Source organism: Nocardia caishijiensis NBRC 108228 (assembly GCF_001612825.1).
Classification (GTDB): domain Bacteria; phylum Actinomycetota; class Actinomycetes; order Mycobacteriales; family Mycobacteriaceae; genus Nocardia; species Nocardia caishijiensis.
Genome location: NZ_BDBE01000033.1, coordinates 168,693 through 216,385, shown reverse-complemented (window position 1 = coordinate 216,385; position 47,693 = coordinate 168,693). Strand labels below are relative to the sequence as shown.

General features: G+C 69.1%; 49 protein-coding genes and 1 pseudogene (1 of these 50 only partly in view). 21 read left to right on the top strand and 29 right to left on the bottom strand.

Translation table 11 applies throughout. The features are described from left to right. Nucleotides 1-152 precede the first annotated feature (152 nt). The 3 genes from NC7_RS18230 to NC7_RS18220 all read left to right on the top strand — a co-directional run bounded on the left by NC7_RS18230 (nucleotide 153) and on the right by NC7_RS18220 (nucleotide 3,061). The gene (locus tag NC7_RS18230; protein ID WP_084458575.1) at nucleotides 153-800 is read left to right on the top strand and encodes a YdcF family protein; all 648 of its coding nucleotides are present in this window, start codon (nucleotides 153-155) and stop codon (nucleotides 798-800) included. 86 nt (nucleotides 801-886) lie between these two features. Next, complete coding sequence (locus tag NC7_RS18225) at nucleotides 887-1,696, top strand: SAM-dependent methyltransferase (protein ID WP_067984674.1); 810 nt, start codon at nucleotides 887-889, stop codon at nucleotides 1,694-1,696. 45 nt (nucleotides 1,697-1,741) lie between these two features. Next, nucleotides 1,742-3,061, top strand: a complete 1,320-nt coding sequence (locus NC7_RS18220) for a sensor domain-containing diguanylate cyclase (protein ID WP_067984672.1) — start codon at nucleotides 1,742-1,744, stop codon at nucleotides 3,059-3,061. On the opposite strand, the gene NC7_RS18215 is transcribed toward NC7_RS18220, so the two are convergent. Further along, complete coding sequence (locus tag NC7_RS18215) at nucleotides 3,049-4,029, bottom strand: acyl-ACP desaturase (protein WP_067984670.1); 981 nt, start codon at nucleotides 4,027-4,029, stop codon at nucleotides 3,049-3,051. The two genes, NC7_RS18220 and NC7_RS18215, sit on opposite strands and share 13 nt — an antisense overlap. Nucleotides 4,030-4,210: 181 nt before the next feature. Here NC7_RS18215 and NC7_RS18210 point away from each other — a divergent pair, with 181 nt between their 5' ends. Next, nucleotides 4,211-5,431 carry a KasA/KasB family beta-ketoacyl-ACP synthase gene (locus NC7_RS18210; protein WP_067984664.1) on the top strand — a complete coding sequence of 407 codons (1,221 nt, stop codon included), beginning with the start codon at nucleotides 4,211-4,213 and terminating at the stop codon, nucleotides 5,429-5,431. Continuing rightward, nucleotides 5,431-7,305 (top strand): long-chain-fatty-acid--AMP ligase FadD32, encoded by a 1,875-nt coding sequence (gene fadD32, locus NC7_RS18205; protein ID WP_067984663.1) that lies wholly within the window; start codon nucleotides 5,431-5,433, stop codon nucleotides 7,303-7,305. The genes NC7_RS18210 and fadD32 overlap by 1 nt, the downstream gene beginning before the upstream one ends. 265 nt (nucleotides 7,306-7,570) lie before the next feature. Here fadD32 and NC7_RS18200 read toward each other — a convergent pair whose 3' ends face one another. The 5 genes from NC7_RS18200 to NC7_RS18180 form a co-directional block, all read right to left on the bottom strand. Next, a complete protein-coding gene (locus NC7_RS18200; protein ID WP_084458584.1) occupies nucleotides 7,571-9,019 on the bottom strand; it encodes an LCP family protein in 1,449 nt (482 codons plus the stop codon). Nucleotides 9,020-9,144: 125 nt separating this feature from the next. Then, complete coding sequence (locus tag NC7_RS18195; RefSeq protein WP_067984661.1) at nucleotides 9,145-10,347, bottom strand: L,D-transpeptidase; 1,203 nt, start codon at nucleotides 10,345-10,347, stop codon at nucleotides 9,145-9,147. 26 nt (nucleotides 10,348-10,373) lie between these two features. Beyond that, the gene (locus NC7_RS18190; RefSeq protein WP_067984659.1) at nucleotides 10,374-10,919 is read right to left on the bottom strand and encodes a YceI family protein; all 546 of its coding nucleotides are present in this window, start codon (nucleotides 10,917-10,919) and stop codon (nucleotides 10,374-10,376) included. Between the two features lie 89 nt (nucleotides 10,920-11,008). Beyond that, nucleotides 11,009-11,203 (bottom strand): hypothetical protein, encoded by a 195-nt coding sequence (locus NC7_RS18185; RefSeq protein ID WP_067984656.1) that lies wholly within the window; start codon nucleotides 11,201-11,203, stop codon nucleotides 11,009-11,011. Further along, complete coding sequence (locus NC7_RS18180; protein WP_067984653.1) at nucleotides 11,200-12,399, bottom strand: MFS transporter; 1,200 nt, start codon at nucleotides 12,397-12,399, stop codon at nucleotides 11,200-11,202. The genes NC7_RS18185 and NC7_RS18180 overlap by 4 nt, the downstream gene beginning before the upstream one ends. Before the next feature lie 105 nt (nucleotides 12,400-12,504). On the opposite strand from NC7_RS18180, the gene NC7_RS18175 reads away from it, so the two are divergent. Next, nucleotides 12,505-13,335 (top strand): DUF72 domain-containing protein, encoded by an 831-nt coding sequence (locus NC7_RS18175; protein WP_236573573.1) that lies wholly within the window; start codon nucleotides 12,505-12,507, stop codon nucleotides 13,333-13,335. A 314-nt stretch (nucleotides 13,336-13,649) separates the two neighbouring features. Further along, entirely contained in the window at nucleotides 13,650-13,958 is a 309-nt protein-coding gene (locus tag NC7_RS18170) for an Rv3235 family protein (protein ID WP_067984649.1), read from the top strand. A 9-nt stretch (nucleotides 13,959-13,967) separates the two neighbouring features. Here NC7_RS18170 and NC7_RS18165 read toward each other — a convergent pair whose 3' ends face one another. Together NC7_RS18165 and NC7_RS18160 are read right to left on the bottom strand one after the other, a co-directional pair. Beyond that, a complete protein-coding gene (locus tag NC7_RS18165) occupies nucleotides 13,968-14,456 on the bottom strand; it encodes a DUF4254 domain-containing protein (RefSeq protein ID WP_236573571.1) in 489 nt (162 codons plus the stop codon). Between the two features lie 94 nt (nucleotides 14,457-14,550). Next, nucleotides 14,551-15,696: an acyl-CoA dehydrogenase family protein gene (locus NC7_RS18160; RefSeq protein WP_067984646.1), complete on the bottom strand. Its 1,146-nt coding sequence runs from the start codon at nucleotides 15,694-15,696 to the stop codon at nucleotides 14,551-14,553. Nucleotides 15,697-16,027: 331 nt separating this feature from the next. Here NC7_RS18160 and NC7_RS18155 point away from each other — a divergent pair, with 331 nt between their 5' ends. Continuing rightward, on the top strand, nucleotides 16,028-17,317 hold the full coding sequence (locus tag NC7_RS18155; RefSeq protein WP_067984644.1) for a hypothetical protein: 1,290 nt from the start codon (nucleotides 16,028-16,030) through the stop codon (nucleotides 17,315-17,317). Nucleotides 17,318-17,379: 62 nt separating this feature from the next. On the opposite strand, the gene NC7_RS18150 is transcribed toward NC7_RS18155, so the two are convergent. The 10 genes and pseudogenes from NC7_RS18150 to NC7_RS18105 all read right to left on the bottom strand — a co-directional run bounded on the left by NC7_RS18150 (nucleotide 17,380) and on the right by NC7_RS18105 (nucleotide 27,998). Then, a complete protein-coding gene (locus NC7_RS18150; RefSeq protein ID WP_067984642.1) occupies nucleotides 17,380-18,843 on the bottom strand; it encodes an AIM24 family protein in 1,464 nt (487 codons plus the stop codon). Between the two features lie 66 nt (nucleotides 18,844-18,909). After that, the gene (locus NC7_RS18145) at nucleotides 18,910-19,470 is read right to left on the bottom strand and encodes a GNAT family N-acetyltransferase (protein WP_067984639.1); all 561 of its coding nucleotides are present in this window, start codon (nucleotides 19,468-19,470) and stop codon (nucleotides 18,910-18,912) included. Next, nucleotides 19,467-20,441: an ABC transporter substrate-binding protein gene (locus NC7_RS18140; protein ID WP_067984636.1), complete on the bottom strand. Its 975-nt coding sequence runs from the start codon at nucleotides 20,439-20,441 to the stop codon at nucleotides 19,467-19,469. Before NC7_RS18140 ends, NC7_RS18145 begins: the two co-directional genes overlap by 4 nt. Before the next feature lie 33 nt (nucleotides 20,442-20,474). Beyond that, the gene (locus tag NC7_RS18135) at nucleotides 20,475-21,554 is read right to left on the bottom strand and encodes a FecCD family ABC transporter permease (RefSeq protein WP_067984633.1); all 1,080 of its coding nucleotides are present in this window, start codon (nucleotides 21,552-21,554) and stop codon (nucleotides 20,475-20,477) included. Continuing rightward, nucleotides 21,551-22,447 carry an ABC transporter ATP-binding protein gene (locus NC7_RS18130; RefSeq protein WP_084458571.1) on the bottom strand — a complete coding sequence of 299 codons (897 nt, stop codon included), beginning with the start codon at nucleotides 22,445-22,447 and terminating at the stop codon, nucleotides 21,551-21,553. The genes NC7_RS18135 and NC7_RS18130 overlap by 4 nt, the downstream gene beginning before the upstream one ends. Then, nucleotides 22,444-23,430 (bottom strand): GHMP family kinase ATP-binding protein, encoded by a 987-nt coding sequence (locus NC7_RS18125; RefSeq protein ID WP_084458570.1) that lies wholly within the window; start codon nucleotides 23,428-23,430, stop codon nucleotides 22,444-22,446. The genes NC7_RS18130 and NC7_RS18125 overlap by 4 nt, the downstream gene beginning before the upstream one ends. Continuing rightward, nucleotides 23,427-24,704: an MFS transporter gene (locus NC7_RS18120; RefSeq protein ID WP_067984631.1), complete on the bottom strand. Its 1,278-nt coding sequence runs from the start codon at nucleotides 24,702-24,704 to the stop codon at nucleotides 23,427-23,429. The genes NC7_RS18125 and NC7_RS18120 overlap by 4 nt, the downstream gene beginning before the upstream one ends. A gap of 197 nt (nucleotides 24,705-24,901) precedes the next feature. Beyond that, nucleotides 24,902-25,924 (bottom strand): annotated as a pseudogene (locus tag NC7_RS18115) (PLP-dependent cysteine synthase family protein); the annotation flags it as partial. Then, the gene (locus NC7_RS18110; RefSeq protein ID WP_067984625.1) at nucleotides 25,921-26,742 is read right to left on the bottom strand and encodes a hypothetical protein; all 822 of its coding nucleotides are present in this window, start codon (nucleotides 26,740-26,742) and stop codon (nucleotides 25,921-25,923) included. The pseudogene NC7_RS18115 and the gene NC7_RS18110, both read right to left, overlap by 4 nt. Next, nucleotides 26,739-27,998 carry an ATP-grasp domain-containing protein gene (locus NC7_RS18105; protein WP_174550239.1) on the bottom strand — a complete coding sequence of 420 codons (1,260 nt, stop codon included), beginning with the start codon at nucleotides 27,996-27,998 and terminating at the stop codon, nucleotides 26,739-26,741. Before NC7_RS18105 ends, NC7_RS18110 begins: the two co-directional genes overlap by 4 nt. Nucleotides 27,999-28,099: 101 nt before the next feature. On the opposite strand from NC7_RS18105, the gene NC7_RS18100 reads away from it, so the two are divergent. Together NC7_RS18100 and NC7_RS18095 are read left to right on the top strand one after the other, a co-directional pair. Continuing rightward, complete coding sequence (locus tag NC7_RS18100; RefSeq protein ID WP_307613600.1) at nucleotides 28,100-28,741, top strand: DUF8020 domain-containing protein; 642 nt, start codon at nucleotides 28,100-28,102, stop codon at nucleotides 28,739-28,741. A 142-nt stretch (nucleotides 28,742-28,883) separates the two neighbouring features. Next, nucleotides 28,884-30,308 (top strand): amidase, encoded by a 1,425-nt coding sequence (locus NC7_RS18095; protein WP_067984624.1) that lies wholly within the window; start codon nucleotides 28,884-28,886, stop codon nucleotides 30,306-30,308. Between the two features lie 5 nt (nucleotides 30,309-30,313). On the opposite strand, the gene NC7_RS18090 is transcribed toward NC7_RS18095, so the two are convergent. Next, nucleotides 30,314-30,538: a hypothetical protein gene (locus NC7_RS18090; RefSeq protein WP_067984619.1), complete on the bottom strand. Its 225-nt coding sequence runs from the start codon at nucleotides 30,536-30,538 to the stop codon at nucleotides 30,314-30,316. A 198-nt stretch (nucleotides 30,539-30,736) separates the two neighbouring features. Beyond that, nucleotides 30,737-31,186 carry a MarR family winged helix-turn-helix transcriptional regulator gene (locus tag NC7_RS18085; protein WP_067984617.1) on the bottom strand — a complete coding sequence of 150 codons (450 nt, stop codon included), beginning with the start codon at nucleotides 31,184-31,186 and terminating at the stop codon, nucleotides 30,737-30,739. 70 nt (nucleotides 31,187-31,256) lie between these two features. Here NC7_RS18085 and NC7_RS18080 point away from each other — a divergent pair, with 70 nt between their 5' ends. The 7 genes from NC7_RS18080 (at nucleotide 31,257) to NC7_RS18050 (ending at nucleotide 36,143) form a co-directional block, all read left to right on the top strand. Next, nucleotides 31,257-31,631 carry a cupin domain-containing protein gene (locus NC7_RS18080; protein WP_067984734.1) on the top strand — a complete coding sequence of 125 codons (375 nt, stop codon included), beginning with the start codon at nucleotides 31,257-31,259 and terminating at the stop codon, nucleotides 31,629-31,631. Between the two features lie 67 nt (nucleotides 31,632-31,698). After that, entirely contained in the window at nucleotides 31,699-32,628 is a 930-nt protein-coding gene (locus NC7_RS18075) for a metal ABC transporter substrate-binding protein (protein WP_067984615.1), read from the top strand. Next, the gene (locus tag NC7_RS18070; RefSeq protein ID WP_067984613.1) at nucleotides 32,625-33,359 is read left to right on the top strand and encodes a metal ABC transporter ATP-binding protein; all 735 of its coding nucleotides are present in this window, start codon (nucleotides 32,625-32,627) and stop codon (nucleotides 33,357-33,359) included. The genes NC7_RS18075 and NC7_RS18070 overlap by 4 nt, the downstream gene beginning before the upstream one ends. 41 nt (nucleotides 33,360-33,400) lie before the next feature. Beyond that, the gene (locus tag NC7_RS18065; RefSeq protein WP_373861259.1) at nucleotides 33,401-34,228 is read left to right on the top strand and encodes a metal ABC transporter permease; all 828 of its coding nucleotides are present in this window, start codon (nucleotides 33,401-33,403) and stop codon (nucleotides 34,226-34,228) included. Between the two features lie 31 nt (nucleotides 34,229-34,259). Next, nucleotides 34,260-34,592, top strand: a complete 333-nt coding sequence (locus tag NC7_RS18060) for an MmcQ/YjbR family DNA-binding protein (RefSeq protein WP_067984609.1) — start codon at nucleotides 34,260-34,262, stop codon at nucleotides 34,590-34,592. A 41-nt stretch (nucleotides 34,593-34,633) separates the two neighbouring features. Further along, on the top strand, nucleotides 34,634-35,176 hold the full coding sequence (locus NC7_RS18055; protein ID WP_067984607.1) for a YaeQ family protein: 543 nt from the start codon (nucleotides 34,634-34,636) through the stop codon (nucleotides 35,174-35,176). Nucleotides 35,177-35,231: 55 nt separating this feature from the next. Further along, entirely contained in the window at nucleotides 35,232-36,143 is a 912-nt protein-coding gene (locus tag NC7_RS18050) for an alpha/beta hydrolase fold domain-containing protein (protein WP_236573566.1), read from the top strand. Here the strand turns inward: NC7_RS18050 and NC7_RS18045 are convergent. Further along, complete coding sequence (locus tag NC7_RS18045) at nucleotides 36,134-36,715, bottom strand: TetR/AcrR family transcriptional regulator (protein ID WP_067984604.1); 582 nt, start codon at nucleotides 36,713-36,715, stop codon at nucleotides 36,134-36,136. The genes NC7_RS18050 and NC7_RS18045 overlap by 10 nt on opposite strands. Before the next feature lie 93 nt (nucleotides 36,716-36,808). On the opposite strand from NC7_RS18045, the gene NC7_RS18040 reads away from it, so the two are divergent. Next, the gene (locus NC7_RS18040; protein ID WP_067984601.1) at nucleotides 36,809-37,846 is read left to right on the top strand and encodes a beta-ketoacyl-ACP synthase 3; all 1,038 of its coding nucleotides are present in this window, start codon (nucleotides 36,809-36,811) and stop codon (nucleotides 37,844-37,846) included. Here NC7_RS18040 and NC7_RS18035 read toward each other — a convergent pair. Together NC7_RS18035 and NC7_RS29205 are read right to left on the bottom strand one after the other, a co-directional pair. Beyond that, nucleotides 37,843-38,259 (bottom strand): CinA family protein, encoded by a 417-nt coding sequence (locus NC7_RS18035; protein ID WP_236573582.1) that lies wholly within the window; start codon nucleotides 38,257-38,259, stop codon nucleotides 37,843-37,845. The two genes, NC7_RS18040 and NC7_RS18035, sit on opposite strands and share 4 nt — an antisense overlap. Next, nucleotides 38,256-38,627 carry a hypothetical protein gene (locus NC7_RS29205; protein ID WP_157102065.1) on the bottom strand — a complete coding sequence of 124 codons (372 nt, stop codon included), beginning with the start codon at nucleotides 38,625-38,627 and terminating at the stop codon, nucleotides 38,256-38,258. Before NC7_RS29205 ends, NC7_RS18035 begins: the two co-directional genes overlap by 4 nt. Before the next feature lie 283 nt (nucleotides 38,628-38,910). On the opposite strand from NC7_RS29205, the gene NC7_RS18030 reads away from it, so the two are divergent. Both NC7_RS18030 and NC7_RS18025 read left to right on the top strand, forming a co-directional pair. Next, the gene (locus tag NC7_RS18030; protein WP_067984599.1) at nucleotides 38,911-39,579 is read left to right on the top strand and encodes an MspA family porin; all 669 of its coding nucleotides are present in this window, start codon (nucleotides 38,911-38,913) and stop codon (nucleotides 39,577-39,579) included. A gap of 38 nt (nucleotides 39,580-39,617) precedes the next feature. Further along, nucleotides 39,618-40,283 carry an MspA family porin gene (locus tag NC7_RS18025; RefSeq protein WP_067984728.1) on the top strand — a complete coding sequence of 222 codons (666 nt, stop codon included), beginning with the start codon at nucleotides 39,618-39,620 and terminating at the stop codon, nucleotides 40,281-40,283. Nucleotides 40,284-40,479: 196 nt separating this feature from the next. Here NC7_RS18025 and NC7_RS18020 read toward each other — a convergent pair whose 3' ends face one another. From NC7_RS18020 to NC7_RS17995, 6 genes are all read right to left on the bottom strand, one after another. Then, a complete protein-coding gene (locus tag NC7_RS18020) occupies nucleotides 40,480-41,862 on the bottom strand; it encodes a sensor histidine kinase (protein WP_084458569.1) in 1,383 nt (460 codons plus the stop codon). After that, nucleotides 41,849-42,556, bottom strand: coding sequence for a response regulator transcription factor (locus NC7_RS18015; protein ID WP_067984595.1), 708 nt, complete (start codon nucleotides 42,554-42,556; stop codon nucleotides 41,849-41,851). Before NC7_RS18015 ends, NC7_RS18020 begins: the two co-directional genes overlap by 14 nt. Further along, nucleotides 42,553-43,080: a TerD family protein gene (locus tag NC7_RS18010; protein ID WP_067984591.1), complete on the bottom strand. Its 528-nt coding sequence runs from the start codon at nucleotides 43,078-43,080 to the stop codon at nucleotides 42,553-42,555. The genes NC7_RS18015 and NC7_RS18010 overlap by 4 nt, the downstream gene beginning before the upstream one ends. A 15-nt stretch (nucleotides 43,081-43,095) precedes the next feature. Further along, the gene (gene nhaA, locus NC7_RS18005) at nucleotides 43,096-44,382 is read right to left on the bottom strand and encodes a Na+/H+ antiporter NhaA (protein WP_067984726.1); all 1,287 of its coding nucleotides are present in this window, start codon (nucleotides 44,380-44,382) and stop codon (nucleotides 43,096-43,098) included. A gap of 157 nt (nucleotides 44,383-44,539) precedes the next feature. Beyond that, a complete protein-coding gene (locus tag NC7_RS18000; protein ID WP_067984589.1) occupies nucleotides 44,540-45,121 on the bottom strand; it encodes a TerD family protein in 582 nt (193 codons plus the stop codon). Nucleotides 45,122-45,176: 55 nt separating this feature from the next. Further along, nucleotides 45,177-47,249, bottom strand: a complete 2,073-nt coding sequence (locus tag NC7_RS17995) for an acyltransferase family protein (RefSeq protein WP_157102064.1) — start codon at nucleotides 47,247-47,249, stop codon at nucleotides 45,177-45,179. Nucleotides 47,250-47,417: 168 nt separating this feature from the next. On the opposite strand from NC7_RS17995, the gene NC7_RS17990 reads away from it, so the two are divergent. Then, nucleotides 47,418-47,693, top strand: partial view of a hypothetical protein gene (locus NC7_RS17990; RefSeq protein WP_067984587.1) — the beginning only. It continues 756 nt past the right edge of the window; the window shows 276 of its 1,032 coding nt (coding positions 1-276); the start codon lies at nucleotides 47,418-47,420; its stop codon lies beyond the right edge, outside the window.

Here is a 47,693-nt window from a genome sequence, read left to right as displayed (position 1 = left end):
CACGAAAGCCCTCTGACTACGGTCAGGGGGCTTTCGTCGTTTCCGGGCAGGTCCGAACGCGAAACAGAACCGACCAGCGAATGTTTCGGATTTGGCAGCGGCGGGAGCGCCGGTCCGTCACCATGAGGCGACGTCGCTCTGGAGGTTGTCGCATGGACCGTCTCACTCATCACGTTCTTCGTCGCGGCGCTGCCGCACTCGTGCTTCCCGCCGCCCTCATCGGGGCGGTGCTCACCGCCGCACCGGCAGCGGCCGAACCCACGCCGGACCCGCTGGCTGGCATCACCGACCGGGTCACCGCCGACATGCTCGGTGCCGCGAATTCCCTTGCGGGAGCGGCAGGTATCGATCTGCCCGACACCTACGGGCCCGAGACGGCGATCGTCGTGCTCGGCTACGGACTGCAACCCGACGGAACCATGCGCGCCGAGCTGAGCAACCGGTTGCACGCCGCGCTCGTGCAGGCCTACATGTCACCGGCCTCTCCGGTGATCGTCACCGGCGGCAACCCACGCAACGGGGTCACCGAGGCGCAGGTGATGGCCGACTGGCTGCACGTGCGCGGGGTGGCACGGCACCGGCTGCACGCCGAGACCGAAGCTGGGTCCACCCTGCAGAACGCGAAGTTCTCGGCGCAGCTGATGGCGGCCCTCGGTGTGCACAAAGCCGTGCTCATCACTTCCGCCGACCATATGCGGCGGGCGCTGGAGAACTTCCTCGCCGCCGGAGTGCCGGTGGTCGCGACGATGACGCCGGACGTGGCGCCGCTGTGGGCGCAGCCGTACGGGGCGGGCAAGTGAACCGAGCCGCGCCGATGTCGGTGTCGACGTCTACGATCATCGAATGCCGCCGGGGTGCGGCGCGGAAAGACAGGGGTTGATCAGCGATGGACAGGCCTGCCTGGGCACCGGACGGTGTCGACATGCAGCAACCGAGCCCGGCTCGGATGTACGACGCACTACTCGGCGGTTCGCACAATTTCGCGGTCGACCGGATGGCCGCCGAGATGGGAACCAAACTGGTGCCGGACCTGCCTCGGTTGGCACTGAGCAACCGGGCGTTCCTTCGGCGCGCGGTCCGGTTCATGCTCGATTCGGGTATTCGCCAGTTCCTCGACATCGGTTCCGGCATTCCCACCGCGGGCAATGTCCACGAGATCGTGCACGAACTCGACCCGCGGGCGCGGGTGCTCTACGTCGACATCGATCCGGTGGCGGTCATGCATTCACGCACCATCCTGCACGGCAACGAGCGGGCGGGCGCGATCGAGGCCGACCTGCGCAAGACCGACGACCTGCTGGCCGCCGTGCGGGAGACGGGGCTGATCGACTTCACCGAGCCGGTCGGCTTGCTGCTGATCGCGGTGTTGCATCTGGTGGCCGACGACGATGATCCGGCCGGGAAGGTCGGCGCGCTGCGCGAGGTCGTCGCACCGGGCAGCTTCGTCGCCATCTCCCACCTGACCTCGGAATTGCGGCCGGAGGACGCGGGTAAACTGAGCGCGAACGCGGCGAACGAGAATCGGGTCGGTATCCACTTCCGGCCGAAGGACGCGATTGCCGCCATGTTCGAGGGCTGGGATCTGGAGTCGCCGGGCGTGGTGGAACTGCCGGTGTGGCGGCCGGAGTCGGAGCGCGATCAGCACGAGAAGCCCGGGCGTTCGCTCGGGCTCGGCGGTGTCGCGCGCAAGGGCTGAGCCCGTCGTCACGGCGGTGCGAGAGACGACAGGGGCGGATGAGCGGTGGGGTCTTGGGAGCTGGCGCAGCGGTGGGCTGACGCGCTCGACGGTGTGGTAGCTCCCACGCTCACCCGCTCCCAGATCGAGGACATGCTCGCCGCCCTGTGCACCGGCCTGATCGACGCCGCCCGCGGCGGGGAAGACCCCGATGTCGCGCGGCAGGCGGCACGCATGCTGGTCGCGGCGAACTACCGTGATCCGGCGGCGGTGAGCCGCACGGTTCCGGTGTTGTGTACCGAACTCGTCGAGCACGCCGCCGCCGGACCCGACGATCCGGCTCGTGCCGAAATCCGCAGTCGCGCCGTCGGTTTGGCGGGTGACTTCGCGGCGGGCTTCACCGCGGCGTTGCGGGCCGCGGCGCTGGCCGAACAGGAGCAGACGCTGGCCGCGGTGCTGTCGGCGGCACAGGAGGCCGAAGACCGGCGCGCGCTGTCGGAGGCCCGTTTCGAGGCCGTGTTCGACGGTGCGCTGGTCGGTATCGGCACCGTAGACATGACCGGCAGCGTTGTGAACTGCAACCTGACGTTGGCCAGGATGCTCGGGCAGACCCCGGAGTCGATGGTGGGGCGCACGGTCGCCGACATCCTCGGCCCGGCGAACCTCAACGAGGCGTTCGTCGAACTGCAACGGATGGTGGCGGGGGAGTCGGAGAGCTTCCGGACCGAGACCGAACACATCCGCGACGACGGGCGGATCACCTCGATCGACCTGTCGATGTCGGCGGTTCGCGACGCCGAGGGCGCTATCCGGTTCCTCGTCGGTGTCGCGGTCGACGTCACCGAACGCAAGCAGCTGGCCGACCGGTTGTGGCACGACGCCAATCACGACGCGCTCACGGGCCTGCCGAACCGGTCGCACCTGTTCAGCCGACTAGCGGACGCCGAACCACCGGTCGGCGTCTGCTACCTGGATCTCGACGGCTTCAAGGAGATCAACGACCTGTGGGGCCACACCATCGGTGACCGGGTGCTGCGGGTGGTCGGCGACCGGCTGCGCGACACCCTCGGCCCGCTCGCGGCGCTGCCCGCGCGGATCGGTGGCGACGAATTCCTCGTGCTCGTCGAGAAGTGCGCCGGGGAGCAGGCGTTGACCGTCCTGGCCGACGAGCTGATGGCCGCGCTGTCGGCGCCGCTCGAGGTGGACGGGCACATGCTCGCCGTGGGTGTGAGCATCGGAACCGCCTTCTTCGACCAGCCACCTGCCGCCGCCGACGAACTGCTACAGGCCGCCGACGCCGCGATGTATCGCAACAAACACCATGCGCGGGCGGCGATCCGGCCGCAGGAGCACCGGTTGCCGCCCGCGCTGGATCAGACCAGCTGACGTTGCCGCGCGAGTGCGCGATCACGCTGCTCCTCGAAGCGCACCACGTCCTGGCGCAGCCGGTCGAGGAAGGCGGCCAGATCGTCGCGCGCCTTCTGCCCCCGCGCACCGAAATCGTCGCGCTCGAAAATGTTCCATTTGCGCAGGACCGGCAGCAGGACCTCCTCGAGGTGCTGGCGCAGATCGTAGATACCGTGCTTGGCCATCAGAACTCCGTTCCGACGCCAGCCCGGCATCCCGGCGCCCGGCATCTGGAAGCCGATCACGATGGTCGCGATGGCCTCCATCGCCTGGTCGGGAGCCAGGTCGAGGGCCGCCGCGCACAGATTGCGGTAGAAGATCATGTGCAGGTTCTCGTCGGCGGCGATACGGGCGAGCATGCGGTCGGCGATCGGATCGTCACAGACCCGGCCGGTGTTGCGGTGGCTCACCCGGGTGGCCAGCTCCTGGAAGGTCACGTAGGCCACCGAGTACAGGAAACCGGCTCCGGAGGTGACCCGCACGTCGAAGGCCCCGGCCTTCTCGTCGACCACCGACATGGCCGAGTAGCCGTTGGTCATGTGGATCATGCGCGCGTTCTCCAGCGCGACCGGATCGACGCCGCGGGTGACGACCAGATAGTCGCGGATGACGATGCCGTGCCGGTTCTCCTCGGCGGTCCACCGGCCCACCCAGGTACCCCAGGCGCCGTCCTGGGAGAAGTTCTCGGCGATCTCCCGGTGATACGAGGGCAGATTGTCCTCGGTGAGCAAGTTGGTGACCATCGCCGCCTTGGCCACGTCGTTCAGCGCGGATTGTTCCGGCGCCCAATCGATTCCACCCATCGACGCGAAATTGCGGCCCTGCTCCCACGGGACGTAATCGTGCGGATGCCAGTCCTTGGCCATCGATAGATGACGGTCGACATTGCGCGCGGCAACATCTTCCAATTCGATCAGCAGTTCCAGCTGGGTGAGGTTCCTGGCCACGCTCGTGCCCTTTCGCTGCAGGGAAAAGCAAGAGTCGGTAATGTTGCCGGTCGTCGCCGAGAGTAGACCCGGCACAAGGCACCTGGCGAAACGCGGTGCCATTCTCTACGCTTCACCAGTTCAGCTCCATCAGCGGTTCCCGATCAGTCGTGGCATAGCTAGAGAGAGTGAGCGAAGAATTATGACGGACATCGTGGTCACGAGCCTTGCGGCGACCACGTCGATCGCGGGCGACGTCGACTCGACCTGGAAAGGTCTGCTCAACGGCGAGAGCGGGATCGACGTCCTGGAGGACTCCTTCATCGACGACTTCGACCTGCCGGTGCGGATCGGTGGTCACCTGAAGGTGTCCCCGGCCGCCTCGCTCACCCGCGAGGAGGCGCGCCGGTTGTCCTACGTCGAGCAGATGGCCGTGGTGCTCGGACGTGAGGTCTGGCGCAACGCGGGCAGTCCCGAGGTGGACCTGGATCGGCTCGGTGTCTCGATCGGCACTGGTCTCGGCGGGGCCGAATCCCTGCTCTACGCGCGCGACAAGCTGTCCAACGGCGGCTACCGGAAGGTGTCGCCACAGACCGTGGCGGCCATGATGCCCAATGGTGCCGCCGCCTGTGTCGGCGTCGAATTGGGCGCTCGCGCAGGGGTTTCCACCCCGGTGTCGGCCTGCTCGTCGGGTTCGGAGGCCATCGCCAACGCGTGGCGGATGATCATGATGGGCGATGCCGACATGGTGGTGACCGGTGGGGTGGAAGGGTGCATCCAGGCGGTGCCGATCGCGGCGTTCACCCAGATGCGTGCCATGAGCACCCGCAATCACGACCCCAAGGGTGCCTCGCGCCCGTTCGACGTCGACCGCGACGGCTTCGTCTTCGGCGAGGCCGGGGCGATGATGGTGATCGAGACCGAGGCCCATGCCAAGGCGCGCGGGGCGACGATCCACGCGCGCCTGCTCGGTGCCGGTGTCACCTCCGACGGTTTCCACCTGGTCGCACCCGATCCCGACGGCACCGGTGCGGCCCGGGCCATGACGCGGGCCATGCAGACCGGCGGTATCAGCCGCACCGATGTCACCCACATCAACGCCCACGCCACCGCCACCCCCATCGGCGACACCGCCGAGGCCAACGCGATCGGCAAGGCCATCGGCTCGCACGCGTCGGTGTACGCGCCGAAGTCGGCACTCGGGCACTCGATCGGCGCGGTCGGTGCGCTCGAATCGGTGATCACCGTGCTCAGCGTGCGCGACAGCATCGTCCCGCCCACGCTGAACCTGGAGAACCAGGACCCCGCGATCGACCTCGACGTGGTCTCGGGTCAGGCGCGGGCGGGCCGCATCGACTACGCGGTGAACAATTCGTTCGGCTTCGGCGGGCACAACGTGGCCCTGGCTTTCGGGCGGTTCTGATGATCGGCGAGACACTCGACGACTACCTCGACGAGCAGGGCGCCATCCGCATCCCCGGTGACCAGACGCTCATCGACTTCGTCGACAAGCACAGCGAGGCCAACGGCGACGAACTGGCCTACCGGTTCATCGACTACTCGCGGGAACGCGACGGCGAATACCAGGAACTCACCTGGCGTGAGTTCGGGGTGCGGTTGCGCGCGGTGGCGGCGCGGTTGCAGCAGGTCACCGAGCCGGGCGACCGGGTGGCGGTGCTCGCGCCGCAGGGGCTCGACTACGTGGTCGCGCTGTTCGCGGCGGTGTACGCGGGCAATGTCGCGGTGCCGTTGTTCGACCCGGAGGAGCAGGGCCACAGCGACCGGTTGCACGCGGTGCTCGGTGATTGCGAGCCCGCCGCGGTGCTCACCGTCACCGGATCGGCGGCGGGGGTGCGCAATTTCTTCCGCGAACAGCCGACTGCGCGCAAGCCGAGAATCATTGCCGTCGAGGCGATTCCCGATGCGGTGGGGTCGCGTTGGCGTAGGCCCGATATCTCGATCGACAGTGTGGCCTATCTGCAGTACACCTCCGGGTCCACCCGGGTCCCCGCCGGGGTGGAGATCACCCACCGTTCGGTCGGTACCAACCTGCTCCAGATGATCGACGCCATCGGCATCACCGAGAACGCGCGCGGTGTCACCTGGCTGCCGCTGTTCCACGACATGGGGTTGCTCACGGTGATCCTGCCGACCATCGGCGGCAAGTTCATCACCATCATGTCGCCCAGTGCGTTCGTTCGTAGGCCGTCGCGCTGGATCAAGGAACTCGCCGCCCAAGCCGACGGTGCCGAGATCTATTCGGCCGCACCGAACTTCGCGTTCGAGCATGCTGCGGTGCGCGGATTGCCCAAGGGGGACGAGACTCTCGATCTGTCGAACGTGATCGGGCTGATCAACGGCAGCGAACCGGTGTCGGTGGCCTCGATGCGCAAGTTCAACGAGGCGTTCGCGCCGTTCGGGCTGTCCAAGACCGCCATCAAACCCTGCTACGGGATGGCCGAGGCGACGCTGTTCGTGTCGGCGACCCGACGCGAGGACGAGGCGCGGGTGGTCTACGTGGACCGGGGCAAGCTCAACGCGGGCCGCATGGTCGAGGTCGACGAGCACGCCGCGCAAGCGGTGGCGCAGGTGTCGTGCGGGTATGTCGCCAGGTCGCAGTGGGCCGTGATCGTCGATCCCGAGACGGGGATCGAGCGGCGTGACGGCGAGGTCGGCGAGATCTGGTTGCACGGCGACAACATGGGCATCGGGTACTGGGGTCGGCCCGAGGAGACCGCGCGGACCTTCCACAACCGGGTGACCCGGAATCCGGTCGGCAGCCGGGCCGAGGGCACACCCGAGGACGCCACCTGGATGCGCACCGGCGATTTCGGGGCCTACTACGACGGGGAACTGTTCATCACCGGCCGGGTGAAGGACCTCGTCATCGTCGACGGGCGTAACCACTACCCGCAGGACCTGGAGTATTCGGCGCAGGAAGCGAGCAGCGCCCTGCGGCCGGGTTTCATCGCGGCGTTCTCGGTTCCGGCGGGACAATTGCCCGCACCGGTGCGCGTGGCCGACGCCGACGACATCGCCGAACAACTGGTGGTCGTGGCCGAACGCGGCTCGGGGGCGGCGAGACTCGATCCGCGGCCGATCATCGACACGGTGCGCGCGGCGATCTCGCGCAGGCACGGGGTGACGGTGCGTGATGTGCTGCTGGTGCCCGCCGGTTCGATTCCGCGGACCTCGAGCGGCAAGATCGCCCGACGCGCGTGCCGGGCAGCGTATCTGGACGGGACGCTGCGTGGGGGTCACCGGCAGCAGGATTATCCGGACGCTCCGGTCGACTGAATGCCTCGAAACTGCCTCGGTCGCTGAGATAGCGGCGGCCGAGGCATGCGTCTGCTCCGTGGGAGATCTTGCGGGACCGGCGCGGCCGGGGCATTCGTCTGCGTCGTGGGAACTTTGCGCATCGGCACGGCCGGGGCGGATTTCGCTGCGGTACGGCGCGAACCTGATCGTGTTCATCGTCGAGCAAGGGGTGTGTCTCACGCGCGATCGGCGGTCGTGGCGATTCATGCTCGCCTACAAGGACTTCCGCCGTGGAGTGGCGTGCTCAGTTCACGCAGGGGATGGTGTCGCCGATGTTCGTGGTGAGTGGCTTTCCGGCGTCCGGTAGGGGGACGGTGGACGCGTTGCTCGTGGTGGTGGTGGTCGGGCGGGTGGTGGTCGGGCTCAGTTCGACCGGGGGGCTGAAGTCGGCGCCGAGAATCACGCGCACGTGGCCGTCCTCGACCCAGGGCGACGCGGAAACCGGTAGGCCACCGAGGATTTCGGCGACCGCGCGGGCGTCGTGGATGGCACCGGGGCCGTAGGTGACCGCCGAATAGGGCTCGTCGTTGCCGTCACCACCGCCGACCTCGCCCTTGCCGTAGCCGCGCGCGGTGAGCATTTTCGACACCTGGGCGGCCTGGCCCGTCGTGGAACCGACATTGTGCACGTCGACCACCGCATCCGGATTCGGTGCCGCCACAGCGGTGGTCGGGGCCTGCTGGCCGAAGGCAGCGCGCACCTCGCGTTTGATGGCGGCGGGGTCGACGATATTCACATCCTGCCCGTCGATCACGTCGTAACGCAGCACCGGCAGCGTGCGGAATTCGACCGGAACACTGCCCGCCGCACCGAGATCGCGGACGAACGCCAGCAGATCCCAGCCCTGCGACAGCACGATATCGCGGTGGGCGGCATCCATCAGGGCCGACAGCTTGCGCAGATCGGTGAGAGTGCCGGAATCCTTGAGCGACTTGGCAACCGAGGTGAGGAAGGCCTGCTGGCGGTGGGTCCGGTCGAGGTCGCCGTTGGGCAGGCCGTGCCGTTGGCGCACGAACGCGAGGGCCTGGGCGGCATCCAGATGCTGACGGCCCGCCGGGAACACCGCGCCGGAGAACTCGCTGTCGTCGACGGCGTTGGTCAGGCACACGTCGACGCCGCCCACCGCGTCGGCCAGGTCGTAGAAACCGGCGAGCGAGATCTCGGCGAACCGGTCGATCGGCACCCCGACCAGGTTGCGCACCGTGGTGACGATCGATTCGCGGCCCGCCTCCCGGCTGCGGCGTTCGAGCTCCACCTGGTCGTCGACGCCCTGTTCCATCAGCTTCGCCTGCACGGCGGCCTTTTTCAGGCCGTAGGCCTCTTTGATCTTGATGCGCGAGTAACCGGGGATACCGGTGACCGCCACGTAGTTGTCGCGGGGGATCGAGAAGGCGACGATCTTGCTCAAGTCGGCCGGAATGTGCAGCAGGATCAGGGAATTGGCGTTGTAGCCGCCTTCGCTGCCGTCGCCCGCGTGCAACTGGTCGAGGATCGCCTTCGGCAGGTCCTTGCCGTCGAGGTCCTTACGGGTGTCGAGGCCGATCAGCAGGATGTTGACGGCGCCGTCGAGCGAGCGGGGCGCGTCGTCACCGAGCGCGTTGGAATGGAGGAAACCGCCGTCGAAACCGTTCTTCGCCGACCAGGCGAGGCCGGTACCCGCCAGCACCGCGAGCGCGACGGCGGCGACGAACATCCTCGTGACGATCAGCCCGATCCGGCGCAACCGGGGGTGCCCGGTCGGCCGCGGCGCGGGTGGGGCGCCGATACGCCTGGGTGGCTGCCGACGCGGCCAGGGCGCCGGTGGTTCATCGATCCGGTTCACCTCAGGGCACTACCCGCCAGCCACTGGTCCCAGGGCACGCTCCAGTCACCGTTCTGCCACACTTCGAGCGGTGCGCCGCCGGTGTTGCGGATCTCCACCACATCACCGGGCTGGGAGAACTCGTAGAACCATCGCGCGTTCTCCCCGCTGAGGTTGAGACAGCCGTGCGAGACGTTGGTGTTTCCCTGCGCCCAGATGGTGTCGTCGAGTTGGTGCAGGTAGATGCCGTCGGTACTGATCCTGGTCGCCCAGCCGATGGTTTCCTTGTAGCCGAGGCGCGAGTTCACGGGCAGACCGTAGGTGGAGGAGTCCATGACGACCGGGTTGGCCTTGTCCATCACGGTGTAGACGCCGGGTTGGGTCCAGAAGGAGATGGTCTTGCCCGCGACCTCCTCGCTGCCGCCGCGACCCATCGAGGTCGGCATGGTGCGCACGAGCGTGCCGTTCTCGTAGACCTGCACCTGTTTGGTCGTGTCGTCGACGATCGAGACGTGGGAGGGGCCGATGGTGAAGCTGGTCTTCGTGTCCTCCTGGCCGTAGAGGCCGCCGCCGAGGTCTTTGCCGTAGATGTCGGCGGCGAGCGTCACGCGGGTGCCCGGTTCGTAGTAGTTCTGCGGGCGCCAGTGGGCGTTGCGGTCGTCGAGCCAGTACCAGGAGCCGGTGACGGGCGGGTCGGTGGTGACCGACAGGTGCCGTTCGGCGGTGGCGCGGTCCGGTACGTTCTCGTCGAAATGGGCGACGACCACCGTGCCGACGCCGAAGGTCCCCTGTGGTGACAGGGCTGTGCCGCCCGTGGTGTGGAAGTACACCTTGGTCTGGTTGTTGGGGGCGAGGGTGGTGAATGTCGAGGTGGTCGGCTCGGCGTTGCGATCGGTCGCGGCGGTGATCGTGTACGTACGGCCGTAGCCGAGCGGTTCGGTGGGTTTCCAGGCGGTGCGGTCGGGGGTGAAGACGCCGTCGACGTCGTTGCCCTGCTCATTGGTCATCGTCACCGAGGTGAGCGTGCCTTCGCTGGTGGCGACTCGCACGGGGGCGAGTGGGTCGATCTCGGTGGCGCCCGGGTCGGGCGTCACCGAGACGACGGCCTCGGGTGGGGCCTCGGTCGACGACCCGGTGTCGGTGGTCGAGCCGCCGCACGCCGCGACGAGCAGCAGCACGAGCACCACGGCCAGCGCGGCCGAACACTGTCGTCGTATCATCGGACCTTCCCTCGGTGCGGTCGCGCTCAGCTCTGCAGACCGACCTCGATGTCGAGGGACAGGTTGATCTTGTCGCCGATCACCGCGCCGCCGTCGGCCATCGGCATGTCGATGGTGAGGCCGAAGTCGCGGCGGTTCACCGTCGCGGTGGCGGTGAAACCGGCCACCGGTGCGTCGGCCATGCCTGGGCCGGTGCCGAGGAATTCCACGGCGAGGGTGACCGGCTTGGTGTTGCCACGGACGGTGAAGTCGCCGGTGACACTGAATTCGTTGCTCAGCGCCTTGAATCCGGTGGCCTTGAAGGTGGCGGTCGGGTGGTTGGCCGCGTCGAAGAAGTCGGCGGTGGCCAGGTGGGCGTCGCGCTGGGGATTGTCGGTGGTGAGCGAGGCGACCTGGATCTCGGCTTCGGCATCGGCGGTGCCGTCCTCGTGGACGACGAGAGTGCCGGAGAAGTCGGTGAACCGGCCGCGCACTTTGCTCACCATGAGGTGACGAACCGAGAATTCGAGGCTGGAGTGGGCCGGGTCGATGACCCAGGTTCCCGCGGCCAGGCCCTTGGCAGGTGCCGACATGATCTCTCCTCACTTGACGATCCGGCCGTGGACGGCCGACGGGGTGTGAAGCGATAACGAGCCCAGCCTAGCGGGGCGGGCGGTGTCGGTCAGCTATCGCTGCTCGTACGGTCGCCGAGGAACCGCAGCAGCGCGGGATCGGTGGAGGTGAATCGGTCGACCTCCTGGCCGCCGGTGCATTCGAACAGGCCGACGGTGACGCTGTCGGCGCGGCGGGCGAGCACGCGCCAGATCGCGCCCGAATCCGCCCAGCGGCGCAGGGTTTCGACCGGGTCGGTGCTCATACCCGTTCACGATAGTTGGCGGCGACCAGTGCCAGGCAGGCCGCGGCGATCACGGCGGTGACCAGATACATGGCGGGATAACCGAATCCGAAATGCCCGTGCAGGGCCGACAGGATGGCGGGCACACCGAAACCGAGGTAGCTCACCGAGTAGAACACCGCGTTCAGCCCGGCCAGGTCGCCGGGACCCGCGATCCGCTCGATCTGCTGCAGCCCGGCCACCAGGCCGATGCCGTAACCGCTGCCGAGCACGACGGCGGTGAGCAGCGTGGCGCCGATGGTGAGGGTCGACGCGGTCCACGCCGCGAGCACCATGCCCGCCGTGAGGAGCACGAGCGCGAGGACCGCGGCGCGGGCGGTGCCGGGCCGGTCGATGCGGCGCGCGGCCGATTGGATGGTGAATCCACAGCCGAGCGTCACCATGGTGACCAGCGCGGAGAACGCGATCGGCGCCTCGCCGACCTGCCCGAGCATGAGGGTGGGGAGCACGGCGTAGGCGGTGGCGTTGGCCGTGAACAGCCACAGGGCGACGGGCACCGCCACCCGGAGGAAACGGCGGTGACCGGCGGCGGGGATCTTCAGATCGTCGAGCAGCCGGGCCGGTCGTGTCGGTCGGCGCACGGTTTCCGGGGCCTTCACCAACCAGGCCGTCGCCAGCACGCACAGCGCCACATTGACCAGGTACGCGGTGGAATCGGGCAGCGGACCCCATTGCGCGAGCACTCCGGCCACGCCTGCGCCGAGGGCGAAACCGGCGGTCAGGCTCATCGCCGAGCGGCGGGCGCCGACACCGGGACCGGACAGTTCCTTGAGCCAGCTGCCGCCGACGGCCATCGCCAGTCCGAGCGCGACGCCGCACAGCATCCGCCCGGCCGCCAGCATCGGCACCGACGAGGCTCCCGCCGCCAGCAACAGCGAACCGGCCGCGGCGACGAGTGGAGCGGGCAGCATGAGCGGGCGCCTGCCGAACCGATCCGAGAGCGGGCCGCCGACGAGCAGCGCGGGCACGATCCCGAGCACGTAGTAGAACAGCAGCAGATCGACCGCCGTCGCGGCCAGCCCGTGCCCCTTGTACATCACCAGCAACGGGGTGAACTCGTTGCCGCCCCAGGCGATGGCCACGACCGCGGCCGAGACCGCCTGCCAGGCGCGGGTGGACGGGACAGCACGGGGCCGCTCGATGGTGAGAATCGCCATCACAGGCCCTTTCCGTCGTGCGCGCACCGGGGGAACGCACACGGGCGACATGGTGGCAACCGGTCTCATTTTAGGGATGAGGGCTCGCTGTAATACCGTCGGGTGGTGCGTGAGCTGCGGGTGGGATGTGCGATGTGGACGCATCCGCAGTGGCCCGCGTCGGCCGAGAAGCTGCGCTCCTACGCCGCCCACTGCGGCGCGGTCGAGGGCAATACGACGTTCTACGCGACTCCCTCGGCCTCGACTGTGCAGTCCTGGGTGCGCCAGACCGCGCCCGACTTCCGGTTCGTCCTCAAGCCGCCGCGAGCGATCACCCACGAGCGACGGCTCGTCGACGCCCGCGCCGACCTCGCCGCCTTCCTCGCGGTGATGGCGCCACTCGGCTCGCGGGTGCACGCGCTGTGGTTGCAGTTGCCCGCCTCGTTCGGGCCGGGCGATCTCGGCGCGCTCGCCCGGTTCCAGCGTGAACTGCCCTCGGGTCTGCGGTGCGCGGTCGAAGTGCGGCACCCGGCGTTCTTCACCGACGACCGCGCCGCCGTGCAGCTGGAACGCGTGCTCGGACGGATCGGGGCCGAGTGGGTTCCCTTCGATACGACGGTGCTGTTCGACGGGCCGTCGGCCGACCCGGCGGAGGTGGAAGCGCGGGCGAAGAAACCTCGGGTGCCCCGGCGCACCCGTGCGCTCACCGAGTACCCGATCGTGCGCTATCACGGCCGTTCCGACACTGCGCGCACCGTGGCCGGTTGGGAACCCTGGGTCGAGACGGTGGCGCGATGGTTGCGCGAAGGCCGGTCGCCGACGGTTTTCGTGCACACCCCCGACAACGCGGCCGCGCGCGACCTGGCCCGCCGGTTCCACGACGAGGTCGCGGCCGTCGTACCCGGGCTGCCGCCGCAACCGGCGGGCGGCGCCGAGGAACCGATGACACTGTTCTGACCAGGCTGTCCGCATCGATTCCGCGCACACTTGTCGGAGGGTCGTGGCATGCTGTGCGCCAGCACTGGGGAGTGTGTGGGCGGGACCAGAGGGGACAGCCCATGTCGGGGTCGATCGATGGAACGTCGTTGTTGCCCGCGCCGCACTGTGAGCCACGCCTGGAACACGGGGTGAGCTCGGAAGAGGCTGTGCCGCATCGGGTCATCCGGGCGCGTACCCGGCGATCCGGACACGGGACACCAGCGGGGATCAGGCGGGCGGTGCGCGGTGCGTGTGTCGTGAAACCTCCGGTCGTCGAAGCGCCAACGGAGGCAATGCGATTCGCCGAGCAGGTGCTGCGGGGGGTGCTCGAGGTCCTCGACCGGCGCCGGTCGGTGTCGCATCTGCGGGCCTTCGCCGATCCGCTGGTGGTGTCGGCGATCGCGACCATGCTCGCCCAGGATCTGGTTCCCGGAAGGGGATTGGGCCCCGCTGGTCTCACGCGGGTGCGGCAGACCTCGGCCGAGCCTGGAGCCGCCGAGGTGTTCGCGCTGTATCAGCGCGGCGATCGCACCCTCGCCATCGCCGGTCGGATCGAAGCGGGTAAGGACACCTGGCGGTTGGTCGCGCTGCGAATGTATTGAAGGGCAGGGCTATTCGGAGCCCGGCCGGTGTCGTTCGGCCTGTTCGCGGCCGTTGCCGGGGGCGTCGTCTGGACCGTCGGGCAGTCGGCGGGTGCCGTTGGCGACCTCGGCCGCGAGATCGTCGTAGCCGCAGGCCAATTCGCGCAGCCGCTGCTGGGCCGCACGCAACTCGGCATCGGCGCCGCAGGCCAACGCCCGGTAGGTGAGCGCGGCGAAATGGGCCATGCGATCGACGACGGCGCCGATGCTCTCGGTGTGCATCGGCGCCGTCGTGGGTGGCTTCGGCGAGCGGAGCAGCACCCAGCGGTCGATCTCACAGACCAACCGGGCGCGCTCCCAATCGATCTCGCTGGTGTCGCCCGGCACCAGCTGTTCCCGGCGTTCGTGCAGGGTGGCCAGCTCGTGCGCGGCCGCGAGCACGGGGTCGGCGGACCCGGCGACCCCACACACGGCCCGCATCATGGCGGTCCGGGCGGGCAGTCCTGGTTCCCTGTCCACGTCTGGCCGCACCGTCCTGTCCTGTTCGTACCACTTTCCGAAGAACATTCGTCCCGGTCGCGGATACGGATAGGTCGGACGCTCGCGCGCGGTCCTACAGGGTGCGCGCGATGATCTCCTTCATGATCTCGTTGGTGCCCGCGTAGATCAGCTGCACGCGGTTGTCCACCCACATGCGCGCGATCGGGTACTCGTTCATGTAGCCGTAGCCACCGAACAACTGCAGGCAGGTGTCGGCGATGTGCATCGCGCGCTCGGTGGTCCACCACTTGGCCATGGCGACGGTGGGGATGTCGAGTTCACCCCGGATGTGCTTCTCGACGCAGTCGTCGATGAACACGCGGGCGATGCGGGCCTCGGTGGCGACCTCGGCGAGCTTGAACTTGGTGTTCTGGAAACCGAACACCGGGCGGCCGAAGGCCTCGCGCTCCTTGGTGTAGCGCAGGGTGTGGTCGAGGGCCACCTCCATGCCCGCGACGGCGCCCATGGAGACGATGAGCCGTTCCTGGGGCAGCTGCTGCATCAGCTGGACGAAGCCCTGGCCCTCCTGGGTGCCCAGCAGGTTGCTCACCGGCACGCGCACGTCCTCGAAGAACAGCTCCGAGGTGTCCTGGCCCTTCTGACCGATCTTGTCGAGGACGCGACCTCGGCGGAAACCGGGCCGGTCGGCCTCGACGAGGACGAGCGAGACCCCCGAGGCGCCCTGGGTGGGGTCGGTCTTGGCGACCAGGATGATGAGGTCGGCCTGGGCGCCGTTGGTGATGAAGGTCTTGGAGCCGTTGATGACGTACTCGTCGCCGTCGCGGATCGCCTTGGCCTTCACGGCCTGCAGGTCGGAGCCGGTGCCGGGCTCGGTCATCGCGATAGCGCCGACGACCTCACCGGAGGCCATCTTGGGCAGCCACTGCTTCTTCTGCTCCTCGGTGCCGTAGGCGAGCAGGTAGTGGGCGACGATGCCGTTGTGCAGGCTCACGCCCCACGAGGTGTCGACGGCGCGCGCCTGCTCCTCCATCAGCACCGCCTCGTGGGCGAAGGTGCCGCCACCGCCGCCGTACTCCTCGGGGATCGACAGACACAGCAGACCCACTTCGCCCGCCTTGTTCCACAGGTCGCGATCCACATGGTGCTGTTCGCGGTACTTGTCGATGTTGGGGACGAGTTCCTTGGCCATGAAGGCGCGGGCGAGGTCGCGCAGGGCGTCCAGATCGTCGTTCATCCAGCTGGACCGATTGGCGGCCATCGAGTCTCCTTATTACGGCTCGGTACAGCACCGGCCGCAGGCGTGACCGGTGGTTACGGATACAGTGTGTACGAATATTGGCGGAGTGACAATAGTGGCTTCGCCTGGGGTGGCGAACGATGTTCGGCAACATTTGGGCGGCAGTGAAGTGAAAAGTGGGCTGTTTCGGCCCTCGGTGTGCAATGCGCGTGTCGCTCGCGGCGCGCCGCGTTTGGGCAGTGGTGTGGGAGCATCGGTTTCGCGCCGGAGGGTGAATGCACTAAGAATGGCGTGTGCCGTTCACACGTGTGCTCACCTGTCTGCCATCGCGATCCCGGGGCGGTGGTCTGGCATGACCAGCGAATCGCCCCTCGAGGACGACGTCAGCCAGCTCGCCCAGCGCGTCGAACGGGCGCGCGGACGCCTCGCCTACCAGTTCGACCCAGCGCTCACCGACGCGCTGTCCGAGGACGAACTGCGCGCCGAACGTGAACTCGCCGAACGCATCCGTGAACAGGATCGCGAACAGCGCTGGAAACACACCCAGGCGATGGCGCAGGCCTCGGACCGCGCAAGGCAGACCACCGAAGCTATCGAGAAGGCCGACATGCGAGATCTGCTGCTCGCCAGGAAGGCGATGGCCGCCCAGCGGCGCGAATCGAGCCCGCACGCCAAGCTCGCCTCGCTGTACCGGCACCGGTCCTGGTCGCTGAAGGCGCTGGCCGGGGTGGTCGCCGCGGGCATGCTCTGGTCGGCGGTGAACGTGCAGCAGAACATCGCGCCCGGCGGGCCGACCGACCCGCTGTTCTGGTTCAGCTACCTGCTCGAGGCCATGATCAGCGTGTGTCTGATCATCATCATGGTCGGTACCAACAAGGTCGCCGAGTGGGGCGTCATCGACAACCGGCGCCAGGTGGCGCTGGCCGAGATGGCCCTGCTCTCGCTCACCGTCACGCTCAACACCTATCCCTATGTGCGCGACGGCCGTTGGTACGACGCCGCCGTGCACGCCGTCGCCCCAGTGATGATCGGTGTCGCGCTGCTCATCCACGACGCGGTGAGCGCCAGATACGGGCTGGCGATCACCCGGGCTACCAGCCAGGTCAGGGACCTGCCCGACCCGGCCGAGGGCATCCTGAACCGCCAGGCCGTCGACGGCGTGCGTCTCACCTACACCCCGCCGATGACCGGGAGCACCCGTATCGAGTCGGCGCCGCCCGTGCCGTCGACGAGCACCCCGGTGACCCGTGAACCCGCCTGGACCCCGTCCGAGCCGGTGCCGAGCGGCAGGCCGACCGAGAAGCGCAAGCGGTTCGGCATCGGCAAGCCGTCCTCGGGCGACAAGGCCACGGCCAAGAAGACCGTGGTCGCCCCCGCCGCCGAGCCGGTGAAGGAAGCGCCGAAGCCTGCCGAGCAGGTGAAGACCGCCGACTCGGTCCCCGCCGCACGCAAGAGCACCATCTCCGACATCGAGGCCCGCGTCGAGAAGGCCTTCGCCGAAGCCAACTTCGGCTACGAGGCCATCGAGCCGACCAGCATCTACGACACCGGCCAGTTCCGCATCGCCGAGAGCCTCGAACAGGAGCTCAACGAGATGCGTGAGGCCCGTCGGCAGGCCCGCAAGGAGCGCGCCGGGTCCTGAGGACTCCCGCTACAGACGAAACCGCCCTGGTTCGCTCGGAACCAGGGCGGTTTTCGTGTGTGTCAGCCGAACAGGCTGCCGCCGGTGCCCGCCTGCTGGCCGCCGCCGGTGCCGCCGATCAACCCACCCGGGGGAAGCTCGGAGGGCTGGACGATGACGAAGCCGCGACCGGAGAACGACAGGGTGCTCGCTTCGCCGGTGCTGCGGCCGATGAGACGGCCGAGACCGAAGGAGTCGTTGCGCTTGATGCCGGTCTGCAGGCTCGAGGACCAGGCGACGGCCGCGTTCGGGTCGGCGTAGGTGGCCTGGTCGACGGTGAGGACCACGGGGGTGCCGTGGGTGGTGATGGCGATGCGACCGCGACCGGTGAAGACACAGTTGAAAAGACCCGCGTTCGAGGCGAACCCGGCCGCGCCCTGCACCCGCCCGATGTCGTAGCGCAAGGTGGAGTCGAAGGCGAGGACGTTGGCACCGTTGATGGTGAGCCCGTCGGAGCCGTCGAGGTCGATGATGTGCACGTCGGCGGCGCTGTTGGCGAGGAAAAGGTCGCCGCGCCCGCTCACCTTCATCAACGGCACGCCCTCGCCGGTGAGATGCTGGCGGATCGCGCGGCCGATGCCGCCGGAGCCGAGTGCCTGGAACTGTAGGTCGCCCTGGTAGGCGACCATCGACCCGGCCCGCGCCATCACCTCCCCGTTCAACCCGACCTTGACCATCTTGCCGCCCTGCTTCTGGATGCCGAGGCCGGTGACCTCGGCATGGGAGGGATCGAACAGGTCGCTGTGCACGGGCGGGACTCCTTGCTGAGAGGCGTACGAAGGCCCACCCGGCTGCCCGGGTGGGAACTGCCCGGGAGGCGGGTAGCCGCCTTGTCCGGGGGTCGGGGCGGGTCCGGAAGGTGGCGGGTAGCCGCCCGGCTGACCGGCGGGCGGGAATTGCCCGGGCGGCAGCGGGGCGCCCGCGGGATGCGGTGCACCGTGCGGCGGGTGCACCGGCGACATCGCGGGATCTGGTGCGGCCGGTTCCGGTTCGTCGTCGAGATTCACGCCGTAGGCCGACGCGATACCCGCGAGGCCGTCGTCGTATCCCTGGCCGATCGCGCGCACCTTCCACGCGCCACCGCGCCGGTAGATCTCCACACACACCACGCCGCTCTCGGTGGTGAGCCCGGAGACGGGGAAGGTCAGGGCGGTCGGCCCGGACCCGATGGTCGCGGTGAGATCGCCGACGGCGGCGAAGGTGGCGGGCCCGCGTCCGTCGAGGCTGGCGGTCACCACCACCTTGTCCACGTCGGCGGGCAGCGCGGACGTCGCGACCTGCACGATGTCGGGTCCACCGTTGCCGTGCCGGTACACCACACCCGGGCCGGTCGGCTGGTTGAAGAAGACGAAGTCGGCGTCGGAGCGCACCGTGCCCGAGGCGCCGAGCAACAGGGCCGACACGTCGACCGGGGCCGAACAGGCCACGGTGACGGTCAGCTCATCGCCCGGCGCGGGCCGGTTCTCTCCCGGTGCGAGCACGGTCACGACACGGCACCCGAACGTGGGCGGGTTCGCTGCTGTTCCACGAGTTCGATAGTGCCGTGTGAGTCCTCACCGCGCCAGTGCTCGATCCGGACGGTCGAGGGGGATCTCGAGGTGCACGGTCTGGAATCCGTCGTGCGGACCGCGCGCGTCGTGCACGATGTGGCCGAAGGTGAGCCAGAACTCGAGAGCGCCCGGTGTCCGCGCGTCGGTGTGCAGGTACAGGCGGTCGAATTCCGGTGTGGCCTGCACGGTTTCGACGGCGGCCGCGACGAGCCCGGTCGCCAGCCCGCGCCGGTGGTGTTCCGGGCGGACATACACCCGGAACAGTTGGGCGGTGGTGTCGTCCGGATAGCGCCGCGCCAGCTCGGCCGGATGTGGTGGGTGCGCGGGCCCCTTCGCGCGGATCGCCGTGGTGCCGACCACGACTCCCTCGTGCTCGGCCACCCACAAGCGGTTGCGCGGGTGACGCAGGTAGGTCGCGTCGAGGTCGATCACGTCGTGGTGGTGTTCGGGCAGGTAGCCGATGCCGAACACCTCGTAGAAGGTGTCGAGCATGACGCTGCGCGCACCGGGCAGGTCGGCGGGAGCGGCCGGGCGGACGACATAGTCGGTGGTGGTCGCGGTCATCGGTTGGCCGCCAGTTCCCGGTCGAGCACTTCCAACCCCTCGACGGCCACCGGACCCGGCCCGGTGTAGCCGAAGGGCGCGACGATGATCCGGTCGTCGCGGATGGCGCGCAAGCCCGCCAGTTCGGGGCGCTGGCGCAGCGTGGTTCGCACCGATTCGGGGGTCTGGTCGCCCTGGGTGAGCAGGATGACGACCTCGGGATCCTGGGCGATGAGGGTTTCGGTGTTGGCTTCGAAATTGCGTTTGGCGATGTCGCCGTAGATGTTGGACAGGCCGAGGATCCGCATCTGCTCGTGCACGGTGCTCTGCGAGCCGTAGGCCTTGAGCTGGGCACCGTCGCGCGACAGGATCAGGGCCGCGGCGCGGCGCGGAGCGCTTGTGCCGCTGTGCTTGTCGGTGACCGCTCGCACGCGCTGACGCAGCGCGGCCACTTCGGCGTCGGCGGCGCTCGCGGTGCCGAAGAGCTTGCCGTAGAGCGTGATGTCGGCGAAGACGTCCTCGAAGGTGCCCGCCGCGTCGCGGCAGTAGCCGCGGGTGACGATCAGCGGGATGTTCACCTGGGCCAGGTCGTCGGGGGTCACCGACAGTCCCTCGACGCTCACCACCAGGTCGGGGGAGCGGGCGATGATCTCCTCGCGTGCGAGTTCGGCTGTCGGGGCGGTGATTTCGATGCCCTTCAGGTCGTCGCCGTATTCGCCGGGGAAGGCGGCGGCTTCGAAGGTGCGGGTGACGATCCGGTCGGCGGCACCCGCGGCGGCGATGGTCGGCGCGGCGATCGAGCCGACCGTGACCACGCGCTGCGGTGGGGCGGTGAACGTGACATCGCGTCCGCAACTCGACACAGTCAGGGGGAAGCCGTCCCGCGCGGTGCTGGTGGCCGGTGCGGGTGCGCCGCAACCGGTGACGACGGCGGTGAGCAACGCCAGCGCGGGTATCGCACGGTGGCGTGCGGAGGTGACACCTGTGAACACGGTGATCGGTATTCCTTTCGATGGAGCAGAAAATCAGGAGGCCCGCGAGCGGCGGATCAGCAGCAGGAGCAGGGGCGCGCCCACGGCGGCGGTGACGATGCCGATGGGCAGTTCGCGCGGCGCGAAGACCGTGCGGGCGCCCACATCGGCGAGTACCAGGAACAGTGCGCCGAGCAGGGCGCTCACCAGCAGCAGGTGCCGGTGCGTTCCGCCGACACACAGTCGCGCGACATGCGGAACGATGAGGCCGACGAAGCCGATCGCCCCCGCCACGGCCACCACCGCGCCGACGGCGAGCGCGACGACCAGCAGGGCCACCAGCCGGACGCGGTTCGGGGCGAAGCCGAGCGTGCGCGCGGTGTCGTCACCCGCGGCCAGCGCATCCAGGCGCGGTGCCATCAGCAGCACCGCGAGCAGGGCGCAGGCGGCGACGGCGACGGTGGTCGCCACCGAGGACCAGGCGGCCGGGGCGAGCGAGCCGAGCAGCCAGAACAGCACGGTCCGCGCGCCCTCGGGGCGGTCCGAGGCGAAGATCAGGAAGCTGGTGGCGGCCGAGAAGATGTAGCCGATGGTCACCCCACCGAGCAACAGTCGCAGCGAGGTGAGTTGGCCGTTGATCCGGGAGATCGCGAACAGCAGCACCGTGGCGACCAGCGCGCCGAGGAACGCGCTCGCCGCCAACGCGGCCGAGGTGGCCGCCGCGCTCACGCCGAACAGCAGGTACACGGCGGCACCGGTCGAGGCGCCCGAGGTGACACCGAGGATGTGTGGGTCGGCGAGCACATTGCGCACGATGGTCTGCAGGACGGCACCGGTGACGGCCAGCGCGGCACCGACCAGCGCACCGAGCAGCACGCGCGGTACCCGCACGAGCCAGACGATGGAGTCCTGCGCCGTGGTCCAATCCGGGGTCACCGGCCGACCGACGGTGTGGTGGCCGATGATGCGCGCCACCGTGCCCGGCGGCACGGATACCGGGCCGAGACCCGCCGCGACCAGCAGGGTGCAGACCAGGGCGAGCAGCAGTCCGCCCCCCAGCAGCAGGGTGCGGCCACGGTGTCGGGCGTGGTCGAGATCGTCGACTACGGTCTCGACCTGCGATGTCGCGGTCATCGGGTGGCCGCCTCTCTGGTAGCGGACGGTGCCGAGCGCGGGTCGGGTTCCGGTGCGGTTGTCAGGTCGACTTCGGCGTCGTGCGAGGTCGTCGAGCCTTGGCCCGAAGGTGATGGTGGCTGCTGCTGGGTGTCGGCGGAGGGCCCGAAGAGGAGTTGGACGGCGCCGAAGGCGGTGGTGCGGCGGACCGGGATGCGGTACACGGGTTCGAGGATCTCCGGGGTGAGGACCGCCTCGACGGTGCCCGCGGCGGCGACGCGGCCGTTGTCGAGCAGAACCAGGTGATCGCAGTAGCGGGCGGCCAGGTTCAGGTCGTGGAGCACGACGATGGTCGTGGTGGTGTCGAGGCCGCGGACCAGGTTCAGCAGTTCGTGCTGGTAGCGGATGTCGAGGTGGTTGGTCGGTTCGTCGAGGAGGAGATGGTCGGCCTGCTGGGCCAGCGCGCGGGCGATGAGGACGCGCTGACGCTCACCCCCGGACAGGGTCGCGAAGGGTCGTTCGGCCAGGTTCCGTGCGCCGACGCGGGCCAGTGCCGAGGCGGCGGCGATGCGGTCGTCGCGCGAATACCCCTGGAACGCACCGACCCACGGTGCGCGCCCGAGCAGCACCGTCTCGGCCACGGTGATCGGGGTGTCGGGCGGGGATTCCTGCGCGACGACGGCCAGGCGGGCGGCGAGCGCGCGGCCGCGCAGCGCGTCGACCGGGGAGTCGTCGATCGCGATGGACCCACCGGCCGGACGCAGGGCGCGGTAGAGCAGCCGCAGCAGGGTCGACTTGCCCGAACCGTTCGGACCGATCAGCCCGACCGTGCTGCCCGGTTCGGCTCGGAAGCTGATGTCGTCCAGGGTGATTCGTCCGCCGTAACCGAAGCGGATCTGTTCGATGGTGATCATGCGGGTAGCTCTCTGCTGAGTAGGCGCTCGGGAGGGAGCCGATGCCCCGGAGCGGGTCGGCGCGTGTGGTGCACGTCGACCGTGCGGGCGAAGGTCGCGCACAACTGCTGGGCGGCAGTGAGTTCGGCGCGGTAGGAGTGGTCGTTCTCGCTGAGCAGGATTGCCGTTGTCGTGCCGCTGTGGGCGACGACGACGCCCACAGCGCCCAACGCCCGCGCCTGCCGGATGGTGTTCTCGAGGTGCGGGCGTTCGCGGAACGCGGTGCTCAGTACCGCACTGCGGGTGGCCACCGCGCCGATGCCCGCCACGTCACCGCGCACGATCGCGACACCGAGTTCGTCGAGCAACCGGCCGTATTCGCGGTGCTGGTCGGGCGTGAAAGCCGGTTCTACGCGGTTGAATTCGACGGTGTCGACCGTGCCGCCCTCGTCGCCGGTGACGATCGTCAGCGGTGGCAGGACACCGAGCCGGGCGTGCAGGCGCACCTCCCGATGGAAGTAGGCGACCGTGCCCGGATACATGATCCCGTCGGAGGGTTCGATGGCGCGCAGGTCGGCTTCGAGTTCCTCGAGTCCGACCGTGCGACCCTCGGCGTCGGCGACCGCGCGGGCCGTCGCCACCAGGTCGGCGGTGGAACTTGCCAACCCCTTGCCCTCGGGCAGGTCGCTGCGCACGGTGAGCCGTCCGCCGCGCAGCACCCGTGACCGGGCGACCATCGCGGCCGCCAGGCGCCGCGCCTTCGACTTGTGCGGGGGAACGACCGTGATGTCGTCACCGCCGGGCTCGAACACGGCGACCGACCCGCACTGGATGGGCAGCGTGACCAGGAAGTGCCGGTCCTGTTCCAGGACACCCTGGAGCAACTCACCGCAGCTGCCGTTGGCCCGGCCGACGCCGATACCGGGTATGTCGGTGGTGGGCAGGTGTTCGACGAGATGGGTGCGCCGGGCGTGCTCGCCGAGCGGGCGCCGAGGATTCGTCATCCGCGGACTCCCGCGTCGGTGGTCGGCGTGGTCTCGGGGGCGCCGGGTAGCACCGAGCGTCGGTGCAGGCCGAGGATCGCGATCGAGGACAGCGCGGCCGTCCCGGCGCACAGCAGGGCGGGCGGCCAGGTGAGCGACCCGCCCGCCCGATCGAGCACCGCGCCGCTGATCGAGGTCGCGACCACGGTGAAGAGCCCAGAGGCCAGGTAGAACGCCCCGAAATAGGTTCCGGTGAGCCGGTTTCCGGCGAAGCGGCCGATCGCCTCGTTCACGAACGGTTGCACCGCCGTCACCCCGACAGCGAGCACGACCGCGCCCGCGACCACGGGCGCCACCCGCAGCGCCGTCCCCGCGATGCCGCTGCCGAGGCCCGTTACGAAACCGGCCGCAGCCGGGGGAATCAGGAACGACGCGCCCATGATCGCCATCCCCGCCGCCATCGCTGGCCCGCGCTGGGGTCGCCGGATCAACACCGTGGTGACCCGGACCTGCAACGCCACCACGGCAATGGTCTCCACCACGAACAGCGCGGCCACCGCCCCGGCCCGGTGCCGTGGCTCGGCGCTGTCCTGCGCCTGCAACGTGAACAGGAAATAGATCTGGCTCTGCAACGCGAACATCGGCATCAGGGCCAGGGTGAACGCCCAGAACCGGCGATCGGTGAACACGGTCGCGAAGTCGGCCCGGACTCCGTCGTCGTGCGCTGGCACCGGCCGCGCGGGCAACAGCACCCATTGGATCACCGCGAGCACCGCGAAGATCGCGGCCGCGACCACCGCGGAGACGCGGAAGCCCGCCGCCATCAGCACGGTCCCCAGTACCGGCCCGATCGCCGATCCGGCGTTGCCGAACACATTGAACAGCGCGAACGCCTCCGCCGACCGCGCACCGCTGTCGGTGGCGATGTAGGCGCGCACCGCCGGATTGAACAGCGCGCCCGCAAATCCGGTGAGGATCGCCGCCGCGAGCACCACCGGCAGCGAACCCCCGAGCGCGAACAACGCGAACCCGAGCGCGCGCACGGCCAGCCCCACCATGATCACCCCCCGCGCCCCGAGCCGGTCCGCGGCCGAACCACCCACGAGGAACAGGCCCTGCTGGCTCAGGTTGCGCACCCCGAGCACCACACCCACCACGGCTGCCGACAGCGCGAGGTCTTCGAGCAGGTAGTCGGCGAGAAAGGGGATGAGCAGATAGAACCCGATATGCCCGACGAGATGATTGACCAGCAGCAACCGCACGCCCTTGGGCAGCACGAGAAACGTCGCCCTCACCCGAGCACCTCGGCATCGTCGTGGACTTCGGTGGCGGGTTTACGCAGCGGTTCGGCGTGGTCGCGCACTCGGTCGGCGCAATCCTGCGCTCGGCCGGACGGATCACCCATTTCGGTGGCCTGAGCCTTCGCAGCGGCATCGCCCACCGTGTCGGCGAGCATACGGACCACCTCGGTGTCGGATTCGCGGCCATCGGTTGCGGGGTCGCGCACCATGGTGCAGCGGCCCCAGCCGCTGACCTCGGTGCTGTCGGGAGTCGGGATGGTCCTGGGTTCTGTCGCGGGAGTGGTGAACAGGTCGTTCGTGCGACACCAGGTGTCGTCGTAGATGGTGCGCAGGTAGCGGTGTGGACCGTCGGGGAAGACGGTGAGTACCCGGGAATCCGGTTCGCGCTCGGCGACCCAGCCCGCGACCAGGGCGGCGGCGCCGGTGCTCCAGCCGCCCGCGATGCCGGTGCGTGCCGCCAGCGCGCGGCAGGACGCGACCGCCTCGGCCGCACCCACCCAGTGCACCTCGTCGAAATCGGCGTAGGCCACGTTGCGGGGCAGGATGCTGCTGCCGAGGCCGCGCATGAGCCTGCGCCGGTCCGGCTGACCGAAGATGCGCGAGCCAACGGCGTCGACACCGATCACGCGCAGCGCGGGCCAGCGGGTACGCAAGACCCGGGTGAGTCCCGCGCAGTGACCGCCGGAACCGATCGAGGCGACGAGCACGTCCACGTCGTCGACCTGGGCGAGGATCTCCGCGCCCATGGCCTGATAGCCGCCCGCGTTGTCGGGGTTGTCGTACTGGTCGGGCCAGTACGCGCCCGGTGTGGCGGCCAGCAGTTCGGCCAGCCGGTCGAGCCTGGCCTGTTGCCAGCCGCCGGTCGGGTGCGGGCTGGTGACGACCTCGAGGGTGATGCCGAAGGCCGAGAACAGGGCGCGCAGATCGGGTTCCAGCTCGTCGTCGACCACGAGCACGATCGGGTGCCCGAGTGCCTTGCCCGCCAAGGCGAGGCCGAGTCCGAGTGTGCCGCTGGTGGATTCGATGATCGTCGCGCCCGGCGCGAGGTCGCCTCGCGCGGCCGCCGCCCGCATCATCGAGACGGCGGCACGTGCCTTCATTCCGGCGATGCTCGCCGATTCGAGTTTGGCTGTGTACCAGCTGTTTCCGGCGGGTACCTGGACGACCGGGGTGCCGCCGACCAGGTGCAGCAGGCCGGGCTGCGGTGCCGTCATGCGAGCTCCCGGTAGGTGACCAGGGTGCTCGCGGCACCGTCGAGGGAGAAGAACGGGTAGGGCTCGGCCGAGACCGCGTGCACTCCGGCGCCGAGGAACCAGGGGAGCACCGCACTACCCGTCTGGGCGAACAAGACCAGTGGTAGTGCGCGCTCGCGTGCGATGGCACGGAATTCGTCGAAGGTGCCGTTGCCCAATGTCATTCCGGTGACCAGCAGTGCGTCGTAGTCCGACGGAGCCGCCGACACCGACTCGAAGATCGGTTCACCCCACTCGGTGGCCCCGCCCGCGAGGTCACAGGGCACATACGCGATGGATCGGTCGCGCAACTCGGCCAGCAGCGATCCGACGACGCCGACGACCAGCACCTTGGTGACCCCGGCGGGCAGCAGGTCGATGACGGTGTGCGCGCGTCGCCGCGATTTCGCCAGCGAGGTCGGCCCCGCGACGACCACGGGTTCACCGGGAAGGTCCGCCGCGTTCGGATGTGGGTGCCCGTGCATCAGATAGGCGTCGAGCGCCGCGATACGCACCGAGGTCACCCGGTGTTCGAGCAGGTCGCCGACGGTCGCGGCGACGCAATCGTCGATCAGATCGTCGGCGGCAGTCCCGGGTTCGAGGCCGCACGAGCCGACCGCCGCGCCGACCCGGATGCTGAGCACCTCGTTGCGGTAGGCCCGGGTGCGTCCGGCGTGCCTGGTGCCGTAGGTCGTGCGAAAGGCGGTCGAGGTCGTCAGGGTGTCGGGATCGGGGCCGAGCCGTCCGGTCCGTGCCCACCGGGTGAGTTCGGCCACCGAGTCGGGGTGTGTGCGGATCACGCGGCACCGCCGTCGAGTTCGACGCGCAGGTCGGCGATCAGCGAATCGGCCAGTTCCCCTGCCGCGCCCGGCTTCTCGGCGGTGACGAGGACGTGCCCGAGGTAGGTGTTGTTGTCGGTGGCGGGCCGGACCTCGGTGCCGGGCTGGGGGAGTTTGTGTTCCACGATGCGCGGATCGTCGGCCCACCCGGTCGCACCGGCGACCCGGGCCACCACGCCCGCCCGGTCGGGGACGGCGAAGGCGACGGCCGCGCTCCCCACCTCGGTCTGTCGCGGGGTCAGCTCGGGCACCGCGCCCAGCACGGCCTCGAGATGGGCTCTGGTGAGGTCGATGCCGGTGACCCGGCGAACCAGTTCGGTGATCCGGTTGCCCGCGGGCCGTGGGTTCACCTCGATCAGGCACGGTCCGTCTGGTGTCAGCTTCACCTCGGTATGGGCGACGGTCGCGTCGAGCCCGAGTGCCGTGATCGCCGCCACGGCGGTCTCGGCGACGGCGGTTCGGTCGGTGTCCGACAGGTCGGCGGGGAACATGTGACTCGACTCGATGAAGGCAGGTGCGCCGGTGAGTTGTTTGTCGGTGACCCCGACGACGGTGGTCTGCCCGGCGACGGTCACCGTCTCCACGCTGAATTCGGGTCCCCGCACGCACGTTTCGAGCAGGATCTGGGGTGATCTGCGCTGTCCGCGCGCGTTCACCGGGAACCCTGCGATGCGGTCGACGGCGACGCGCAGCTCGGTGTCGTCCTCGACGCGGCACACGAACATCCCGCCGCACAGATCGATCGGCTTCACCACCAGCGGATAGCCCAATCGTGCTGCTGCGGCGGAGATCTCGTCCGGCGTCTGGGCGACCGCGAATTCGGGGCCGGGTACCCCGGCAGCGCGACAGATCTCCCGGGTCCGGTGCTTGTCGCAGGCGGCGACCACCGCCTCGCGGCCGGGGCCGGGCAGGCCGAGATCGGTGGCGATGGCGGCCACGGTCGGGAGGTAGTAGTCGCACGAGGTGAGGACGCCGTCGAAACCGAAGAGCTCGTGCAACTTTCGCGCGTACGGCAGAAGTGTCGCCTCGTCGTTGGTCTCGGCGGTGAACACGTTGTCAGCGGTGAGCAGTGGGTGTGGTGACGGTGCGCCGGGGCGCAGATAGTGCCCGAGGTTCCTTGTCAGGAAGCTGAATCGGTGCCCGCCGTCCTTGATTCCCTGCGGCAACAGGGTGCTCATCGAGCCGACCCAGCTCTCCACCATCAGCAGATGTCCCACTACGACCTCCCAGCCTCATCGAGGTGATAATGATAACCATTATCGCTACGATTGCCAGCGCCGGTCACCGCGATCGGCTGAGAATCGATGAGGAATCACCCATGTTCTTGAAGAAAATCGTTGTGCCCGTGGCGTTGTCGCTGTCCGCGCTGGCGGTGACGGCGGCCGGGGCGCACGCGGAACCGGCGGCACCGAAGCCGGTGGGATACACCGCGCACACCGACGGCGCCACCTCGGTCATCGAGATCGAGCACGGTTCGCTGGTCGTCGACAACGGCACCCTGCAGGTGCGTGACAGCGCGGGCACTGTCGTCGGCGCGACGCCGTTGACCTTCGCCATCGACGACTTCCAGTTCCCCATCGAAGCCCGGATCGACGGTCGCACGGCGACGCTCACCCCGGCGCTGAGCATGGACAAGGCCGTCTACCGGCCGGTCGCGCTGCCGTTCGAGGACAAGGCGCCTTGGAAGTCCGAATACGACCGGGAACAGGCCGCCTGGTCGCGGATGACGAGCACCATCTCCATGGGTGCCACCATCGGCACCCTCGTCGGTGGCATCGGCGGCGCGGCACTCGGATGCCTCGCGGGTGCCGCCGCGGGCGTCGCGCTCACCGGGGCTCTGCTCACCCTGTTCGGTGCGGGACCGCTGGCCGGTTGCGTCGCGGGCGCGGCCGCCGTCGGCTTCCTCGGTGTGCTCGCGGGGCAGATCTTCGTCACGGCCCCGTCGCCATCGGCGCGGTGATCCAGTACGTCACCACGATCAACCAGCCCTTCACGGCTCCTGCCAAGTAGGGACCTCACTGCGGCCCGCTCCTCGCCGGGCGGGCCGCATTGTCTGGCCGAAGTTCCTTACTCGCGCGTACGGTCGCGATTAGGCTGCGGCCATGAGCTCTGCCGTGCACGCCTACACCGACGACGCCCTCGGCGACCACGACGCTGTCGGCCTTGCCGCCGCACTGCGCGCCGGTCGGGTGAGCCGTGCCGAGGTGATCGAGGCCGCCGTCGCCCGGACGCAGGCTGTCGACCCCCGCCTCGACGCGGTGCAGGTGCGCAGTTTCGAGCGGGCGGCCGCGGCGCCGGAAACGGCCGGGGTGTTCGCCGGGGTGCCCGCCTTCGTCAAGGACAACACCGACGTCGCCGGGCTGCCGAGTTGTCACGGGTCGGCGGCGTTCACGCCGCACCCGGTGATCGCGACCAGCGGGCCCGCCGCGCAGTTCCTGCACTCGGGGGTGGTTGTCCTCGGCAAGTCGACGTTGCCGGAGTTCGGGCTCACCGCGAGCACCGAATTCGTCCATCGCCCACCCACGCGCAACCCGTGGAATCCGGAGTTCTCGACGGGCGCGTCCTCGGGCGGGTCGGCGGCGCTGGTCGCCGCCGGGGTGGTGCCGATCGCCCACGCCAACGACGGCGGCGGTTCGATCCGCATTCCCGCTGCCGCGACGGGTCTGGTCGGCCTGAAGCCCACCCGTTATCGGCTGCTCGACCAGCCGGGCGCGCGCAAACTGCCGGTGCATCTGGTGGCCGAGGGAGTGCTCACCCGGTCGGTCCGTGATACGGCGCACTACCTGGCCGCGGTCGAGAGTTTCGGCGCGCACCCGAAACTGGCGCCGGTGGGACTGGTGGAAGGGCCGAGCGCACGGCGGCTGCGCATCGGCGTGATCACCGCCGACGTGCTCGGCCGACCCGTGCATCCCGACAACCGGGTGATCCTCGATTCGGCCGTCCGCGTTTTCGCCGGGCTCGGGCACGAGATCGTCGAGACCCGGTTGGCGGTCGACCCGCGTTTCGTCGACGACTTCAAGCAGTACTGGGCGGTGATGGCCGCCGCGATGACGCTGTCGTTCCGGCTCGGTCACCGTGGCCGGTTCGACGCAGGCAAGCTCGACCCGTTCACCACCGGCCTGATCGGGCTTGCCAAGCGCAATCCGCTCGGCTCGGTGGCCGCCGCGTGGCGTCTACGGGCCGGAACCGCCGCCTACGACCGGCACTTCGCCGAGGTCGACGTGCTGCTCACTCCGGTGCTGTCACACCCGGCGCCGCGGATCGGTGAGTTGGCGCCGGGTCAGCCGTTCGATGAACTGTTCGCGAAACTCGTCGATTACGTGGGTTTCACGCCGCTCAACAATGTCGGTGGGGGACCGGGCATCTCGTTGCCGCACGGGCTGCTGCCGACCGGTCTGCCCGGCTCGGTGCAGTTGGCCGCCCCGCGTGGCGGGGAGCGAACGCTGCTCGACCTGGCCTACCAGCTGGAAGCGGCCAGCCCGTTCCCCCGGATCACCGACCGTTCGGCCGACGCGGGCGCCGCCTGAGCGGATCAGTTGTGGCGGGTCGCCACATTGATCGGGCGGAGGCTGCCGGTGGTCCCGGCCTCGAACGCCCAGTGCTCGCCGCGCCAGGTGGGGTGCTCGGTGCGCCAGCGGTCGACCAGCCGCGGGTCTTCGAGGGACGCGACGACACCGGCGGAACCGGTGTATTGCAGCCGCTCGTACTTGTGGCGGGTGACGGTGTCGACCGTGGTGACGGTGGCTAGGGCAGACATGCGAACTCCGGGATAGCGGGAACGGTGCGTGACGAGGCGAGGCCCGGACCGGTGGCCCGGGGTGCTGCGGTGGCGCGTCACCGCTCGAGCCGAGTATGCCGCTCGTCGCGATGGTGCGCGCAGGTTTCGAAAATCCTGTTGTTCGGATCAACGGATACCGACAACAAGATCGTCGCACCGAGGTGAATGGTTACGACCTCACCAACTCGGGCGGACCCGACCGGGCGTGACCACGCGCGCCAATGCGTCTCTGACCTGGGTGAGGTCGGTCGCGCCAAGAGTTTCGGACCATCTTCTGGTGAGTTCGCCCAATGCCGCGTCGGCGGCCCGCGTGCACGCCCAGCCGCGCTCGGTGAGCGTGACGAGCCGGGCGCGGGCGTCGCGGGGGTGCGGGTTGCGTTCGACGTAGCCCTTGGTGACCAGCTCGTCGACCAGTTGACTTGCCGCCTGCTTGGTGACGCCGAGGTGCTCGGCGATCTCGCCGACGGTGGCGCCCTCGGGGGCCAGGCGCACGAAGGCGAATCCGTGTGCCGGTCGGACGTCGGTGAATCCGGCCGCCGCGACGCCCGCCTGCACCGCGTCGGTCACCTCGGCGGCGGCCGCCAGGAGGAACAGGGGCAGGTCGGCGGCAGCGGGCATGTCGGTCATTCTGGCACTTGACGGAATGGAAAAGCTACTTGACTATATAGACAAGTAGATTGACTATTGAGGAGTGTTCATGCCGGTAGTTCGTTCCGCCGACGCCCAGGTGTACGAGGTGCACAACGCCCGATTCGCCGCATTGATTCGCCCTGCTGTCGGAAGTGTCGACCTGTGCGTCTGGCAGACCGAAATCGCGCCCGGCTCGGTCGGGGTCGCGCACCGAATCCTGGGGGAAGAGGCGTTCGTCCTGCTCGCGGGCGACGTCGTCCTCACCGTCGACGGTGACTCGACCGCCCTGCGGCCGGGTGACGCCGCTGTCGCCCCCGCGGGCGCGCTCATCGCGCTCACCAACGAGACCGAGGCGCCCGCCCGGTTGCTGGTGACCGTTCGCTCCGGGTTCGCGGCGGAGTTGCCGGACGGGTCGACCTTCGTCCCGCCCTGGGCATCGTGACCGGTCACCACCGCTGTTTCGGTGGCTGAACTTGAAAGTTCGGTCACCCGAACAATATAATTCCGGGATGAAGGTTGGGTTCCACCGTTCGTCGCGGACGTTCGCGGCGTGCGTGCTGAGTGTCATGGTGTTCGCGCTGACGGCCTGCGGTGGCGTCAGCGCGTCCGACGACGACCGGAAGGTGGTGCTCACCACCTTCACCGTGCTCGCCGATATGGCGCGCAATGTGGCCGGTGAACACCTGCGGGTCGAGTCGATCACCAAGGCCGGTGCCGAGATCCACGGATACGAGCCGACGCCGGGGGACATCAAGAAGGCCGCGAAGGCCGATCTCATCCTCGACAACGGCCTGAATCTCGAGGCCTGGTTCGCCCAGTTCGTCGCCGATCTCGAGGTGCCACACGCCGTGGTGAGCGAGGGGGTGGCGCCGATGGACATCAGCGAGGACGCCTACGCGGGCAAGCCGAACCCGCACGCGTGGATGTCGCCGGTGAACGCGCAGATCTACGTGGACAACATGGTTCGCGCGTTCGCCGATCTCGATCCCGACCACGCCGAGGCCTACCGCGCCAACGGCGAGGCGTACAAGACTCGGCTCGGCGCGGTCCGTGACCAGCTGGCCGCCGCCGTCGCCACCCTGCCCGCCGACCAGCGCGCCCTCGTCACCTGTGAGGGCGCCTTCTCCTACCTGGCGCGCGACGCGGGGCTGACCGAGAAGTACATCTGGCCGGTCAACGCCGAACAGCAGGCCACGCCGCAGCAGATCGGGTCGGTGATCGACTTCGTGCGCCAGCGCGGGGTGCCCGCTGTGTTCTGCGAGTCGACGGTGTCGGACGCGCCGATGCGGCGCGTGGTCGAGGCGACCGGAGCGCGTTTCGGCGGCACGCTGTACGTCGACTCGCTGTCGGAGGACGGCGGCCCCGTGCCGACCTATCTCGACCTGATCCGACACGACGCCGACACCATCGCGGCGGCACTGGCGGGAGCACCGAAATGACCGAACCGGTGGTCGAGATCCAGGACGTGACAGTGCGTTACGGTGACGTGCTCGCACTCGACAACGTCGAACTCACGTTGAAATCCGGCCGGGTGTGCGGGCTGATCGGGATGAACGGCTCGGGCAAGTCGACGCTGTTCAAGACCATCATGGGGCTGGTGACGCCCGACCGCGGCCGGGTGCTGGTCAATGGTGGCGCACCCGCTACCGCGCGCAAGGCTGGCGCCCTCGGATACGTGCCCCAATCCGAGGACGTGGACTGGACTTTCCCGCTCTCGGTGCGTGACGTGGTGATGACCGGGCGCTACGGGAAGATGGGTTTCACCCGGCGCGCGAGCAAGACCGACAAGGCCGCCGTCGAGGCGGCACTGGCCCGGGTGGAGCTCACCGACTTCGCCGACCGGCAGATCGGTCAGCTCTCCGGCGGGCAGAAGAAGCGGACCTTCGTGGCGCGCGGCATCGCGCAGGAGGCGACCACCTTGCTGCTGGACGAGCCGTTCGCCGGTGTCGACAAACGTTCCGAGGCCACCATCACCGCGCTGTTGCGTGAGCTGGCCGCCGGTGGGGCGACGATCCTGGTGTCGACGCACGACCTGCACGCGCTGCCCCGGTTGGCCGCCGAGGCGGTGCTGTTGAACCGCCGGGTACTCGAACACGGTGACCCCGATGTGGTGTTGCGGCCCGAGAACCTGGCCAAGGCGTTCGGACTCGATGTGGACGGAGACCAGTGAGCCTCGAAGAATTCCTGCTCGACCCACTGCGCTACGAATTCATGGTTCGGGCGCTGGCGACCACCGTCACCGCCGCCGTGGTGTGCGCGGTGCTGTCGTGCTGGTTGGTGCTGATCGGGTGGTCGCTGATGGGTGACGCGGTCTCGCACGCGGTGCTGCCCGGGGTGGTGCTCGCCTACATCGTCGGGTGGCCCTTCGCGGTGGGGGCGGTGATCTTCGGGTTCCTCGCGGTCGCGCTGATCGGGGTGGTGCGCGACACCAGCCGGGTGAAGGAGGACGCGGCCATCGGCATCGTCTTCACGACGCTGTTCGCGTTCGGGTTGGTGCTGGTGTCGGTGACACCGAGCCAAACCGATTTGAACCACATCGTTTTCGGCAATCTGCTCGGGGTGAGTCGCGAGGAGATGATCCAGATCATGATCCTCGCCGCGATCGTGCTGGTGGCATTGGTGCTGAAGCGTCGCGACTTCACCCTGTATGCCTTCGACGCCACCCACGCGCATGCCATCGGTCTCAACCCCCGAGTGCTCGGCACCGCGCTGCTCGCGCTGCTCGCGCTCACCTCGGTGGTGGCGTTGCAGGCGGTGGGTGTGGTGTTGGTGGTGGCCATGCTCATCATCCCGGGCGCCACGGCGTACCTGCTCACCGACCGTTTCTCGCGGATGCTGATCATCGCGCCCTCGGTGTCGGTGCTGTGCGCAGTCACGGGTCTGTACATCAGCTACCACCTCGACACCGCCGCGGGCGGGATGGTTGTGGTCACGCAGGGCGTCGCCTTCACCCTGGTCTACCTGTTCGCGCCCCGCCACGGCATCATCGGCCGCCGCATCACCGCGAGCCGTGCCAGGTCGGCCGAGCTCGCCGTCTGAACCTGTCGGTGCGTTTTGCGATGATCGGGTCATGACAGTCACCGGGGACGACGTCCGGACCTTCGCCCTGTCCCTACCCGGCACAGCGGAGGCATTCGCCTGGGGCATGCCGATTTTCAAGGTCTCGGGCCGCCTGTTCCTCACCCTGCCCGAGAACGAGACCTCGATGGCCGTCCGCTGCCCGATCCTCGACCGCGACGAACTCGTCCGAGCCGAACCCGCCAAGTTCTGGATCGCCGCCCACGAAGCGAACAACGCCTGGGTCCGCGTCCACCTGTCAGCCCTCGACGACCACGACGAACTCACCGCCATCATCACCGACTCCTGGCACCAGGCCGCCCCCCGAGCACTGCTCGACAACTAGCAGCCGCGCGGCACCGAGGGGCCGGTAGGGTGGCGGGTCTTATGGGAATCAGCGCTACTGTGCACACCTTCGCCGTTCAGCTCGCCGATGTGGATCGGGGGGTGTACGAGGAGTTGGAGCTGCGGGTGGCTCGGCATCCGTCCGAGACGCTCGAGTACATGGTGACGCGGATTCTGGCGTACTGCCTGCAGTACGAGGAGGGGATCGTGTTCAGTGAGGGCGGGATCTCGGCGACCGATGAGCCCGCCGTGCAGGTGCGGGATCTGACGGGGCGGACCACGGCGTGGATCGAGGTGGGGGCACCGGACTCGGAGCGGATCCATCGAGGGAGCAAATTGGCGGGGCGGGCGGCGGTGTACACCCACCGGGACCCGGCGAAGGTGCTCGCGCAGTACGCGGGCAAGAAGATTCACAACGCGGCCGCGATCCCGCTCTACAGTTTCGATCGGGCGTTCATCGACGAGGCCGCGCGGCTGGTCGACCGGCGCAATTCCGCGAGTCTGTCGATCACCGAGGGCGTGGTGTACCTCGATCTCAACGGCGCCAGCCTGCGGACCGACATCATCGAACAGCCGTTGGCCTGAACTGCGGGTAATTTGGCGGGCACCCGAACAAGTGGAGGTCGCGGTGCCAACAGTGATGAGTCGGTTCGTGATTCCGGGGTTCCTGCGAGCCGCGCGCCGCAACCGCAACTACATCGATGCCGAACGCGCCGAAGCCCACATCCGCGAACTGGCACTGCGCCCGTTGCCCTACGGCCCGCCACGCACGCTGCGCGGAGTCGACATCTCCGTGGCGCGTGACCGTGGCTGGCCCGTGTACACACTCACCCCGCGCACCGGGAGATCACGCGGCGGTCTGGTGTACGCGCACGGCGGTGGCTGGGTCGGCGAGATCGCGATGCAGCACTGGCGGCTGGCCGCCATGCTCGCGGTTCGCGCACGGCTCACGGTGACGGTGCCGATCTACCCGCTCATCCCGTTCGGCACGGCCGCCGAGGTGATTCCCCGCGTCGCCGACCTCGTCCGCGCCGGCGCCGACCGACACGGCCCCACCTTCCTCGCCGGTGATTCGGCGGGCGGGCAGATCGCCCTGTCCACGGCACTGCACCTGCGCGACCTCGGCACCGTGTTGCCGCGCACCGTCCTCATCTCCCCGGCACTCGACCTGACCCTCGAGAACCCACGGATCGACGTCGTCCAGCAGCGCGACCCGTGGCTGGGGCGCGACGGCGGCCTCGTCTACGGCCGCAGGTGGAGCGGTGAACTGGCGATGAAGGACCCGATGGTGAGCCCCCTGTTCGGCGATCTCACCGGCCTCGGCCCGATCACGCTGTTCACCGGCACCGACGACATCCTCAACCCCGACGCCCGCCTGCTGCGGGACAAGGCCGCCGCGGCGGGGGTCGACCTGGAGTACCTCGAGGAACCGGGCCTGGTGCACGTGTACCCGTTGACCCCGAGCCCGGAGGGCGCGCACGCACGGCGCCGCATCGTCACCGCCCTGTGCGCCGATCTCGATGGGGCACAAGATGTCTCACCTCAGCGCTGAGACAGGTGGTAGTTGAACAGGATGGTCAGCTGGGCCACTGCCTGATCGAACGGATGCGCCGACTTGAGCGCCCGGCTGTGCACGATGGTGCCCTCGATCGTGGTGAGCAGGAATCCGGCCAGTGACACCGCCGCCGACCGTTCGATCCCGGCCGCCACGATGCCGTCGGCCAACCGCGCGGTCCACTCGGCGAACGCCTGACCGGCGATCGACTGCACCACCGGATCGCTCTCGTCCAGCGCGGCGGCCATCATGAACGATCCGGCCCGGAATTCGCTCTGCTCGAGCGGCACCCGCCAGAAGGCGAACAGGTCGACGAGCCACTGCTGGGCCGACGGCGCGGTCTGCAGCGCGTCGGCCACGGCGCTGACGTGCGAGTACACCAGTCGCGACACGATGCGCGCCGCCGTCTGAACCAGTTCGCTCTTACCGGAGGGAAAGTGCTGGTAGAGCGAGTTGCGCGAGGTGTTGCTCCGCTTGAGCAGCTCGCTCAACGCCGCGGCGTGCACACCGTGTTCCTGCACGGTCGCGATGGTGTGTTCGATCAGTCGGGCGCGTGGTCCGGCGGGCATCCGACTCTCCTCCCCGAAACGCTTGATTGAACCGATCGGTTCATGTTAGACCTTATAGCGGATGAACCGATCGGTTCACATGGAGAGGATGTCATGCCAACCCCCATCGCCACCTCGATTCCGGTCACCCATACGGGAATTCTCGGCCTCGGCGTGTACCGGCCGCGCCGCGTCGTGCCCAACGCGGAGATCGTCGAGGCCATCGACTCCTCCGACGAGTGGATCAAGACCCGTTCCGGCATCGCCGCCAGGCACTGGGCCGACGACGACGAGACGATCGTGTCGATGAGCACCGCCGCCGCCCGCGACGCGCTCACCGCCGCGGGGATCACGGCCGAGCAGGTCGACGCCGTGCTGCTGGCGACCTCCTCGCAGATGGTGCTCGGCCCGTCGGCGGGCGCGGTGGTCGCCACCGAACTCGGCATGCACGACACCGCCGCCTACGACATCTCCGCCGGGTGCGCGGGCTTCTGCTACGCGCTGGCCGACGCCGCCAACCTGGTGCGCTCGGGGCAGGCGCGGCATGTGCTGGTAATCGGTGTGGAACGGCTCTCGGATCTGCTCGACCGCGCCGACCGGGGCACGGCCTTCATCTTCGCCGACGGCGCGGGCGCGGTGGTCGTCGGTGCCGCCGAGCAGGAGGGCATCGGTCCGGTGGCGTGGGGCTCGGACGGCTCGCGGACCTCGGCGATCAAGCAGGACAAGGACTTCCAGCAGTACTTCGCCGAGGTGGCGGCCGCCGAGGCCGGTGGCGGCACGACGGTGCGGCCCTACATTCGGATGAACGGCACCGAGGTGTTCCGCTGGGCCGTCACGTTCCTGGAGCAGGCGTGCCGGGAGGCCCTGCGACTGGCCGGTGTCACCGCGGCCGACCTGGACGCGTTCGTGCCGCATCAGGCCAATATCCGCATCACCGACGCGCTGGTCCGCACCCTCGATCTGCCCGACGACGTGGCCGTGGCCCGCGACATCGTCGACACCGGCAACACCAGTGCCGCATCGATCCCGATGGCGATGGAACAGCTGCTGCGCAGCGGTGCCGCCGAACCCGGCCAGACCGCGTTGCTGCTCGGCTTCGGCGCGGGCCTGGCGTACGCGGGCCAGGTGGTGCACCTGCCGCCGATCGCCTAGGCGGTGAAGCGGTTCTCGCTCTCGCGCAACATCTCCAGCGCGCACCGCACCGACTGCTCGAGCACCTGCTCGGGTTCACCGTCGAAATCGCGGTGCACCGCCCAGGAGGTGTCGCGGGTGGCGACGGCGCACCACACCGAACCGGCCGGTTCGCCGTCCTGAGCGCCCGGCCCACCGACGCCGGTGGTCGCGGCGGCGATATCGGCGTCGGTCAGTGCCCGCACGCCCTCGGCCATGGCCAGTGCGGCGGTCTCCGACACCACCGGCACGTCGGGCACGCCGAGTACGGACTGTTTCACCGTCACGGAGTAGGCGACGACCCCGCCTCGGAACCATTGCGCGGAATCGGGCGCCGCCGCGAGGGCGGCGGCGAGATTACCGCCGGTGAGGGATTCGGCGACGGCGACGGTCAGCCCGTGACGCTTGGCGAAGTCGCCGACATCTGCTGCGGTGGTGATGATGGCCTCCTCTGACGCCCCTGATCGCTGACCGGAACAGCGTAGGCCGCGCCGTCGCGGATGCCGAACTCGAAACGGCACGGGAACAACGACGGCAGGCCGGTGGCACGCAGATCGTAGTTCGCGGCGAGTGTCTGCATGGCCCAGTTCCGCAACGAATCCGGCAGTCGCAGGGTGGTGCCGTCGACGCAGGAAATATAGGCGTGGGTCTGTTCGTTGCCGACCGGAAGCGGATTGCGCAATCCGACCGCGCCGATGTCGAGAACTCGTCCGGAGGTGTGGGGAGAAGCGACGCTCGGCAAATCCAACTCGATGTCGTCCATGTGGGAAACCGTAACGCAGCAACTATCCAGAGAATATCGAAATCACGCCCCCTATACCGAACTTCGCAACATTGGCTGAATGCCGCGTCCGGGTCGATCGGCGCACGGGCATCGCAACACCATCGCAAAGAACCGGAAATCTTCTCGTTCCATGAGCTTCATCGGCGGGTCCTCGACTGGTTCTCGCCCCGCCATGGGGCGCGTGAATGCTCAGGCGAGGCTTCGACGGGCCCGTAGACGGCCCGCGTCGAGGTATCACTGCTCGAACCTGATGAGGGGAAGAATGAGAATCAACCGTATCCCCGGTTCCCGTGGCCTGCGCGCCGTCGGTACCGGTGTGGCCGTGCTCGCGCTGGGTGCGCTCGTCGCCGGTACCGCCGGTGCCGACGCCTTCGTTCCGCTGCCCGACGGCGAGAAGGTCGGCCCGGGCGCCAAGGTGACGCGCACCGGTGAGCACGCCGTCGTCTCCCCGTCCCTCGCGGCCAACGGCGCGGGTCGCGTCGCGTGGGTGTCGGCCAACGTGACCGCCGATGTCACCGCCACTCCCGAGGGTGAGGTCGGCCCCTACAACGGCCCGAACAACAACCCGGGCACCAACAACTCCTCCACCCACGGCACCTCGCAGTTGAACACCGGCTACATCGTCGGTTGCCAGGTGGCCATCGGTGACGACGCCATCTCGGCGGGCGTCTCCGGCGGCATCAGCACCGGCGGCCTGAGCGCCGGTGGTTCGGTCGGCCTCGAGCTCGGCCCGGGCGAGGTGAAGTTCGTCCAGATCGACAAGAAGGACATCACCAAGCCGGGTGTCTACGCGATCGAGTACCAGGACGTGGAGATCCAGGTCCAGGGTTGCGCCGGTTACGCGCAGGCCCGCTCCTACAGCGTGGTCGAGATCATCGGCGACCACTACTCCAAGACCACCCTGTACGGCGCGCCGTTCAGCATCGGCTGATCGCCGCGACACCCACCTTCGATCCGAGGATGAAATACATGATCGACCGTAAGAATTCGGCTCGTCTGGCCGGTGTGGTCGGCGCGGCCGCGGTGACCTTCGGGCTGCTGTCCACCGGTGCGGCCAACGCCGACACCTTCGTCCCGCTGCCCGGCGGCGAGATCGTCAAGACCCTGTCCGACGGCAGCACCGTCACCGTCCGCCTGGTCGGCGAGTCGGCGCTGATCAGCCCCTCGATGGGTGCCACCCCGGTGCACCGCAACGCGTGGGTCTCCGGCTCGGCGCAGGTCGAGGTCTCCGGTAACGCCAAGGGCGGCAAGATCTACCCGGGTTACGTCGTGGGCTGCCAGGTCAACATCGACGGCGGCGGCGTCGAGGGCGGCGTCGAGGGCGAGACCAACTGGGAAGGTGACGACGTGAGCGTCGGCGCCGACTCCGGCGCCGAACTGAGCCTTGGCCCCGGCCAGGCCAAGTCGTTCTACGTTCTCGACATCGAGAAGGCCGACGACTACGGCAACGAGGACCACAGCACCAACAACAAGTTCAAGGGCAAGAGCGGCTCGGTGACCTGGGCCGACACCACCATCGGCCTGTCCGGCTGCGGTGGCTACGCGCAGGCGCGTGCCTTCGTGAAGGTCAAGGTCGAGACCGACAACATCAGCTCCACGGTCACCCTGTGGGGCCAGCCTTTCAGCATCGGCTGATCCGCGCGAACCCCAGCGGGGCCCGGCGTCCGAGTGGCGCCGGGCCCCGCTGTGTTGTGGCGAGCAGTCACCGGGGTCGGCCTCGCGCTACGACGTCGGGAATCGGCCGCGTGCCGTGGCAGCGCGACTTGTCCTCCTCCAGCCCGAGGTCGGTGCGGTCACCCGACCCGGTGACCGAGACGAGGATGAATCACTTTCATTGCGGCGACTCGGGCGGTTTCTTTGCGATCACGTGACGATCCAGCGCGGGCAGCGTCAATTCGAAGCGCGCACCGCCGCCCGGCCGCTGGAGACAACGGATCCGGCCCTGGTGTCCGGCAACGGTTTCGGCGACAAGGGCCAGACCGATGCCGGTGCCGCCGGTCCGGCGCGAGGCCGTGACGAATCGTTCGAAGATGCGTTCGCGGTCGGCCGTGTCCACGCCGGGCCCGGTGTCGTCGACGGTGACGCGCACGTCGTCGCCGTCGCGCTCCACCCCGACGGCGGTCACGCCGCCGCCGTGGCGTTCGGCGTTGACGAGCAGGTTGAGCACCGCGCGTTCGAGTTCCATCCGTCGCCCGCGCACCAGGCCGGTGTCGGTGGCCGTGAGCACCTCGCCCTCGATCCGACGGCTCGCGAGCAGATGGGTGAGCAGTTCGGCCATCGACAGCGGTGCCGGGTCGGAGCGGTGGATGCCCGCCTCGGCGCGCGCGAGAGCGAGCATGTCGTCGAGCAGGCCGCGCAGGTAGGTGGTCTCCTCCACGAGCAATCCCAGTGCGGCGCGCGGTCTTTCGGACAGTTCGTCGCTGTGTCCGGCCAGCACGGTCGCGGTGGTGGTGAGGGTGGTGAGCGGGGTGCGCAATTCGTGGCTGAGATCGGAGACGAGTCGGCGTTCGCGTTCGATGCGCCGCTGCAGGGAGTCGACCATGGCGTTGAAGGCGTCGACGGTCGGCGCCAGGTCGACGTCTTCGGGCCGCGACAAGCGCAGGTCGAGGTCGCCCGCGGCGATGCGCGACGCGGTGCCCGCCACCTGGCGCAGCGGGCGCAGCGCGAGGTGGGCGGCCCAGGCGCCGAGCACGGCGGCCACCGCCACCGCGAGTACCGCGCAGGCGAACAGGATGGTGCGCAACATCTTCAGGGTGTCCTCCAGTTCACGCAGCGGCGCGAATTCCTGGAGGACGGCACCGTCGCGGACGTAGGTCGCGCTGCGCAGGTAGGGCTCGCCCGCGATGCGGACGCGGATGGCGGGCGAGGGCACCTCGGCGGCCCGTTCGAGCGTGGCGACGGTGGCTTCGTCGGCGCCGAGGACACCGGTGCCGGTCGTCGTGTCGAGCACAGCGATGGTCCCGGCGGGCAACCGCAGCGATTCGAGGGCTTCGGGCCCGCCGACCTGCGCCTCCATCCGCAATCGCAGGATCTCGGCGTGCACGCCGACCGCGCGTTCGACCGTCCGAACCCGTTGGGATTCCATGTAATTGGTGCTGATCGCATATACCGAGCCGGACAGCAGCACCGCGACGAGACTGGCGCTGAGCACGAACGCCGCCGTTACGCGACCACGCAGGCCGCGTAACCGGGAGGGCACTTCAGGACCCGGCATCGAGGCGATAGCCGAGCCCACGCACGGTGACGATCAGGCGCGGTTCGGCGGGATCGCGTTCGATCTTGGTGCGCAGGCGGCGGATGTGCACGTCGACGATGCGGTCGTCGCCGAAGAAGCCTCGGTCCCAGATCTTGTCGAGCAGCACCTGCCTGCTCAGCACCAGCCCGTCGTTCTGGGCCAGTTCGCACAGCAACCGGAACTCGGTGAGCGTCAGGTGCACCTCTTCGCCCGCCAGGCGCACCGAACCGCGTTCCGGGCACAGGATCAGCCGCCGGTCCGGTGCCGCGTCGAGGACGAGTTCGACCACCTCGCGTTCGGTGCTGTGGCGCGTGCGCCTACCGACGGCCCGGATACGCGCGGTGAGTTCCTTGACCTCGAACGGTTTGGTGACGAAGTCGTCGGCCCCGGCTTCCAGCGCGGCAACCACGTCGTGGGTGTCGTCACGGGCGCTGACCACGATGATCGGCACGTCGTGTTCGCGGCGTACCTCCCGGATGCAGGTGAACCCGTCCATGCCGCCCAGCATCAGGTCGACGATCAGGACGTCCGGCACGCCGACACTGTGCACGTGTTCGAGGGCGTGCTCGGCGCTTTCGGCCTCGGCGACGACATACCCCTCGTCCTCCATGGCCAGCCGCAACGACTCCCGCACCCGGGTGTCGTCCTCCACGATCATCAACTGCGCGTTCATACCGCGCCCAAATATACGGTCAGTTGGGGTAGGGCGACGGTCGGGTGGTCGGCGAGGATCGGGTCGCCGATCATGACGAACTCCCAGCTCGCCTCGGCGCGTCGCAATTTGGCGAGGACGAAACCGGTGTGCGAGGTGGCGCGCGACAGGTCCACGCGCACGAGTTCCATCCCGCTCACGCTGTCGCTGACCCGGCAGAAGCCGTTGACGACCTGGTCGAAGGTCTGCCCGGTGTAGCAGGTGACGAGGAAGACGATGGTGTCGATCGCGGCGGCGACGCGGGTGAGGTCGACGGTGATGACCTCGTTGTCGCCGTCACCGTCGCCGGTGACGCTGTCGCCGAGGTGGCGCAGCGCGCCGTCGCGGGAGGTGAGCTGTTCGTGGAAGGCCGCGTCGACGAAGTCGTACCCCGCGAACGCCAGGGCGGTCACATTGAGGTCGATGTCTTTGCGGGTGTTGCCGAACGGACCGGTCGGTGGTGCGGGGTCCCAGCCGAGGCCGACGGTCACGTGGGTCAGAGACATGGTGGAGCTCCTGGATCAGGGTGGGGACTGTTGATAGACGTCCGGGATGCCGTCGCCGTCGGCATCGATGTGTTCGGCCTCGTCGAGGCGACGGTAGACGCGGTTGCGGGCGCGCAGCACGACGGTCGCCAGCAGGGCCGCGGCCAGTGTGCCGCACAGCACGCCGATGCGGACGTGGTCGGCGCGGGTGTGGTCGCCCTCGAAGGCCAGTTCGCCGACCAGCAGCGACACCGTGAAACCGATGCCGCCGAGCAGGGCGACTCCGGCCACGTCCACCCAGGCCAGGTCGGCGTCGAGTTCGGCTCGGGTGAGTTTGGCGGTGAGGTACGTGGTGGCGGTGATGCCGACGAGCTTGCCGACGACCAGGCCCGCCATGATGCCGAGCGTCACCCGGTCGGCCAGGGAGTCGGTGAACCCGCTCAGACCGCCGACGGTCACCCCGGCGGCGAAGAAGGCGAACACCGGCACCGCCACCCCGGCAGAGAGCGGGCGGATGGTGTGTTCGAACCGTTCGGCCAGGCCGTGTTCGGTGTCGGTCTCGCCGTGTCCGGCCAGCACCGGCACGGTGAAGCCGAGCAGCACACCCGCCACCGTCGCGTGCACGCCGGAGGAATGCATCAGCCACCACGTCACCAGCGCCAGCGGCACCAGCAGCAACGGCGAACTGATCCGGCGCTGGACGGCGACGGCGAACAGGGCGATCGGGATCAGCGCCGGCGCCAGGTAGGGCAGGTGCAGTTCGCCGGTGTAGAAGATCGCGATCACGGTGACGGCCAGCAGGTCGTCGACCACGGCGAGGGTGAGCAGGAAGGTGCGCAGCGCGGTGGGCAGATGGGTGTTGATGACCGCGAGTACGGCCAGCGCGAAGGCGATGTCGGTGGCGGTGGGGATCGCCCAGCCGTCGACCGCGCCGCCCCGGTTGATCGCGAGATAGATGAGCGCGGGCACAGCCATGCCGCCGACAGCCGCGACCACGGGCAGTGCGGCCCGGCGTGGGTCCCGCAGGTCGCCCGCGACGAACTCGCGTTTGAGTTCGAGGCCGACCACGAAGAAGAAGACGGCGAGCAACCCGTCGGCGGCCCACTGACTCAGCGTCAGATCCAGATGCAGCGATTCGGGGCCGACGCGGAAATCGCGCAGCGCCGCATAGGCATCCGCCCACGGCGTGTTGGCCCAGACGAGGGCGAGGATCGCCGCGACGATCAGCAGGACACCGCCGACCGTCTCGCGGCGTAGCACCTCGCTGACGCGACGGGCCTCGGGCCAGCTGCCCCGGGTGAGAACGGTGCGACGCGCCCGGATCATCCGTGCGGGGACGTGGTAGGTGCGGACATGTGGGTTCCCGTCTTCGCTCGAACCCCGCTCGACGGAGTTCGAGCCGGGCTGCCGACCAGACTTCCCGGCGCACCGACCCTAACTTTGCCGCACCGACCACAGCCCGTGCAAACCGCGCGCGTCGCTAGCCGAGCGCGAAACGCAGCAGCGCCTGCTTGTCGCCCTGCTTGATCTTGCCCTTGCGATCGAGCACCTCGAGCTGCCAGACCGGGCCGTTGCGGAAGGCGCGGGCGATGGCGTTGGCGTTCTCGGCGCCGAGCAGCGACGGCCAGATGTCGGCCACCGGCTGACTGTCGGCGCCGGTGGCGTCGTAGATCTTGAACGAGACGTTGTTGGCCTTGTCGAAGGAGGAGCCCTTCTTGAACGCGGCGGCGACGAACACGATGGCGTCGATCGCGGTCGGTACGTTCGCGAAGGTGACGTGCACGGTCTCGTCGTCACCGGTGGCCGCGCCGGTCTGCTCGTCACCGGTGTGCAGTACCGAGCCGTTGCCGAGCGGGTCGAGCGAATCGAGCCCGGCGAAACGCACCGGCTCGCCACCCTGCATGAGGACGGCGACGAGGTCGAGGTCCACACCGCGCTTGCGGCGGGCGATGCCGAGCAGACCACCGCTGGCACCGGCCGACGGGTCCCAGCTCACCCCCACACTCATCTTGGTGATACCGGCGAGATCGGCCGCGCCGTCTTCCTTCTTCAGAGTAATCACGCCCTCGAGGCTACGGACTTCCCGAGTTGCCCGCATGCCCAAGCGAATTCGCTGGTCACCACCATCCGAGCACGGGGCCGATGCCGCGGCCGAGTGCGTCGGCGAGGGTGCGCGAGTAGGTGGCGGTGAGGTGGTGCTCGTCGTGGTAGATCAGCACATTGCCCTCGGTGACGGCGCAGACCGTCGGCCCGCAGACGGCGTCGGTGAGGTCGACGGGGAAGACGTGTGGAAAGGCCGCCGCCGCTTCGCGCTGCGGGTCGATCGGGTCGAGGGCGTCGGCGCGGCGCATGCCGCAGCTGATCCGGTCGCCGCCCGAGGCCAGGCAGTCGGTGGCGCGGTAGCGCACACCGTCGCGGCGCAGCCACGGGGTGTCGCGCAGGGTGAGCACCGACAGGCCACGTTCGGACAGGGCCGTCCACACCTCGAGGAACTCCGGTGGGGTCTCGTCGCCGCCCGCGTCGCGTGGCCTGGTGCCGATGGTGAACACCCAGTCGGGGCGGTCGGTGCCGAGCCGGTCGATCACCTCGCGCGACCAGTCCCGGCAGTCGGGGATCGGTTCGCCGTTGTAGGTGGCGTCCTCGGCGAGGGTGAGCGGGCAGCCCATCTTCAGATACACCTGGATGCGGAAGGAATGCTCCTCGGCCAGGATCTGCAGCGCGGGCAACCAGTGTTCGACGTGGGAGCTGCCCGCCATCGCGATGGTGCGTTCGGCGGCGGGGTCGCCGTAGGTGCAGGTGATGACGCTGCGGGTGTTCCAGTCGGCGATGCAGCCGTCGAGGGTCGGCGGCGGCTGGTCGTTGCGTGCCTCGAAAAGGCTTGGCCGCAACGGTTCCGGTGCGACCGGTGTGTGCGCGGTGAGCGCTCGCGCACCGGGGTACCTGATCGCCTCCACATCGGTGGGTTCGGCGGGCGGGGCCGCCCGGACGACAGCGAACTCCCAGGCCGACGCGGTCGCCACCACCGCCGCGAGCAGTGCCGCGATGCCCGCGGTGACCAGGCGCCGACCGGGCCGTCGGGACTTGGCGCGCAACGGCTTCTCGATCAGCTGATGGGTGAGCCAGGCCAGCGCCAGCGACACCGCGATCACCCCGGTGCCGCCGAGCAGATCGACCTCGGGGGTGTCGCGTTCGGTGAGGAAGAAGATGAGAATCGGCCAGTGCCACAGGTACAGCGGGTAGGCGAGCTCGCCGAGCAACCGCATGTGTCGGTGGGCGAGGAGCCGGTTGGGCCGATTCCATTCGTGGCGCGCCACATTCGCGACCGACACGATCACCGCCGCGGCCGCGAGCACCGGCAGCAGGGCGGCCGGGCCGGGGAAGTGGTTGGCGGCGTCGCGGATCACCCAGCCGCACAGCACGACTCCCGCGATACCGAGGGCGGCCAACGGCGCGCGGCACCAGCGCGGCAGCACCAGGTAGGGCGCGGCGACGGCGAGCGCCGCGCCGACGAGCAGTTCCCATCCGCGCGCGAGGGTGTCGTAGTAGTTCCAGCCCTGATGGGTCGCGGTTCCCCGGGTGGCATACACGAAAGACGCTGCGGCAGCGGCGATCACGATGACACCGACCACGGCTCGCGTGCGTCGCAGCCGTGCGCACACCGCGACGAGGATCAGCGCGACCAGATAGAACTGGCCCTGCACCGACATCGACCAGAGGTGCTGTAGTGGGCTCACCGACGGGTCGGCGGCCAGATAATCGGCCCAGGTGAGCGCCAGTTCCCAGTTCTGCGCGAACAGCAACGAGGCGAGCGTCTGCGCCGCCACCGCCGACCACTGGGTGTAGGGCAGCATCAGTATCGAGGCCACGAGCACACCGGCCAGCACCACGGCCATAGCGGGGAGCAATCGCCGGGCGGTGCGCCGCACCACCGGCCACACCCACCCGCGTGGACCGTGCTCGGCGCGGCGCAGCAGCATGCCGGTGAAGAAATAGCCGGACAGCACCAAAAAGACGTCTACGCCACCCGAGACCCGACCGAACCAGATGTGGAAGACCACGACGAGGCCGATCGCCAGGCCGCGCAAACCGTCGAGATCGGATCGGTATCCCGTTGTGCCGCTGCGCTGTTCGGCCGTCGAGCCCGAACCTGCCGAGGTCTCCGGCGAGAGAACCGATGGTGACCACGCCATGCCATGTGACTATCACGCGACCCGCGTGGATGTCACATCGAGGCATCGGGAACACTGCGCCACAGCGAATACGGCGCGACGGGTTTGCCTTCCACCCGAACAGGCGCCAAAATTTCGGAGAGGGACGCGGACATCACCGAATCGATGCCGCGGGGCTGGGAGAGACCTGTGACACGCGAAGATCCGCCCGTCGGGGGTGCCGACGATCAGGGTTCGTGGTGGATGACGCCGCGCGCCGATGGGCAGCAGGCCGACTCCGCCGCGCCGACGGTGCGCGCGGACGCGCCCGGCGTCGGGCAGCAGCCCCCGATGAGTCAGCCCCAGTGGCCCGTCGGCCCGCAGGGGCAGCAGTGGCAGCAGCCACCGGTGAGCCAGCCGTGGCAGCAGCCGGGACCGGGGCAGCCGATGCCCGGTCAGCCGATGATGGGACAGCCGCAGTGGCAG

What these genes read in the sequence shown, in the direction of transcription:
- NC7_RS18230 (WP_084458575.1), top strand. Translation starts at nt 153, where the DNA reads ATGGACCGTCTCACTCATCACGTTCTTCGTCGCGGCGCTGCCGCACTC.
- NC7_RS18225 (WP_067984674.1), top strand. Translation starts at nt 887, where the DNA reads ATGGACAGGCCTGCCTGGGCACCGGACGGTGTCGACATGCAGCAACCG.
- NC7_RS18210 (WP_067984664.1), top strand. Translation starts at nt 4,211, where the DNA reads ATGACGGACATCGTGGTCACGAGCCTTGCGGCGACCACGTCGATCGCG.
- fadD32 (WP_067984663.1), top strand. Translation starts at nt 5,431, where the DNA reads ATGATCGGCGAGACACTCGACGACTACCTCGACGAGCAGGGCGCCATC.
- NC7_RS18200 (WP_084458584.1), bottom strand. Translation starts at nt 9,019, where the DNA reads ATGTTCGTCGCCGCCGTCGCGCTCGCGGTGCTGGCGGGTACCGGCCTC.
- NC7_RS18195 (WP_067984661.1), bottom strand. Translation starts at nt 10,347, where the DNA reads ATGATACGACGACAGTGTTCGGCCGCGCTGGCCGTGGTGCTCGTGCTG.
- NC7_RS18190 (WP_067984659.1), bottom strand. Translation starts at nt 10,919, where the DNA reads ATGTCGGCACCTGCCAAGGGCCTGGCCGCGGGAACCTGGGTCATCGAC.
- NC7_RS18185 (WP_067984656.1), bottom strand. Translation starts at nt 11,203, where the DNA reads ATGAGCACCGACCCGGTCGAAACCCTGCGCCGCTGGGCGGATTCGGGC.
- NC7_RS18180 (WP_067984653.1), bottom strand. Translation starts at nt 12,399, where the DNA reads ATGGCGATTCTCACCATCGAGCGGCCCCGTGCTGTCCCGTCCACCCGC.
- NC7_RS18170 (WP_067984649.1), top strand. Translation starts at nt 13,650, where the DNA reads ATGCGATTCGCCGAGCAGGTGCTGCGGGGGGTGCTCGAGGTCCTCGAC.
- NC7_RS18160 (WP_067984646.1), bottom strand. Translation starts at nt 15,696, where the DNA reads ATGGCCGCCAATCGGTCCAGCTGGATGAACGACGATCTGGACGCCCTG.
- NC7_RS18155 (WP_067984644.1), top strand. Translation starts at nt 16,028, where the DNA reads ATGACCAGCGAATCGCCCCTCGAGGACGACGTCAGCCAGCTCGCCCAG.
- NC7_RS18145 (WP_067984639.1), bottom strand. Translation starts at nt 19,470, where the DNA reads ATGACCGCGACCACCACCGACTATGTCGTCCGCCCGGCCGCTCCCGCC.
- NC7_RS18135 (WP_067984633.1), bottom strand. Translation starts at nt 21,554, where the DNA reads ATGACCGCGACATCGCAGGTCGAGACCGTAGTCGACGATCTCGACCAC.
- NC7_RS18130 (WP_084458571.1), bottom strand. Translation starts at nt 22,447, where the DNA reads ATGATCACCATCGAACAGATCCGCTTCGGTTACGGCGGACGAATCACC.
- NC7_RS18125 (WP_084458570.1), bottom strand. Translation starts at nt 23,430, where the DNA reads ATGACGAATCCTCGGCGCCCGCTCGGCGAGCACGCCCGGCGCACCCAT.
- NC7_RS18100 (WP_307613600.1), top strand. Translation starts at nt 28,100, where the DNA reads ATGTTCTTGAAGAAAATCGTTGTGCCCGTGGCGTTGTCGCTGTCCGCG.
- NC7_RS18095 (WP_067984624.1), top strand. Translation starts at nt 28,884, where the DNA reads ATGAGCTCTGCCGTGCACGCCTACACCGACGACGCCCTCGGCGACCAC.
- NC7_RS18090 (WP_067984619.1), bottom strand. Translation starts at nt 30,538, where the DNA reads ATGTCTGCCCTAGCCACCGTCACCACGGTCGACACCGTCACCCGCCAC.
- NC7_RS18085 (WP_067984617.1), bottom strand. Translation starts at nt 31,186, where the DNA reads ATGACCGACATGCCCGCTGCCGCCGACCTGCCCCTGTTCCTCCTGGCG.
- NC7_RS18080 (WP_067984734.1), top strand. Translation starts at nt 31,257, where the DNA reads ATGCCGGTAGTTCGTTCCGCCGACGCCCAGGTGTACGAGGTGCACAAC.
- NC7_RS18075 (WP_067984615.1), top strand. Translation starts at nt 31,699, where the DNA reads ATGAAGGTTGGGTTCCACCGTTCGTCGCGGACGTTCGCGGCGTGCGTG.
- NC7_RS18070 (WP_067984613.1), top strand. Translation starts at nt 32,625, where the DNA reads ATGACCGAACCGGTGGTCGAGATCCAGGACGTGACAGTGCGTTACGGT.
- NC7_RS18065 (WP_373861259.1), top strand. Translation starts at nt 33,401, where the DNA reads ATGGTTCGGGCGCTGGCGACCACCGTCACCGCCGCCGTGGTGTGCGCG.
- NC7_RS18060 (WP_067984609.1), top strand. Translation starts at nt 34,260, where the DNA reads ATGACAGTCACCGGGGACGACGTCCGGACCTTCGCCCTGTCCCTACCC.
- NC7_RS18055 (WP_067984607.1), top strand. Translation starts at nt 34,634, where the DNA reads ATGGGAATCAGCGCTACTGTGCACACCTTCGCCGTTCAGCTCGCCGAT.
- NC7_RS18050 (WP_236573566.1), top strand. Translation starts at nt 35,232, where the DNA reads ATGAGTCGGTTCGTGATTCCGGGGTTCCTGCGAGCCGCGCGCCGCAAC.
- NC7_RS18045 (WP_067984604.1), bottom strand. Translation starts at nt 36,715, where the DNA reads ATGCCCGCCGGACCACGCGCCCGACTGATCGAACACACCATCGCGACC.
- NC7_RS18040 (WP_067984601.1), top strand. Translation starts at nt 36,809, where the DNA reads ATGCCAACCCCCATCGCCACCTCGATTCCGGTCACCCATACGGGAATT.
- NC7_RS29205 (WP_157102065.1), bottom strand. Translation starts at nt 38,627, where the DNA reads ATGGACGACATCGAGTTGGATTTGCCGAGCGTCGCTTCTCCCCACACC.
- NC7_RS18030 (WP_067984599.1), top strand. Translation starts at nt 38,911, where the DNA reads ATGAGAATCAACCGTATCCCCGGTTCCCGTGGCCTGCGCGCCGTCGGT.
- NC7_RS18025 (WP_067984728.1), top strand. Translation starts at nt 39,618, where the DNA reads ATGATCGACCGTAAGAATTCGGCTCGTCTGGCCGGTGTGGTCGGCGCG.
- NC7_RS18020 (WP_084458569.1), bottom strand. Translation starts at nt 41,862, where the DNA reads ATGCCGGGTCCTGAAGTGCCCTCCCGGTTACGCGGCCTGCGTGGTCGC.
- NC7_RS18015 (WP_067984595.1), bottom strand. Translation starts at nt 42,556, where the DNA reads ATGAACGCGCAGTTGATGATCGTGGAGGACGACACCCGGGTGCGGGAG.
- NC7_RS18010 (WP_067984591.1), bottom strand. Translation starts at nt 43,080, where the DNA reads ATGTCTCTGACCCACGTGACCGTCGGCCTCGGCTGGGACCCCGCACCA.
- NC7_RS17995 (WP_157102064.1), bottom strand. Translation starts at nt 47,249, where the DNA reads ATGGCGTGGTCACCATCGGTTCTCTCGCCGGAGACCTCGGCAGGTTCG.